Genomic DNA, 57,671 nt, shown 5'->3' on the forward strand with positions numbered 1-57,671 from the left:
GGGTTTCCCCATGTGAGAGTAGGTCATCGTCAAGATTAAATTCCGAAACCCCTATCTGCGTATGCAGGTAGGGGTTTTGTTTTGCCCGCAGGAAAGTGCGAGCGGACATATCACCCGACGATCTACATGGAAAGTCTGGCATTGCTGTGCCTTACTCCAGACATAACTCATGGGGCAACGTCGATGCGGCGAAGAGGCGCAAAATTCTGGTTATGGACCAACACGCAGTTACCCCTTCATACGCATGAGGAGGTACTCAGCAATGGGCTGCACATTGAGGTGCAGGCACGGGCCAGTCATGAGGGGGTTACCCAGGTATTTATAGGTGTCTACGGCACCGATGGCTGGGCGGTTTGCGAGGAGTCTCATGACCGGCACGCCGGTGAGCATTACTGCGCGGCGTTGAAGTGGGGCGCTCAGCGGGCGAGGGAGATTGTTGCGGATACCCAGGAGTTCGTCGCGCCGCATCGGGTGCAGGTGACCTTGAGTCCAGTGATTACCGATGAACCGGAACTGGCCCTGCGGCGGATGGAAATGACCGAGCGCCAGTCTTTGAAACTCAGGTCCGAAGATGCCTGGTTGGAGTACCTGGCTGCCAAGGCAGCCATGCTGGAGCTGATGCGCTCAACCAGAGTCGATCCCAGGGTCTGGGCTGATCACAAGGAGCGGCTCAGGCAGGCCATCGATCGACGAGCCTGCGTACAACGGGCCTATCTGCGCTGACCTGCCTCAGGTCTGGGAGCGTCGCAGATTCTCAATGGTTTCGATCAGATCATCGTAGGACACCGGCTTTCCAATGTGCTGGTCAAAGCCCGATTGCCGTGATTTTTGAATGTCGCTGTGGGCGCCGTAGCCCGTCAGTGCAATGGCCGGCACATCCTTGACCAGCGGCAACTGACGCAATGCGCTCATCAGCTCGTGGCCATTCATGACCGGCATGCCCAAGTCAGAAATGATCAAGTCGAAGCGCGTGCTTTTTGCGGCATCCAAAGCCGCCACCGGACGGTCGAACGCAATCACTTGCGCGTCTTCCATTTCCAGCAGCATTTTCAAGGTTTCCAGTACATCGGCGGAGTCATCGACCAGCAGGATCGTCAAACCGCTCAGCCTGCCAGAGGATTCTTCAACCTGAGTCGGGGTTTGCGGCTCATCTAGGGTGTGGGCCAAGGGCAGGTAAACCGTGAAGGTACAACCTGTTCCCACCCCGGCAGAGGTCACCTCAACCGTTCCCCGTTGGGCCTCGGTCAACTGGCGGACCAGTGACAAGCCGATTCCCAGTCCTTCACGGTTGTGGCTGACATGCTGCTTTTCAGCCTGGCCGAACAGGTCGAACACGTGATCGAGGTTCTCGGGTGCGATACCCGCACCGTTATCTTTGACGTCCAGCCGCGCCATGTTTCCAACCTGGCTGGCGATCAATTGCACGTGGCCGTTGGAGGGCGTGAATTTCAGCGCGTTATTCACCAGGTTCCAGATAATTTGCTCCAGGCGCGTCGGGTCGGCATGGACCATCAATGGGTCTGAAGGCACGTGCAACTCGACGGTGGCGTCGTGTCGGTCGCTGAGCACGACGGCGTGAATATCGCGCAACACACTGGCCAGATCCACGGCGATGGGTTTCAGTTTCAGTTTGCCGGTACGGACCCGGGCGACATCCAGCAGATCATCGATGATCCTTGCCTGGCTGTTAACGGCGTCGCAGATGGTATTGACGGCCTTGGCGGCCGGCTCCACCGACTTGGTCACCGGCAAGCGACGCAGCAGTTCTGCATTGAGCTGAATCAGGTTCAACGGATGCTTGAGTTCGTGGGACATGACCGCGAAGAATTCATCCTTGAGGTAATTGGTGTTGCGCGTTTCGGCCAGTTGTTGGCTCTGTTCTTCATGCTGGCGTTTATGGCCGGTCAGGTCGCGGGCGATTTTGACGTAGCCTTTGAGATTGTCGCCGCTGAGCAAGGTCACTTCGCCGCTGCAAAAGAAGCGGTTGCCGTCCTTGCGCACGTGCCAGCGCTCATCTTCGCTGCGGCCATGGGTGCGCACCGCCAGCAGTTCGTTTTCAGGCACGCCGGACGCGCGATCTTCAGGCGAGAAAATGAAGTCGTAATAGGCGCCCTCGGCCTCGGCCTTGCTATAGCCGAAGATCAACTCGGCGCCTTTGTTCCAGGTGGTGATCACGCCCTGCTCATCAAGGGTGATGATGGCGTAGTCGCGCGTGCTTTCGGCGACCAGGCGCATGCGTTCTTCGCCCAGTCGCAGCTCTTCTTCAGCCGCACGACGTTTGGTGATGTCGATGAACGTCAGCACGGTGCCGTCGATATGGTCTTCACTGGAGCGATAGGGCAGCAGGCGGGCAATGTACCAGCGGTTGTCGGTGCTCCTGACTTCGCGTTCGATCATGTTCAGCGATTCGAACACCTGGGCCGCGTCTGCGACGATGTCCTCGTAATACAGGCGATGGGTAATGTCGAGCAAGGAGCGCCCGGTATCCACCGGTAACATGCTGAAGATGTCAGTGGCACGCGGAGTGAACCACTTGATGCGCATGCTGCGATCGACAAACACCGTGGCGATGTCGGTGGAGGCAATCAGGTTGGTCAGGTAGTCGTTGATCTTGTCGGTTTCTTCGACTTTGGTTTTCAGCTCGTAGTTGACCGTCAACAGCTCTTCGTTGATCGACTGCAGCTCTTCCTTGCTGGTTTCCAGTTCTTCTGTGGCCGAACGCAGTTCTTCGTTGATGGCTTGCATTTCTTCGTTGGACGCCTTGAGCTCTTCGCTGGAGACTTCCGATTGTTCGATGGTGTCCTGCAGGTGCAATTTGGTGCGTTGCAGTTCGCGCTCAAGGTTGGACAGCACCTGGCTTTCGGTCTGTAGCACGGTGGTGGCCGCCCGTTCGGCAGGGTCGACCTCGACTTCCTCGAAAATCACCAGGACGTATTCGCCGTCCGAATCTTCATCCTTGTAGGGATGTGCGACCAGATCAATCAGGTAACTGCGCTTGTCACGCTTGATCGGCACTTCGCGGGACTTGACCGGCAGGCCACTTTGCTGGACCTGGAACAGCGTGGTGCGGATTTCCAGGCGCAGTTCCGGAAGAATCAGTGTCAGCAAGTTCCGCGACAATTCGCCGCCAACATGACGCAGGAAACGCCCGGCACTCTCGCTCATGTGCAGGATGTCGGCGTTGGCATCGACGATCACGCTCGGTGGTGCGGACTGTTCGAGGGCGCGTTGATGGATATCGGCAAATGACAATTTACGCGGCGCGCTGCTTTGCGGGACCTGTTGGGAAGTGTTGGTCCGCACATAGCCTCCACGCGGCATGGTCGGTGTGCGCCGACTGTTGGCCGTGCCGGTCTTGGCGCGGAAAATCCGGTTGCGTTTATCCACCGGCGCGAACAATTCGTGGCACGCGTCTGCGCTCTCGGAAGAACCGAGGAACAGGAAGCCGCCGGGACGCAGGGCAAAGTGGAACATCTGGAGGATTTCGCGTTGCACTTCGCGATCCAGATAGATCAGCAGGTTGCGGCAAACGATCAGGTCGATCTGCGAGAAGGGCGGGTCGGACAACAGGCTGTGCTTGGCGAACAAGACCTTTTCGCGGATTTCCTTGCGGATCCGATAATGATCGTCTTCCTTGATGAAGTAGTGACGCAGCCGCGAGGGTGGCACATCGGTGACGATCGCCTGTGGATACAGGCCGGCCCGACCGATGCTGATGGCGCGTTCGTCGATGTCGGTGGCGAACAGCTGCATCGACGCCGCGCTGGCATCCAGTTGCAATTGATCGTTGAGCAGCATGGCCAGGCTGTAGGCTTCTTCGCCCGTAGAGCAGCCCGCGGACCAGACCCGGATTTCTTCTTTCTCGGGGTGTGCGGACACGGCGGCGCTGACCAGTTGCGGCACGACATCCCGCTCCAGGGCTTCGAAAGCCTCTCTGTCACGGAAGAAGTTGGTCACCCCGATCAGCATGTCGCCCAGGAGTGCCTTGGTTTCTTCGGGATTGTTCTGCAGATACTGGTAATAGGCACTCAGGTCCGACTGGCCGGTGACCTGCATGCGGCGTTCGATCCGGCGCAACACGGTGGCGCGCTTGTAGTGTTTGAAGTCATGGCCGGTTCCAGTGCGCAACTGAATCAGGATGTCGCGCAGCACCTGTTCGGCAAGAGCCGCGTCACGCTCGGACACCGTAGCAACGTTTTGCAGTTCTGGATCATTAGCGATGGGTAAAGTGATTTCCCTGGAGTTGCGCCATAGTTCCAGCAGTTTTTGCGGCATTTCCACCACGGGTAGCACCAGGTCAACCATGCGGGTTTCGATGGCGGCGCAAGGCATGCCATCGAATTCGGCGTCTTCCGGTGCCTGGACCAGTGTGATGCCACCTTGTTCCTTGATCCGTGACAAACCTACCGCGCCGTCGGAGCCGGTGCCCGACAACACCAGACAGAAGGCGCGCTCGCGGTGTACATCGGCCAGGTCGCGGAAAAACAGATCAATGGATGCGTGGCGACCTTCGCGCGGATCTGTGGCGCTGACTTCCAGAAAGCCATCGTTCATTGCCAGCCGTTGCGCCGGTGAAATGACGTACACCCGGTTTTTCTCGATGGCCACCGTTTCGGTCACCTGCAGAACCGGCATCTTGGTCGATTCCTGGATGATCTTGTCAGCGATGCTCTGGTGATCGGGCGACAGATGGAGAATGATCACGAACGCCATGCCATTGTCTTGAGGCATGTTTTCAAAGAACAATTTGATCGCTTGCAGCCCGCCCGCTGACGCACCGATGCCCACCACCGGAAAGTCCAGGGTGCTGGGGATCAGGGCCTTTCGCTCGGTAGGGGTATCCGAGCGCTTGGGTTTGGTGGTCATGACTTTGGCCTTTAGCTGCGACGTAAAGCGTGTTGATTTCAAGCGACAGGAAGCGCAATTCAATAGGTCAGGATAATCCCGTTTTTCAATAACGCCTTCAAATATTTAGCTCGCCATGGGCGCCTCCATAGACTCTTTGACCACCAAATGAGCGATTGCACTCCCGTTGCTTCAAGTGAATGCCTGTTCTGGCCGATAACCCGAACAGTCATGGTCTTCTTCTTAAATTGCCTGGAAATCTTCGATGCTGTCGTATCACCAAAAGCGCTTTTTGATCGTCGATGATTTCTCGGATTTTCGCAGTTCCGTCAGGTCCATGCTGCGCGAACTGGGCGTCAAGGATGTCGACACCGCCGACACCGGTGAACAGGCGCTGCGTATGTGTTCGCAGAAGGCCTACGATTTCATCCTGCAGGACTTTCACCTGGGCGATGGCAAGAAGAACGGCCAGCAGGTGCTTGAGGACCTGATGATCGAGAAGCTGATCAGCCATGAGGCCGTGTTCGTCATGGTCACCGCCGAGACCAGTCAAGCGATGGTGCTCAGTGCGTTGGAACACGAACCCGATGCGTACCTGACCAAACCGTTCAACCGCTCCGGCCTGGCTCAACGCCTGGAGCGGCTGGAGCAACGCAAGACCTTGCTCAAGCCGATTCTGCAGGCCCTTGACCGGGGCAAACCGGTTGAAGTGCTCAATGCCTGCATCGCCCTGTGCAAGCAAGACATCCGCTACTCGCCGTTGTGCCTGCGCTACCGCGCCGATGCGTTGCGCGACCTTAATCAGAACGAGGCGCTAGAACGTCTCTACGACAGCATCATTGCCGATCGACCGTTGCCGTGGGCGTTTGCCGGGTTGGGTAAGCTGCTGTTCAAGCGTGGCCAGGTCGCTCAGGCCAAAGGCGTCTACGAAAAAGCCCTGAAAGTGTTCCCGATGATGCCGGCGCTCTACGACGGCATGGCCGATGTGTTGGTCGCCGAAGGCGACACCAAGGCGGCCCAGCGTGTGCTGGAAGAGGCGATCCGCTTGTCGCCGCTGGCGGTGCGCCGGCAAGCGCTGCTGGGTAAGTTGGCGATGACCAACGAAGATTTCGACACCGCCTCCAAAGCCTATCGTCAGGCCGTGGCGCAGGGCGCGCAGTCACGTTTCAAGGATGCGGAGAGCAACCTCGGCCTGGCCCATGCCTTGATCAGTAAAGGCAGCGAAAAAGGTCTGGATACCCGGACTCGACTGGAAATCAACACGACGCTGAGTGCGGTGGCCAAGGAAAACCCCTCCGACCCGGGTCTGCAGATTCGTGCGCGATTGATGAAAGCCACCAGTCTGCTGCTCAACGATGCCGAAACCGCCGAAAAGCTCACCGAGCAGGCAATGATGCGCCTCGATGGCATGGAACAGTTCATGAGCGCCGAAGCCGCGCTGCTGGTGGCCAAGCAACTGCAGATGCTCGGGCAGGCCAGCGCCGGTGCCTCGATGCTGAAAAACTGCGCGGAAATCTACGGCGACGACCCGACGGTGATGAAGGGCATCGCCAAGTTGACGGACGATCCGACCATCCTCAACTCCGGCAACGCCGCAGCCGACCTCAACCGTCAGGGTGTGCGGGTGTACAAGACCGGCAACCTGGTGGAGGCGCGGCAGGTGTTCCGCAAAGCCCTGGCGCTGCAACCGAAGAACATCAGTATCGCGCTGAACATGGCGCAGTCGCTGCTGCACGGCACCGACACCAGTGTCCCTTCGGCGGAGCTGGAGGAATGTCGGACGTGCCTGAAAATGGTCGGCCTGATGCCCGACACCGATGCGCGTTTTCCCCGTTATCAGAAGTTGCGAAGCAAGGCGTTTGGCGAATGAACAACAGCGAACAGGCACTCGATTTTTCCACGGTGATTGCCTCCACCGTGCACGACATGAAGAACTCCCTGGCGATGGTGATGCAGGCCCACAGCCAATGGTTGGCGCGCTTGCCGGATCCGCAACACCACACCCCGGAGCAGGGCGTGATCGAATTCGAGTTTGCACACCTCAATGGCATGCTCGTGCAGTTGCTGGGGCTGTACAAGCTCGGCGTCAACCAGATGCCGTTGCAACCGGCCTACCATGAACTGGATGACTTCATCGAAGCGCAATTGGCCTGCCACCAGGACGTGTTCGCCAGTCGCGGCATCATCGCGACCTATGAAGTGGACCCGCTGAGCCCTCTGGGTTTCTTCGACCGGGAGCTGATTGCTTCGGTGCTGAGCAACAGCATCAACAACGCGATTCGTTACGCCCGCCACGCGGTGTTGATCAGCGTCAGCGATGAAGCCGGGCAATTGGTACTGACCGTCAATGACGATGGCGAGGGTTATCCACCCGAGATGATCGAGCGTCAGGCCGATTACGTGCAGGGCATCAACCACAGCAGCGGAAGCACTGGCCTGGGCCTGTACTTTGCCGGGCGGATTGCCTCACTCCATCAACGCAACGGCGTGTGCGGACGCACCGAAATCAGCAATGGCGGCCCGCTGGGCGGCGGCGTGTTCAGCCTTTACCTCCCCTGACGGGTCTTTTTGTTGGCCGCTGCTTGATATTCCGAACAGGCGGAGCCTATTTTGTACGGGTCGCCGTTCGCGGCTCGCACAACAACAAAGGATTGCGTCATGACAACCGATGGCCATCGCTCACTCGCACAGCGATTGACGGGCATTGATGAGATTGAATGTGTCACCCCGGATTTGAATGGCGTACCCCGTGGCAAGGTCATGACCGCCGAAGGCTTTCTCGAGGGGCGGCGTTTGCAGATGGCGCGGGGTGTGCTGCTGCAATGCATCATGGGCGGATACCCGCCAGCGCGTTTTTACGGCAGCGATGATGGCGATCTGGCGCTGGTGCCCGACCCTGCACAGATCCATCGCTTGCCGTGGAGCCAGCAACCGCGAGCCTTGGCCATTTGCGATGCGGATGAGCTGACCGGCGAAAGCTCGTCTCTGTCGACCCGCGGCCAACTCAAAGCCGTGATCGCACGTTACGCGGCCCTCGGTCTGGCACCGGTGGTGGCGACCGAGCTGGAATTTTTTGTCTTCGCGCCCAATACCGACCCGACTCAACCGTTCCAGCCGCCGCTGGGCCTGGACGGTCGTCGCGAGGACGGTCATTCGGCGTTCAGTATCAGTTCCAATAATGGTTTGCGGCCGTTCTTTAGTGAAGTCTACGCCTGCATGGCGGCCCTGGGCCTGCCGCGCGATACCTTCATGCACGAGATGGGCATCAGCCAGTTCGAAATCAACCTGCTGCACGGCGACCCGCTGCTGCTGGCCGACCAGACACTCCTGTTCAAACATCTGCTTAAAGAAGTCGCGCTCAAGCATGGCCTGACCGTGGTTTGCATGGCCAAGCCGCTGGCGCACACGCCCGGCAGCTCGATGCATATTCACCAGAGCATCATCGAGATCGGCAGCGGGCGTAACGTGTTCAGCGACAAGGCTGGAGAGCCGACGGCGACCTTCCGTCATTTCATCGCGGGTCAGCAGGCTGGCATGGCGGATTTCACCGCGTTGTTCGCACCGAACGTGAACTCGTATCAGCGCTTGTGCCATCCATATGCGTCGCCGAATAATGCCTGCTGGTCCCACGACAACCGTGCGGCCGGATTGCGTATTCCGGCCAGTTCTCCCGCCGCTCGTCGGGTCGAGAACCGCTTGCCGGGGGCTGATGCAAATCCTTACCTGGCGATCGCCGCCAGCCTTGCCGCAGGGTTGTATGGCATTGAGCACAAACTGGAGCCGAGCGAGCCGATCCAGGGCGAATTTGAAGTACCGGACAATCTTTCGTTGCCGTGTACCTTGCATGCGGCTCTTGAGCGTCTGAAACGTAGTCAATTGGCGAAGGAACTGTTTGGCAAGGAGTTCATCGAAGGCTACATCGCCTCGAAGACCATGGAGTTGACCAGCTTCTTTGATGAAATTACTCCCTGGGAACGGCGTGTTTTAGCGGCCCAGGCCTGACGATCCGTCGACATCAGGCTATCGTTTGTCGGTAGCCTGAAACTCACTGCAAGGAGCCGCTCGGAACGCCGATGCGCCAAATCTGGAAACCCTTTCGAGCGCTTTATTTTGCCTCGCTGATGATGTTGATCGGCTCTGGCCTGTTGAGTACTTACCTGGCCTTGCGCCTGGCGGCCGACCACGTCGACAGCCTGTGGGTCGGTGCGTTGATGGCAGCCAACTATTGCGGCCTGGTGCTGGGTGGCAAGATCGGTCACCGGTTGATCGCCCGGGTCGGGCATATTCGCGCCTATTCGGCCTGCGCCGGGATTGTCGGTGCGGCGGTGCTGGGCCATGGCCTGGTGGACTGGTTGCCGGCCTGGATCTTCCTGCGGGTCATCGTCGGCCTCGGCATGATGTGCCAATACATGGTCATCGAAAGCTGGCTCAATGAGCAGGCTGAAGCCACGCAGCGCGGGACGGTCTTCAGCGGCTACATGATCGCCTCGTATCTGGGGCTGGTGCTGGGTCAGTTGATTCTGGTCATGCACCCGGGCCTGGGTCTTGAGCTGCTGATGCTGGTCGCCTTGTGCTTCGCGCTGTGCCTGGTGCCGGTGGCCCTGACCCGGCGGATTCACCCGGCGCCGTTGCACCCGGCACCGATGGAGCCGCGGTTCTTCATCAAGCGCGTGCCGCAGTCGTTGAGCACGGTGCTGGGGGCAGGGCTGATCATCGGTTCGTTCTACGGTCTGGCTCCGCTGTATGCCTCACAGCAGGGATTGTCCACGGAGCAGGTCGGTCTGTTCATGGGTAGCTGCATTTTTGCCGGGTTGCTGGTGCAATGGCCGTTGGGCTGGCTGTCCGACCGTTATGACCGGGCGTTGTTGATCCGCTGTTTTGCGCTGGTCCTGGCGCTTACCGCGTTGCCGCTGGCAATCATGCAACAGGTACCGCTGGAGATTTTGTTTATCACCGGGTTCTGCTGTTCGCTGGTGATGTTCTGCCTGTATCCGCTGGCGGTGGCATTCTCCAACGACCACGTCGAGGGCGATCGCCGGGTGTCCCTGACGGCGATGCTGTTGGTGACCTACGGTGTCGGCGCCAGTATCGGGCCGCTGGTGGCCGGGGTGCTGATGAAGCTGTTCGGCAGCCACATGCTCTATGCCTTCTTCAGTTTCTTCGCGTTGGTACTGGTGTGGCGGATTCGCCCGAAAGCGGTGACCAACCTGCATGTGGTGGACGATGCACCGCTGCATCACGTCGCCATGCCGGACAGTATGTCGAGTTCGCCACTGGTGGCTTGCCTTGACCCGCGGGTCGATGAGCAAGTTGTCCAGGAGCAGATGCAGAACCCGATCAACCCTGAGCCGGACCCGGAACCTGAACCTGAACCTGAACCTGAACCTGAACCTGAACCTGAATCAGGGCCCGAAACCGATCCGACACCCGAAGACCCTGATGCACCTCGCGAGCAAAGTTTTACCGAGGCCAGGCCATAACGCATAAAAACAACGCATAAAAAAAACGGGCAGTCACCGCAAGGGACTGCCCGTTTTCTATTGAAGCGTCTTATTACATGTCGTCTTTGTCGAAGCGCCGCGCTTCGCGTTGAAGCTGATAGACGAACCGCTCGACCTGCCGCTGCACCAGCCCGCTCATGTTGTGAAAGCGTACGCCGGCGAAGGTGGTGGAGATCCTTTCTTCGAAGTGCAGGTAACGCAGCTCGACCGGTGCCGTCATGTTGCCAAAGGGCAGGGCGGCGATGAAGCGGTCATACACCTGGCCCAGTTGCAGGCTGGCGGTGATGTCGCCTTCGAAGCGCAACTTGCAGCCGGTGGCGGAGATGTCCAAGAGCTTGCCGCTGATCGGCGACTTGAGCTTTTCGCCGCCCAGATCGACGTTGACCAGTTGTGCCAGCTTCAATGCTGCGCGGAATGCATTGCGACGCTGGTGGTAAACCACCTGGGCCGGCAGGGCGCCACGGTAGCAGCGACCGCCAGCGGATTCGTCGATGGTCAACAGGCCGTTGCTTTCCCAGGCAATACGCACGCCGTCGTGAAAGCCTTCGACCTTGAACGGTTCGCCGGCGAGCAGGAAGCGTTCACCATCGCGGGGAATCATTTCGTCCAGGGCCATCATGTTGCTGTCACGGTCAATGTCCACCAGATAACTCTGGAAGCGCTGGCTGCGCTCATGGAACGTGATGATCAGCGGATCATGGCTGTCTTGCAGCTGGCGCAGGGTGCCGGAGATCTCCAACGGCGTGGTGAGCACCTTGGGTGGCTGCGGAGCATCTTCCGCGCTTAAGGCATTGAACACGGTTCATCAATCTCCAGGCAAAATATGACTACGGCTAGCCAGCATATTGCCAGCATGTTACGCGTCTTGATAGTGCGCGCTTTTCAGCAGGCTCAAGCCTGACTGAGCGGGCGTGGCTTCGCAAGCATGGAGGTTGATCCGCGCGCATCGTAGAGCGCTGGCGGCTCGCCGCCGTTGAGGATTTTCAGCTGATTGGCCGTCGCGGCCTGTTGCACCAGAATCGACTGGCCATTCTTGACGTTGGTCGCCTGGCACTGAGCCAGAAGATCGGTCAATACGTCGCTCTGCTCCAATAGCTGATCACCAATGCTCGAATGGCTGGCAAGTTGCTCCAGGCCATTGCGATTGGTCGGCAGGTTGAGGCTGGCGAGGATTTCACTGCGCTTGCGGCCATGCTGATCGAGCAAAATGATCAATGCCTGTTTCTGCGCCAGAATCTCTTCGAGCAGTGGCATGTCGCGACCGTGCAAGGCGAGGGACTCGGTTTGCAGTAACTCCAGCAAGTGCTGTGCCGGAGCAAAATCGTCGGTGATCAGTTGCAGTAAATTAGTGTCGTGCATGGCTGGCCTTGGGTTTTAAGCGTCCAAAAGCCTGGCGCAGGCCTTGGCCTAGCGCTGGGCTTCGAAGTTGAGCAGTTTGCTGGCTACACGGTTGCTGTCGACTTTGTAGCTGCCATCGGCAATCGCTGCTTTCAACTCGGCCACGCGGGCGTTGTCGACGGCAGGCTGATCGCGCAGCTTGTCAGTGACCTTCTGCAACTGTTGAGCCTCATCGCTGAGATGTACCGATTCCCCGCTTTTGACGGTACTGGCCTGTTCGGCCGGGGTATTCAGCGGTGCGGGCTTGCCGGCTTCGGCGGTTTCCTTCGCGGTGCTGGTACGTGTACTGCCGGTAAGTGACGAGGAACTGTTTAAACGGCTGAAATCGATGACCATGACAAAAAACCTCTGGGTATTTGGACGCTTGCCATGTTTTCGGCCATACCCGGAAAAACTTTAGGCCCAATTATCAATGAGCTTGCGCGCGTCAACGCTTGCCCTGCATAGGGCACAGTCTAGGGAACAGTCGAGTGGCGCGCCACATCTTCACAAACAGAGAGTTCTCTACATCGCTACTTCCACTTGGCCGGGCGCGATGACTTGCGCCTTGATGACCCGCTGGGAGTTGAGGTTTTTCACCCGGATCTGTTCGCGCAAGCCGCCGTTGGACAGCGCTTCACCCGGCATGCGTACGCTCAGCGTTCCACTGCGGGCGGTAATCACCACCTGGTCGCCCTTGCTGATGACTTCTGCCTGTTCCATGTGCACCTGGGTCATGACCTGATCGGCGACCATTGGTCGGGTAAGTTTCTGCCCGATCGCCTGGTCGACGGAAGTCAGGTAACCCTGGCTGATCAGGCTGATGTCACGCTCGCGCAGGGTCACATCCTGGGGCTCGACGATACCGGCGCGTCGCAGCGGGCGGGTGGTGGTGACAATGTCGCGAAACAGGCGCACTTGAGCGGGTACGAAGACCGTCCAGGGCGAAGCCCCCTCGCAGCGAACCTTGACCGTAACCCGGCCCAGGGGCGTGGCGGGGCTCTCCAGGGACGCTGTCAATTCCTTGTCGCACATGGGCATGCGCAGCCGCGGATCGAGCTGCTTGACCTCGATTTCGTAGCGGCCTTCCGTTTGACTGGTGGCCAGATAGTCTTCTACGGTGAATTCAAGAAAGCCCTGGGTGACGCCGATAAGCATGTCAGGCAAGGTAACCGCGTCAGCAAGGGCAGGGCAGCCAGCGTTGAACAGGCAGACGGCCGACACCGCGCAAAGCAATTTGCGGGCGTTTGATGTCAGGCGTCGGAAAAATGTCGGTTCTGTGTTCATAAGAGTTAAAAAGCAAGCGCCGTGCCGTTTAGTGATGAATGCACGTCGCAACACACTTAAGCGTTGGTGTAGGAGTCTGTGCATGGCTGGTGTAATGGATGCGGTAAACCAGCGCACGCAACTGGTAGGGCAGAATCGCCTTGAGCTGTTGTTGTTCCGTCTCGACGGCCAGCAGCTGTATGGGATCAACGTGTTCAAGGTTCGGGAGGTGCTGCAATGCCCCAAACTGACGCTGATGCCAAAATCCAGTCCTGTCGTGTGCGGTGTGGCAAATATTCGGGGGGCGACCATTCCGATTCTTGATCTGGCGATGGCGACCGGCTCCGGTGCGCTGAAAGATCAAAGCAATCCCTTCGTGATCATCACGGAGTACAACACCAAGACCCAGGGTTTCCTGGTGCGGTCGGTGGAACGCATCGTCAACATGAACTGGGAGGAGATTCATCCGCCACCCAAGGGCACGGGACGCGATCATTACCTGACGGCTGTGACTCGGGTCGACAATCAGTTAGTCGAAATCATCGACGTCGAGAAAGTGCTGGCAGAAGTGGCGCCGACACCGGAAGCGATTTCCGTCGGCGTGGTGGATGTCGAAACCCAGCACAAGGCGCTCTCTTTGCGAGTACTGACGGTCGATGACTCGTCGGTGGCGCGCAAGCAGGTGACTCGTTGCCTGCAGACGGTCGGTGTCGAAGTGGTGGCGTTGAACGACGGTCGACAAGCGCTGGATTACCTGCGCAAGCTGGTCGACGAGGGCAAGAAGCCGGAAGAAGAGTTCCTGATGATGATTTCCGACATCGAGATGCCGGAGATGGACGGGTACACCCTCACGGCCGAGATCCGCAACGACCCGCGCATGCAAAAGCTTCACATCATCCTGCATACTTCGTTGTCGGGTGTATTCAATCAGGCGATGGTCAAGAAGGTCGGTGCCGATGACTTCCTTGCCAAATTCCGTCCTGATGACCTGGCATCCCGGGTAGTCAACCGGATCAAAGCAGCAGACATCAGCTAGGGGCCTTCTGCCCCTAACGGTTAATACGATTTAAGAGGCGGTATCTTTGTCTACGGGTAATTTGGATTTCGAACAGTTCCGGGTCTTCCTGGAAAAAGCCTGTGGCATTTTGCTCGGTGAAAACAAGCAATACCTGGTCTCGAGCCGTCTCAACAAACTGATGGAACAGCAAGGCATCAAGTCCCTGGGTGAGCTGGTCCAGCGCATCCAGACCCAGCCGCGCAGCGGTTTGCGCGAGATGGTGGTGGATGCCATGACCACTAACGAAACCCTGTGGTTTCGTGACACCTATCCGTTTGAAGTCTTGAAGAACAAGGTGCTGCCCGCAGCGATCAAGGCCGCCCCTGGCCAGCGTCTGCGGATCTGGTCGGCGGCCTGTTCGTCGGGTCAGGAACCGTATTCGCTGTCGATGTCGATCGATGAGTTCGAGCGCGTGAACATGGGCCAGTTGAAGATGGGCGTGCAGATCGTTGCCACCGATCTGTCCGGCACCATGCTGACCAACTGCAAGACCGGCGAATACGACAGCCTGGCCATCGGCCGTGGCCTGTCGCCCGAGCGCCTTCAACGTTACTTCGACCCGAAAGGGCCGGGACGCTGGGCCATCAAGGCACCGATCAAGAGCCGGGTGGAGTTTCGCTCGTTCAACCTGCTGGATAGCTACGCGGCGCTGGGCAAGTTTGACATCGTGTTCTGCCGCAACGTGCTGATCTACTTCTCCGCCGAGGTGAAGAAGGACATCCTGTTGCGCATTCACAGCACGTTGAAGCCGGGTGGTTATCTGTTCCTCGGTGCTTCCGAGGCGCTGAACGGTTTGCCGGATCATTACCAGATGGTCCAGTGCAGCCCGGGGATCATTTACCAGGCGAAGTGATTCGTTGGCGTCATCAAAAAACGGGAGTCCTCAGGGGCTCCCGTTTTTTTTGCCTGCAATATTTCCGGCATCACATCTATCCAATGTGGGAGCGGGCTTGCTCGCGAAGGCGGTGTGTCAGTAGACATTTGCTTTAACTGACACACCGCCTTCGCGAGCAAGCCCGCTCCCACAGGGGAAATGTGTTGCCCATGGGAAAGCGGCAGAAAAGCGGCAGGCGGCGGAAATCGGTTGCCGCTTTTCTGGCATTGCCACATTGCCACTGCCCGCAAAGCCCCGGTTTATGGGCTTTTTTGAATTGGCACGACGCTTGCTTTGTCCCTGTTACGAAAAATCAGGTCACCCGAAGGTTTCCGACATGAGCATCAGCTTCGATAAAGCGCTCGGTATCCACGAACAAGCCCTGGGCTTCCGCGCTCAGCGTGCCGAAGTCCTGGCCAACAACATCGCCAACGCCGACACCCCGAACTACAAGGCTCGGGATCTGGACTTTTCCAAAGTGCTCGCCGCACAGAACGAGAAGACCAAGAGCGGATCTTTCGCCTTGAACATGACCAACAGCCGTCATATCGAAGCCGAAGGTCTGGGCAATGGCGACGAGTCGCTGATGTATCGCACGCCGATGCAACCGTCGATCGACCAGAACACCGTGGACGCACAACTGGAACAGTCGAACTACGCGGAAAACGCGGTCAACTTCCAGGCCAGCTTCACCCTGCTCAACAGCAAATTCAAAGGGCTGGTATCAGCCCTTCGTGGAGAGTAAGTCATGTCTCTAGCCAGTGTTTTCAACATTGCCGGTAGCGGCATGAGTGCCCAGACCACTCGCTTGAACACCGTCGCCAGTAACATCGCCAACGCCGAGACCGTCTCGTCGAGCATCGACCAGACCTACCGTGCACGGCACCCGGTATTCGCCACCATGTTCCAGGGCGGGCAGAGCGGTGGCAGCGATTCGCTGTTCCAGAACCAGGACGCCGCCGGTCAAGGCGTGCAAGTGCTGGGTGTGGTCGAAGACCAGAGCAACCTTGAGGCGCGCTACGAGCCGAACCATCCGGCGGCCGACGCCAAGGGCTACGTCTACTACCCGAACGTCAATGTGGTGGAAGAAATGGCTGACATGATTTCCGCGAGCCGTTCGTTCCAGACCAACGCCGAAATGATGAATACCGCCAAAACCATGATGCAGAAGGTCCTGACCCTCGGTCAGTGATAAGGGGCGACTCAGATGAGTGTTACTGATACCACCAGTAGTTTGAGCCTCAAGGACATCCTGGCCAACTCCTCGATCAAGACCAGCACCAGTGCCGACGGCCTGGCGTCGGCGACGAACAGCGCCACCGGCAAAAAAGCCCTGGGCAAGGACGCGTTCCTGCAGTTGCTGGTAACGCAACTGAAAAACCAGAACCCGCTGGAGCCGCAAGACAACGGTGCGTTCGTCGCCCAGTTGGCGCAGTTCAGCAGCCTGGAAGGCATCACCACGCTCAACGACACCGTCAGCGGCCTGGCGAGCAATTACAACTCGTCCCAGGCATTGCAGGCGTCGTCGCTGGTCGGGCGTTCGGTCATTGCACCGGGCGGATCGGCGGTGGTCGATACCTCCAAGAGTTTCAACGGCACCATTGCCGTACCGGCGTCGGTGGATCCGGTCACGGTCAAGATCACCGATGCCGATGGCAAAGTTGTCCGCACCATCGGCCTGGGCAGCCAGAACGCCGGTACTTCCAGTTTCATCTGGGACGGCAAAAACGATGCAGGCGAAGTGGCCAAGGCGGGTACCTATACCTTCGGCGCTACGGCGACCTACGACGGCAAGGCGACCTCGCTGGTGACGTACCTGCCGGCAACGGTCAACAGCGTGACCATCAGCCAGACCGGCGGTGAGTTGATGCTCAACCTGGCCGGGCTCGGCAGCATCGCCCTGTCCAAAGTACAAACTATTGGTATGTAGAGCCGACTAACACGGCACAAAGGAGTGGATTATGTCTTTCAATATCGGCCTTAGCGGTCTCTATGCAGCCAACAAACAACTGGACGTGACCGGCAACAACATCGCCAACGTCGCGACCACCGGTTTCAAATCGTCCCGTGCGGAATTCGAAGACGTTTACTCGGCCACCAAGCTGGGTTCGGGCAGCAAAACCATCGGTAATGGCGTGCGCCTGGCCAACGTTTCCCAGCAGTTCACCCAGGGTGACGTCAACAACACCGGCAACGTACTGGACATGGGCATCAACGGTTCCGGCTTCTTCGTGCTGAGCGAGAACGGTTCGATGTCCTACACCCGTGCCGGTACGTTCAAGGTCGACAAGGACGGTTACGTCACCAATAGCGATGGCTCTGCGCGTCTGCAGGGTTATGGCGTGGATGCCAATGGCAAGATCCTCAATGGCGTTTTGACTGATCTGCGCATCGATACGTCGAACCTGGCGCCAAAAAACACCTCCACGGTTTCGTCGACGATCAACCTGAACTCCACAGCTCCCATCATCGACCAGACGATCAATCCGTTTGACCCGTCCAAGGAAGCGTCCTTCACCAAGCAGTTCAGTACCCCGATTTACGATACCCAGGGTAACAAGCACATCATGGATCAATACATGGTGAAGACTGCTGACAACACCTGGAAGACTTACACCCTGATCGAGGGTCGCAACCCGGATGGCAGTGACCCTACCAATCCTCTTACTCCTCCTGTCGCTTCGACCATGAACTTCGACAGCTCCGGCAACCTGACGTCGGTCACCACACCGGTTGTTCCTGCGACCGTTCCGCCATCTGTGACAACCAGCCCCGACCTGAAAGTCACTGGCTGGATTCCGGGTAACGTGACCAATGGCGTATGGACAGCCAACGGCGCGGCCTCTGGTGTCGTCACGGTCTCCATGGACAAAACCACGCAGTACAACGCTGACACCGCGCGTTCGATTCCTTCGCAGAACGGCTACGCCACCGGCCAGATCACCAACCTGACCATCGACGCCAGCGGTGTCATGCTGGCCAATTTCAGCAACAGCCAGACCAAGCCCATCGGCCAGATCTCGCTCGCCAGCTTCACCAACGAACAAGGTTTGCAACCGGTAGGCGGCACCAGTTGGAAAGAAACCTATACGTCGGGAATCCCGGGCTACGATGCGCCGAACACCGGTACCTTGGGCGAGATCCACTCCAACTCTCTGGAAGAGTCCAACGTCAACCTGACCAATGAACTGGTCGACCTGATCAAGGCGCAGAGCAACTACCAGGCGAACGCCAAGACCATCTCGACCCAAAGCACCATCATGCAGACCATCATTCAGATGACCTGATGCGGGTTGGCTGAAAGCGCTGCACCAAAAGCCCCTCGATCGAGGGGCTTTTTTTGTGACTGGGATTTGTCTCGGGTGCTGGATTTTGCGTTGTCAGTGACGGCCCCTTCGCGGGCAAGCCCGCTCCCACAGGGTTTTGTGTCGTTCGTAGGAGCTGTAAACAATACAAATCCTGGTGGGAGCGTGGCTTGCCCGCGATGGCGTCAGCACAGTCACCCCATTCCTCAAGGCAAAAGAAAACCCCCGACAATCCAGAGGACCGATCGGGGGTTGTCGAGGTCAGCGCCTTGCGGCGCCTACCGGCTCAGCTTATTGGCAAGCTTCGCAATCCGGCTCGTCGATGGCGCAAGCCTTCGGCACTGGAGCAGGGCCGGCAGGGGCTGCCAGGACCGAATCGTCACCGTGGTTGCCGCCGCTGGAAACAGCGTTCAGCTTGCCGGTGTTGATGGTCGACTTCTCGGTGCTGGTCGCGGCCAGGGCACGGAGGTAGTAAGTGGTTTTCAGACCACGGTACCAGGCCATGCGGTAGGTCACGTCCAGCTTCTTGCCCGATGCGCCAGCGATGTACAGGTTCAGCGATTGAGCCTGGTCGATCCACTTCTGACGACGGCTTGCCGCGTCAACGATCCACTTGGTGTCCACTTCGAACGCAGTCGCGTAGAGCTCTTTGAGTTCTTGCGGGATGCGCTCGATCTGTTGCACCGAACCGTCGTAGTACTTCAGGTCGTTGATCATGACCGAGTCCCACAGACCGCGAGCTTTCAGGTCGCGAACCAGGTACGGGTTGATCACGGTGAATTCGCCCGACAGGTTCGATTTCACGTAGAGGTTCTGGTAGGTCGGTTCGATCGACTGCGATACGCCAGTGATGTTGGCGATGGTCGCGGTCGGTGCGATGGCCATGATGTTGGAGTTACGAATGCCTTTCTGCACACGGGCACGAACCGGTGCCCAGTCCAGGGATTCGTTCAGGTCAACGTCGATGTACTTCTGGCCACGTTGCTCGATCAGGATCTGTTGCGAATCCAGCGGCAGAATGCCTTTGGACCACAGCGAACCCTGGAACGTCTCGTAGGCGCCGCGCTCGTCGGCCAGGTCGCAGGAAGCCTGGATCGCGTAGTAGCTGACCGCTTCCATCGACTTGTCGGCGAACTCGACGGCAGCGTCGGAACCGTAAGGAATGTGCTGCAGGTACAGCGCGTCCTGGAAGCCCATGATGCCCAGACCGACCGGACGGTGCTTGAAGTTGGAGTTCTTCGCTTGTGGCACCGAGTAGTAGTTGATGTCGATAACGTTATCGAGCATGCGAACGGCGGTGTTCACGGTGCGTTCCAGCTTGGCGGTGTCCAGCTTGCCGTTGGTGATGTGGTTCGGCAGGTTGATCGAGCCCAGGTTGCAAACGGCGATCTCGTCCTTGTTGGTGTTCAAGGTGATCTCGGTGCACAGGTTCGAGCTGTGAACCACGCCGACGTGCTGCTGCGGGCTGCGCAGGTTGCACGGGTCTTTGAATGTCAGCCATGGGTGGCCGGTTTCAAACAGCATGGACAGCATTTTGCGCCACAGGTCTTTGGCCTGGATGGTCTTGAACAGCTTGATCTTGCCCGGGTACTCGGACAGGGCTTCGTAGTACTCGTAACGCTCTTCGAAGGCCTTGCCGGTCAGGTCGTGCAGGTCCGGCACTTCGGACGGCGAGAACAGGGTCCACTTGCCGTCATCGAAGACGCGCTTCATGAACAGGTCAGGGATCCAGTTGGCGGTGTTCATGTCGTGGGTACGACGACGATCATCACCGGTGTTCTTACGCAGTTCGATGAACTCTTCGATGTCCATGTGCCAGGTTTCCAGGTAGGCACAGACAGCGCCTTTGCGCTTGCCACCCTGGTTAACGGCAACGGCGGTGTCGTTCACTACTTTCAGGAACGGAACAACGCCCTGGGATTTGCCGTTGGTGCCCTTGATGTACGAACCCAGTGCACGAACCGGGGTCCAGTCGTTGCCCAGGCCGCCCGCAAATTTCGACAACATGGCGTTGTCGTGGATCGCGTGGTAGATGCCCGACAGGTCATCCGGCACGGTGGTCAGGTAGCAGCTCGACAACTGTGGACGCAGAGTACCGGCGTTGAACAGGGTCGGAGTCGACGACATGTAGTCGAAAGACGACAACAGGTTGTAGAACTCGATCGCACGGTCTTCTTTGTTCTTCTCTTCGATCGCCAGGCCCATGGCCACGCGCATGAAGAAGATCTGCGGCAGTTCGAAGCGGATACCGTCCTTGTGGATGAAGTAACGGTCGTACAGGGTTTGCAGGCCCAGGTACGTGAACTGCTGATCGCGCTCGTGGTTGATTGCCTTGCCGAGTTTTTCCAGGTCGAAGGTAGCGAGGACCGGGTTCAGCAATTCGAATTCGATGCCCTTGGCGATGTAGGCAGGCAGGGCCTTGGCGTACAGGTCGACCATTTCGTGGTGGGTCGCGCTTTCGGCGACTTCCAGGAAGCTCAGGCCTTCGGCACGCAGGGTGTCCATCAGCAGGCGGGCGGTCACGAACGAGTAGTTCGGCTCACGCTCGACCAGCGTACGGGCTGTCATCACCAACGCGGTGTTGACGTCGGTCAGGGCCACGCCGTCGTACAGGTTTTTCAGGGTTTCGCGCTGGATCAGGTCGCCGTCGACTTCTTCCAGGCCTTCGCACGCTTCGGTGACGATGGTGTTCAGGCGGCCCATGTCCAGAGGAGCAAAGGTGCCATCGGCGCGGGTGATGCGGATCGACGGGTGAGCGTTGACTGCTTCTTCGGCCGGTGCGTGGGCGGCGCGTTCTTTCGAACGACCGTCACGGTAGATCACGTAGTCGCGGGCTACTTTCTGTTCGCCGGCACGCATCAGGGCCAGTTCGACCTGGTCCTGGATTTCTTCGATGTGGATCGTGCCGCCCGAGGGCATGCGACGCTTGAAGGTCGCGGTGACTTGTTCGGTCAGGCGGGCAACGGTGTCGTGGATTCGCGACGAAGCGGCAGCGGTGCCGCCCTCAACTGCGAGAAACGCTTTGGTGATGGCGACGGTGATCTTGTCATCGGTGTAAGGAACGACAGTGCCGTTACGCTTGATCACGCGCAGTTGACCAGGCGCGGTGGCGGACAGATCCGAAGTCGAATCTGCGGCCTGCGGCAAGGTGCCCTGCGGGTTCTCGCGAGTTGTGTCGGTTTGCATGGGGGGTTGTCTCCACATTCTCTATGTTTGTTTGGGCACCGTTTGGGTGCCCACCGTTCCGTCCTGAAGCACTACAACCGGCGAAGGGCCGGGCATACCAACTTCGGGACAGATCAGGAAGGGGCAATTGGGGCGCCGCTTCCATGCCGAAGTCTTTGGTCCCAGGCCTTGAACCTGAAACCGGGATCCTGTTGGGTGACAGTAATTGACTGCAACACCCGTACCGTAAACGCCGTTTTCGGCGCAAAAACAGTAGCCATCCGCACGCGCGGTTTGGTCTTTCGAAAATACGTTTGGTTCAACCGGACAGAGGCAATAAAAGCGCTTGAAATCGGTGTCTGATTTGTGTTTGGTTTTTTACGCAAAACCCTACATGTAGGGTTTTTTTGGCGCCGGGGTACAAGATAATGCGTTTTTGGGGGTGTTGCAACGTACTACCTGTGGATAAACCTGTGCGTAAATTGTGTGTGAAAGGTGGAACGGGCGTGTAGGCCGCGACCTAGCTGGAGCGGACCGTTTTTCACTGATTTTCACCGATTGAAAACAGTCGCTCGGCTTTTTAAGGGCGCGAACCCTATCACAAAAAACCGCGTTGTCCGAACGCATTTACCGGCTTGTGTTCTTGGTGAGCGGCGTTTATACAATCGGCCCATGCAGATGCATTCTTATCCTCCCCAATCATTACAAAAAGACGGGCGGATCCTTCCTTATTAAGTGTTGTTGGCAAGCAGAGGTCACCGTGGAGCAAGACAACTGGCAGGTATTGATTGTCGAGGACGACCAGCGTCTGGCCGAACTGACCCGCGACTACCTGGAAGCCAATGGTCTGCGCGTATCGATCGAGGGCAACGGCGCCTTGGCCGCGGCACGGATCATCAAGGAGAAACCGGACCTGGTGATCCTCGACCTCATGTTGCCGGGTGAAGACGGACTGAGCATTTGCCGCAAGGTCCGTGACAAGTATGACGGCCCGATCCTGATGCTCACCGCCCGCACCGACGACACCGATCAGATTCTTGGCCTGGACCTGGGTGCCGACGACTACGTGTGCAAACCGGTTCGCCCCCGTCTGTTGCTGGCGCGCATCCAGGCCTTGTTGCGACGCAGTGAAGCCCCGGAAGTGGCGCCGGAAAAACAACGGCGTCTGCAGTTCGGTCCCTTGGTGGTCGACAACGCATTGCGCGAAGCCTGGCTGAACGACAACGGCATCGAACTGACCAGCGCCGAGTTCGACCTGCTCTGGCTGCTGGTGGCCAACGCCGGGCGCATCCTGTCCCGGGAAGAGATTTTCACCGCGCTGCGCGGCATTGGCTATGACGGCCAGGACCGTTCCATCGACGTGCGCATCTCGCGCATTCGCCCCAAAATCGGCGATGACCCGGAGCATCCGCGGCTGATCAAGACCATCCGCAGCAAAGGTTATCTGTTCGTTCCAGAAGCCTGCACGCTGTGAACTCGATCTTCCTGCGTATCTATGGCGGCATGTGCGCGGCGCTGATTCTGGTGGCGGTACTCGGCGTGCTGGCCTTGCACCTGCTTAACCAGGTGCGCGGCGAGCAATACCGCGAACGCCTGGCCCACGGCACGTTCTCGCTGATGGCCGACAATCTGAACCCGATGAACGAAACCGAGCGCCACCGTGCCTTGCTGGTGTGGGAGCGGTTGTTGGGAATTCCTCTGGCGCTGAAGACCTTTGCCCAAACCGACCTCGACCTCACCCAGCGCACCCGCGTGCTGCACGGTCAGGCGCTGGTGGAACAAACCGGTCCGCACGCGGCGAAGGTCTATCGATTGGTCAGCGACAAGGAACAGCTGGTGCTGACCGGCGAAGTCCAGCAGATCAGCGAACAACTGGCCCGGGCGACTATTTACCTGCTGGCCGATGAACTGGTGCGCTACCCGGTGGCCGAGCAACCCGAGCGCCTGGCGCAGTTGAAGCGCGATAAAGGGTTTGGTTTCGACTTGCGCCTGGTGACGATCGAACAGGCGGACATGGACGAAGACCAGAGTCGCCGGGTGTCCGAGGGCGACACGGTGATGGCGCTGGGCAAGGGCGGCGATTCGATCCGGGTGTTTGCCGGCATGGTCGGTACGCCGTGGGTGCTGGAAATCGGCCCGTTGTATCAGATGAATCCTTATCCGCCGGAGTGGCTGGTGCTGATCGCCGCCCTGGGTTTGAGCCTGATCGGTTTGATCGTCTATCTGTTGGTACGGCAACTTGAGCGCCGTTTGCGTGGTCTGGAAGCGGCCGCCACGCGCATCGCCAAGGGCAGCCTGGAAACCCGCGTGCCGGCACGCGGCGCGGACTCGGTGGGACGGCTGGCTTCGGCGTTCAACGGTATGGCCGAGCACTTGCAGCAGTTGCTGGCGATTCAGCGTGAGCTGGTGCGCGCTGTGTCTCATGAGCTGCGCACACCCGTGGCGCGATTGCGTTTTGGTCTGGAAATGATCGGCTCGGCCACCACGCCGCAGGCGTTGGAAAAGTACTGTGAAGGCATGGACCACGACATCGAAGATCTCGATCGCCTGGTGGACGAGATGCTCACTTACGCACGACTGGAGCAGGGTTCACCGGCGCTGAATTTTCAGCGGATCGATCTGGATGCGTTGGTCAATCAGGTGATCGAAGAATTGGCTCCGTTACGCGCCGAGGTCACGGTGCAGCGCGGTTTGTGTTTGTCTGCCGCTGACAATGACGACGCTTGGGTCGAGGCCGAGCCGCGCTACCTGCACCGAGCGTTGCAGAACCTGGTGAGCAACGCCATGCGCCATGCTCAATCACGGGTGACCGTCAGCTATCAGGTCGGGCAGCAGCGCTGTCGGGTGGATGTCGAGGATGACGGACCGGGCGTGCCGGAAACGGCCTGGGAGAAGATCTTCACGCCATTCCTGCGCCTCGACGACAGCCGTACCCGCGCCTCCGGTGGGCATGGGTTGGGGTTGTCCATCGTGCGGCGAATCATCCATTGGCATGATGGCCGGGCGTTGATCAGCAAGAGCAAAAGCCTGGGCGGGGCGTGTTTCAGTTTGAGTTGGCCGAGGAATCAGGAGAAGCGGTGAGAGGTGCGGTGGATGAGCTACCGCTTTCGCGAGCAAGCCCGCTCCCACAGGGGATTTGCGTGAGACATAGATCCAATGTGGGAGCGGGCTTGCTCGCGAAGAGGCCGTCCCAGGCCCCACAAATGTCAGGCCTTGATACTGACCAGACTCAACAACTGCCCATCTATGACCCCGAACTGCGCATCCAGCTCAGTGCCATTGCACCATTCGCTGGACAGATCCGTCAGCAACCGCAGCCGCACTTCACCGCGCTCGGTCCACTCCAGCACTTCAGCGTGCTCGAAATAGAAGCGCTGCTGAACGATCGGATACAGCGCCTTGAACAGGCTTTCCTTCACCGAAAACGTCAGGGTTACCAGCATCGCCAACTGATCGCGACGGCCCGCGGTCATGCGTTGCAACTCGGGCGGCGTGAGGATTTCCCCGGCCAGTCGCTCGGCCCGTTCAGGGTTGAGCAGGTTCTCCAGGTCCATTCCCAGGCCGCGCCAGTGGGTTTTCTTCGCGACAATCGCCGAGGCCCGGCCGGTGCTGTGGGTGATCGAGCCGGTGATGTGCGTCGGCCATACCGGTGCCCGGTCTTCGCCGATAGCCGGGATAAAGCTCAGCCCCTCCAACTGTTGCAACGCCGCCCGAGCGCAAACCCGCCCGGCGAGGAACTCCGCCTGACGCTTGGCGACCGAACGCTGGATAGTGGGCGGCGGCTCGATGGCGCTGCGCTGGAAATCATCGCTGGCCAGTTGCGAGGTATCGAAGTGCGTGCTCAACAGCACCGTATCGGGCAGCGCAATCGGCAGCGGCCAATGGGCATCGAGTGGGGTACAACAGACGGGTAGGGCGGGGGCGCGATTCATGTGGGGCATTTTGCCGGGTTGCTCTCAGGCTGGGTAGCCCCACACTGATCGTTCCCACGCTCTGCGTGGGAATGCCTCAAGGGACGCTCCGCGTTCCAATGGGACGCAGAGCGTCCCGGGCTGCATTCCCACGCAGAGCGTGGGAACGATCATCGTGTCAGCCAAAGATTTTTTTGAAGAACGCCTGCATATCCGCCCAGGATTTTTCATCCGCCGCTTTGTTATAGCCAATATCCGGCCCGGCATGATCGCCATGGCTCAGACGATCCGCATCAGGATTACTGAACCCATGCTTGGCACCTTCAAGACTGACAAATTTATAGTCAGCCCCGGCCTTGTCCATTTCGGCCTTGAACGCCGCAACGTTATCCGCCGTTACCATGCTGTCCAGAGCGCCATGTTCGACCAGGATCTTGGCTTTCACGCTACCCGGTGTGGCAGGCGTCTTGGTCGCCAGCGCGCCGTGAAAACTCACCACGCCCGCCAGCGGCAAACCCTGACGTGCCGCATTCAGTACCACTGCACCGCCGAAGCAATAACCGATAGCGGCGATTTTGTCCGGATCGGTTTGCGGCTGTTTCTTCAGCAGATCGAGCCCGGCCTGAAAGCGCGCGCTCGCCGCACCACTGTCTTTCAACGCGGCCTGCATGAAGGCCATGGCGTCCTTGGGATGCTCAGTGTTTTTGCCATCGCCATACATGTCGATGGCCAGTGCGCTGTAGCCCAGACCGGCGAGATCACGGGCGCGGCGCTTGGTGTACTCGTTGAGCCCCCACCATTCGTGCACCACCACAACGCCAGGGCGTGCGCCTTTGATGGCGTCGTCATAGGCGAAATAGCCGATCATTTTGGTGCCGTCAGTACTTTGATAGGGGATTTCCTGAGTCTTGATGGCGGCTTGAGTCAGCCCGCTCAAGGCCAGCAAGACGAAAGCGAGAAACATGCGCATGGTCGGATCTCCTGACAGAAAAGTCGTCAAAAACAGCTGGGTCGATCTGGTTCAGCTTAGGTTCAGAGAGCGTTCAGGGGGAGTTCAGGGCCAGGTGAGTAACCTTGCCCCGTACCCAAATAGCACATAGCGCATAAGGAACTCTCCTATGACTGGCTTCAAAAAACTGCTCCTGGCTTTCACTGTCTTGACCGCGAGTACCGCGGCTTTCGCTTCCGACGACAATTTCGCCAGCCTTACTTTTGGACAGACCAGCGACAAGGTCAAAAAGTCCCACGCCCTGAACGACAACCTCAACAGCCCGAACGCCGACGGCGTGATCGGCAAGGACAACACCTGGGGTGCGCGTCTGGGCCGGCAAAACAGCGAGGGCCGCTACTACGCCACTTACGACAATGTGTCGGGCTCTCACAATGGCATTAAACTGCGTCAGGAAAACCTCCTGGGCAGCTACGATCTGTTCTACCCGGTGGGCGGCAGCACCAAGCTGTTCGGTGGTGCCACAGCCGGTTTGACCAAAATGACTCAGGATTCGCCAGGCTTCAGCCGCGATAGCGACATCGGTTACGCCATCGGCGGCCAGTTGGGTGTCCTGCAACAGGTTTCGCAAAACACCTCGGTGGAACTGGGTTACCGTTACCTGCGCAGCAACGCCAGCACCGAGATGAGCGAGCGCGGTGGCAGCAAACAAGGTTCGCTGGACCTGACCAGCAGCGCCCAGACCTACCTGTCGGCGAACTACGCTTTCTGATAAGTAATGCCAGTCGGTTAAGCGCAGAACCTGTGGGAGCGGGCTTGCTCGCGAAGACGGCAGCACAGTCGACATTGATGTCGCCTGACACACCGCTTTCGCGAGCAAGCCCGCTCCCACAGGTTCTGCGCTTGACTGACTGGCGTCGCACTGTCAGGCATAGAGATGGAAAACGTGCTGCTGGAGATAACGATTTGCGTAGGAGAGCGTTATGAAACTGCTGGTCGTCGAAGATGAAGCGCTGTTGCGCCATCACCTGCAAACCCGCCTGACGGACAGCGGCCATGTGGTCGAGTCTGTGGCCAACGCCGAAGAGGCGCTGTACCAGACCGAGCAGTTCAACCATGACCTGGCGGTGATCGACCTCGGCCTGCCGGGCATGGGCGGGCTCGACCTGATTCGTCAGCTGCGTTCGCGCGGCAAGACCTTCCCGATCCTGATCCTCACCGCCCGCGGCAACTGGCAGGACAAGGTCGAAGGCCTCGCCGCCGGCGCCGACGATTACGTGGTCAAGCCGTTCCAGTTCGAAGAACTCGATGCCCGGCTGAACGCGTTACTGCGCCGTTCCAGCGGTTTCACCCAGTCGACCATCGTCGCCGGGCCGTTGCTGCTGGACCTCAATCGCAAACAGGCGTCCCTCGATGATCAACCGCTGGCGCTGACCGCTTACGAGTATCGGATCCTCGAGTACCTGATGCGGCATCACCAGCAAGTGGTGGCCAAGGATCGCTTGATGGAGCAGCTCTACCCGGACGACGACGAACGCGATCCGAACGTGATCGAAGTGTTGGTCGGCCGTCTGCGCCGCAAACTTGAAGGCCCGGCCGGCTTCAAACCGATCGATACCGTGCGTGGCCTCGGCTACCTGTTCAATGAGCGCTGCACTTGATTCGTTCCCTACGTGTCCGTTTGATGCTCGCCGCCACGATCCTGGCGGTGTTGTTCATGCTGGCGTTGCTGCCGGCGATGCAGGGCGCGTTCAGCCTGGCGTTGCAGGATTCCATTGAGCAGCGCCTGGCGTCGGACGTCACCACGCTGATCTCCGCCGCGCGTGTGGAAAACAACAGCCTGCAAATGCCAGCGCAGTTGCCCGATGAGCGCTTCAACCTGACCGACAGCCGTTTGCTCGGCTACATCTACGACCGCGAAGCTCACCTGGTGTGGCGCTCGAAAGCCACCCGCGAAGAGAAGATCAACTACAAACCGCGTTACGACGGACGTGGCAACGAGTTCGCCCGAATTCGTGAGGCCGATGGCCAGGAATTCTTCGTCTATGACGTCGAGGTCAAACTGCTCGGCGGCAAGAGCGCGGCGTTCAGCATCGTCGCGCTGCAACCGGTGCGTGAGTACGAAGCCACGCTCGAAGGCCTGCGGGAAAATCTCTACCTCGGATTCGGTGCCGCCTTGCTGGTGTTGCTCGCGCTGCTGTGGATCGGCCTGACCTGGGGCTTGCAGGCGTTGCGCCGGCTCAGTCAGGAACTGGACGAGATCGAAAGCGGCACCCGCGAAAGCCTCAGCGAACAACACCCGCGCGAACTGCTGCGCTTGACCGGTTCCCTCAACCGCTTGCTGCACAGCGAGCGCGAACAACGCAGCCGCTATCGTGATTCCCTCGACGACCTGGCCCATAGCCTGAAAACCCCGCTGGCCGTGCTGCAAGGCGTCAGCGAAGACATGGCCCGGCGTCCGGCCGATCGTGATCAGGCCTGGGTGCTGCAAACCCAGATCGAACGCATGAGCCAGCAGATCAGCTATCAACTGCAACGCGCCAGCCTGCGCAAAAGCGGTCTGGTGCGCCACCAAGTGCGCCTGCAACCCGTGCTGCAAAGCCTGTGCGACACCCTGGACAAGGTCTACCGCGACAAACGCGTGCGGGTCGCCTTCGATCTGCCGGCGCAGTGTTACGTGCCGATCGAGCAGGGTGCGTTGCTGGAAATGATGGGCAACCTGCTGGAAAACGCCTATCGCCTGTGCCTCGGCGAAGTACGCATCAGCGTGCGCGAAAGCCTTGGCGGGATTGAGTTGTGCGTTGAGGATGATGGTCCGGGAGTGCCGCCGGATCAGCGAGCGCGGATTCTGCAGCGGGGCGAGCGGCTTGATCGTCAGCATCCGGGGCAGGGGATTGGTCTCGCGGTGGTCAAGGACATTATCGAGAGCTACAGCGCCAAGTTGACGCTGGGAGATTCACCGATGGGCGGAGCGGCGTTCCGGATTCATTTTCCGGTGGTTTGACCGCGCGTAACCGATCGTTCCCACGCTCCGCGTGGGAATGCCTCAAGAGACGCCCCGCGTTCCAGCTCTGGAAAGGGACGCAGAGCGTCCCGGGCTGCATTCCCACGCAGAGCGTGGGAACGATCAGTGCACCTTCAGTTCTCTTGCGCGCGGTAGGCCCCCGGCGTCAACCCGGTCCATTTCTTGAACGCCCGGTGAAACGCTGAAGGCTCTGAAAATCCCAACTGCTCGGCAATCTGCTGCAACGACAAATCCGCCCGCCCCAGGTGATAGATCGCAATGTCCCGGCGCAGTTGATCCTTCAATTCCTGAAAACTCGACCCTTCCTCCCGCAAATGCCGACGCAACGTCTGCGGGCTGATGTGCAAGTGCGCGGCCACCGCTTCCAGGTCCGGCCAGTGTGAACTGTCGCGGCTGAGCAACCTTCGCAACTGGCTGCTCAAACTGTCGCCGTCATCCGGGCGCGACAACAGGTCGGCGGGGGAGTGTTCGAGGAAATGCTTGAGTGTCCGCTCGTCCTGCAACAGCGGCATGTCCAAGTAACGACTGTGAAACAGCAGGCTGCTTTGCGCCGTGGAAAACGCCAGAGGGCAGGGGAACAGCAAGTCGTATTCGGCGCCGTGCTCGGGTTTCGGGTAGCTGAATGTCGCCTGTTCCAGGCGAATGCGCTGGCCGATCAGCCAACTGGCGAGGCGATGCCACACCATCAGTTGGCTCTCGGTGAGGAAGTGATCCGGGTCCCGGAACTGCGAATCGTCGAGGCTCAGGCGGATCATGTCGTCTTCGCGGGTCAGGGTCAGACGCGGACCGTCGGGGAATAAGCTATAAAACAATAAGCCGCGATGAAGTGCTTTCTCCAGATTGCGGCAGTGGATCACCGCATGGCACATCATCGCGAAACTCCCGGTTTTGCTCGGGACCGGCCCGAAGCCCAGGTATTCGTCGTCCAGTGCCAGCCACAGTCCCTGGATCAATCGGGTGAACTGTTCAGGCGCGATTCTCGCTCGTGGTTCTTCAAGCAACTCGGCGCTGATGCCCAGTTGTTGCAGCAGGTTTGAAGAGTCATAACCCAGCCGGCGTGCGCCACCGAGGGCGGCACGGGCGAAATGACTGGCGATGGTGCGTTCGCGCATAGAAGGCAAGTCCGTCCATTGAACGGCGGATGGTAGCCGTGGTGCCTGATGATGGACAAGGCGGATATCCGCCAATTTGTAGGACGAGGTCTGGTCGATGGGCGGAAATCCGCCACTTTACCGTAACCGCTTGGTGACAAAGAAAAACCTGCAACCCTTGATGTCAAAAGACTTGCTGGCGATTTGACGAAGGTGGCACGGGCCTTGCGATACAACCTGTAGATGCCTGCCGTTGCGCAGCTCGACAAAACAAATCCCTCCAGTGCAGGAGGGTTCGCAATTGAAGTGCCTTTGGCAACAGATGGATGTTGTCACCGGGCACTCTTGAGGAACTTTGCAATGACGACTCGTCAGCCACTGTACAAATCCCTGTATTTCCAGGTGATCGTTGCTATTGCCATCGGCATCCTGCTCGGTCACTTCTACCCGCAGACCGGTGTCGCCCTCAAGCCGCTGGGTGACGGGTTCATCAAACTGATCAAAATGATCATCGCCCCAATCATCTTCTGCACCGTCGTCAGCGGTATCGCGGGCATGCAGGACATGAAGTCGGTCGGCAAGACCGGCGGTTACGCGCTGCTCTACTTCGAAATCGTTTCGACCATCGCATTGCTGGTGGGTCTGGTGGTGGTCAACATCGTGCAGCCGGGTGCCGGCATGCACATCGACGTCGCTACGCTGGATGCCTCCAAAGTCGCTGCTTATGTGGCAGCCGGTGCTGATCAAAGCGTTGTTGGCTTCCTGTTGAACGTGATCCCGTCCACCATCGTCGGCGCGTTCGCCACAGGCGACATCCTGCAAGTGCTGATGTTCTCGGTGATCTTCGGTTTCGCCCTGCATCGCCTGGGTGCCTACGGCAAGCCGATCCTGGACTTCATCGATCGCTTCGCCCACGTGATGTTCAACATCATCAACATGATCATGAAGCTCGCGCCACTGGGTGCTTTGGGCGCCATGGCCTTTACCATCGGTGCCTACGGTGTTGGTTCGCTGGTGCAACTGGGTCAATTGATGGCGTGCTTCTACATCACCTGCCTGGTGTTCGTGCTGGTCGTGTTGGGTGGTATCGCTCGCGCTCACGGCTTCAGCGTGTTGAAAGTGATCCGCTACATCCGTGAAGAACTGCTGATCGTGCTGGGTACTTCTTCTTCGGAATCGGTACTGCCACGCATGCTGATCAAGATGGAACGCCTGGGCGCGCAGAAATCCGTTGTGGGTCTGGTGATCCCGACCGGTTACTCGTTCAACCTCGACGGTACGGCGATCTACCTGACCATGGCGGCGGTGTTCATTGCTCAGGCAACCGACACCCACATGGACATCACTCACCAGATCACCCTGCTGGTGGTGTTGCTGCTGTCCTCCAAAGGCGCTGCGGGCGTGACCGGTAGTGGCTTCATCGTGTTGGCGGCCACCTTGTCCGCCGTTGGCCACTTGCCGGTGGCCGGCCTGGCGCTGATCCTCGGTATCGACCGCTTCATGTCCGAAGCCCGTGCCCTGACCAACCTGGTCGGTAACGCTGTTGCCACCCTGGTTGTGGCCAAGTGGGTCAAGGAACTGGACGTCGACGTGATGCACGCCGAACTGGCTTCTGGCGGTCGCGGTATCTCCGACGAGCCTAAAGACGATGTTCTGGGCCACGTCGAAGAGGCAACCCCAAGCAACGTCAAATAAGACGGCTGCACTGAAAAAACCCGCTTCGGCGGGTTTTTTCATGCCTGGGATTTGAGCGCAACGGTCAGCGCATCTGACGCATAAGGTGATTGCTGCAATGCCATTGGCTGCCTAGTCTGGAGGCATCGTTTACGGAGAACGCCCATGCTCGGTCCACTGGCATCACTCAAGGTTCTGGATTTCTCGACACTGCTGCCGGGGCCGTTCGCCTCGTTGTTGCTGGCTGACATGGGCGCCGAGGTGCTGCGCATCGAATCGCCAACGCGCATGGACCTGCTGCGGGTTTTGCCGCCTCACGATCAGGGCGTTTCCGCCAGCCACGCCTACCTCAATCGCAACAAACGCAGCCTGGCGCTGGACCTCAAGCAGCCTGAGGCGCTGGAGGTGATCAAGCAGTTGCTGCAGGACTACGACATCGTGCTGGAGCAGTTCCGCCCCGGCGTGATGGAGCGATTGGGCCTGGGTTATGAAGCCTTGAAGGCGATTAATCCGAAACTGATTTACGTGTCGATCACCGGTTACGGCCAGACCGGCCCCTACAAGGACCGCGCCGGCCACGACATCAACTACCTGGCGCTGGCGGGGCTGGCGAGCTACACCGGCCACGCCGACAGCGGGCCGTTGCCGTTGGGCATGCAAGTGGCGGACATCGCCGGTGGCTCGTTGCACGGAGTGATCGGGCTGCTGGCGGCGGTCATCGCCCGGCAGCAAACCGGGCAGGGGCAGCATCTGGATGTGAGCATGACCGACTGCGTGTTCAGCCTGAACGCCATGGCCGGTGCCGGGTATCTGGCCTGTGGCGTGGAGCCGGGAAGGGAGGAGCAGATGCTCAACGGTGGCAGTTTCTATGACTATTACCGTTCTCGCGATGGGCGCTGGTTCTCGGTGGGCAGTCTAGAGCCTGCGTTCATGAAGCAACTGTGCGCAGCGCTGGGGCTGGAGGAACTGGAAACCTTGGGCTTATCGCCGGAACCGGCCTTGCAACAGGCGCTGAAGAACGCGCTGAGGATTGAGTTCGAGACCCACGATTTCGCCGAGTTGTGCGCGTTGTTTGCCACGTTGGATGCGTGTGTCGAGCCGGTGTTGAGTTTGAGCGAAGCGGTGCGGCATCCGCAGTTGAAGGCCCGGGCGCTGGTGACCGAAGTGCCGCGTGGTGACGGGACGACTCAGGCGCAGATGGCGTGTCCGTTGAAGTTTTCGCAAGGGTTGCCCGAGCCGCGGCATATCGGCGCGGCCATAGGGCAGCATACGGATCAGGTGTTGGAGGAGTTGGGGTATAGCGCTGAGCGGATTGCGCAATTGCGGCGTGCCAGGGTGGTTGTTTAGCGCCTGTCAGGACGCCTTCGCGAGCAAGCCCGCTCCCACAAGGGATCTTCGGCGTGACATAAATCCAATGTGGGAGCGGGCTTGCTCGCGAAGAGGCCAGCACAAGCACAGAAAATCTAACTACTCGACCCGCATTTCCCCACTGAACACCAACGTACTCCGGCACCGCCGACACAGATACCGCCGCCCCTGTCTCACCAAACCATGGCGCTGGGCCGAAAACGGGAAGTCGCTGTCGGGGCACGGGCATTTGTAAATGTAGCGGGTCATGCTGCGGCGTTTGACGTCATAGGTGTGGCAGCGGTTGGGCGGCAGCTCGTACACACCGCGCATGATCAATTGCCACTCTTCGCCATGGGGCTGGATGCGGTCGCCGAACAGTTGATGGGCGATCAGGTGCGCCACCTCGTGGGCCACGGTTTGTTTGAGGAAGTCTTCGGTATTTTCCCGGTACAGCTGTGGATTGAAGCGCAGCAGGTTCTCGTGCAAATGCGCGATACCGGCTTTTTGCCCGCGCAGCTTGAGGCTCACCACGGGGCGTTTGAAAGGTCGTTTGAAAAAGGATTCGGCTAGTTGGTAACAGTCTTCGACGCGGGTATTGAGTTGCTCGGGCATGCTTGATGGATCTCCAGAGACGTCGAGTATGCCGCAACCCTCGGGACTTGCGAATCGCTCAGGCGCCGAATGGTCGTCACCGTTTTCTATCCTTGAACATTAGAAGGCCGCCTTGCGGCGGCCTGTGTTGGCAGATCTTGTTTTTGGGTGAAGTGTTGCTAATTCGTATAGACCGGCCCCACGCCGAGTCCCCAGACAATGACCGTGAACGCCATGATGGCCACCAGCACCACCAGGCCTACCGCAAGCACCGAACTCGAAAACAGAAATCCCTCGTCTGATGGAATGCTCATGAAAGTGGGTAGCCCCACATACAGCAGGTACACCGTGTAGCAGATGGCCGCGGTGCCGACGATCATCCCAAGCCACATGTGTGGGTACAGCGCCGCCAGACCGCCGATAAACAGCGGTGTCGCGGTGTAGGTCGCAAATGCAACGCAGCGTGCCAGGCTCGGGTTGGCGTCATAGGTGCGAGCCATCCAGTGGATGAACGCGCCCATGACCGCCACACCGCCGAGCATCGCCAGGTACGACATGACCGTCATCCATATCGCGCTTTCCACCGTCAGCATCACCGGTGCGCGACTGCCAATGACCCAGCCGACCTGAGTGGTGCCAATAAACGCCGACACCGCAGGGATCGCCGCCAGAATCAGGGTATGAGTGAGATACATGTGGCTGATGCTTTCCTCCTGGTCGCCACGAATCTCTTTCCATTCTTGGTCAGGGTGGGTGAAGAGCCCCACTACGTGATGGATCATGCCAGTCACTCCTCTTGTTTTTACCGTCGCCCCCCAGCGGAGCGCCTACGGGCCAAAGTGGCCGGGTAAGGAAAGGTCTGGATTAGTGTGCGACCTTATGTCGCAGTATAGAAAGGTCTTAACGACGCAGGTTGCAGGGCTTTAGAGCAAATTGCGCTGTAAACCCCGCTGCTAATCGCCGCAGGATCTGTCACCGACCCCCTGTGGGAGCGGGCTTGCTCGCGAAAGCGGTGTGTCAGTCGAAACAATATTGCTTGACACACCGCTTTCGCGAGCAAGCCCGCTCCCACAGGGGATAGGGGGCTCTTCGCCCGTGACCGGTTTTTGCGTAAAATGCCGGCCTTTCGTCACACCTCACGGATTTCGCGTCATGGGCACTCTTACGGTCAACCAGAACAAACTGCAAAAGCGCCTTCGCCGCCAGGCCGGTGAGGCTGTTGCCGATTTCAACATGATTGAAGACGGCGACAAGGTCATGGTCTGCCTGTCCGGTGGCAAGGACAGCTACACCATGCTCGACGTGCTGTTGCACTTGCAGAAGGTCGCCCCGATCAAGTTCGAGATCGTGGCCGTGAACATGGACCAGAAACAGCCGGGCTTCCCTGAGCATGTGCTGCCGGCCTACCTCAAAGAGCTGGGCATCGAGTACCACATCGTCGAGAAAGACACCTATTCGGTGGTCAAGGAGCTGATCCCGGAAGGCAAGACCACCTGTTCGCTGTGCTCGCGCCTGCGTCGCGGCACGCTCTACACCTTTGCCGACCAAATCGGTGCGACCAAGATGGCCCTCGGTCATCACCGCGACGATATCGTCGAAACCTTTTTCCTGAACATGTTCTTCAACGGTTCGCTCAAAGCCATGCCGCCGAAGCTGCGCGCCGACGATGGCCGCAACGTGGTGATCCGTCCGCTGGCCTACTGCAACGAAAAAGACATCCAGGCCTACTCGGACTTCAAGCAATTCCCGATCATCCCGTGCAACCTCTGCGGCTCCCAGGAAAACCTGCAACGCCAGGTGGTCAAGGACATGCTGCAGGAATGGGAACGCAAGACGCCAGGCCGGACCGAAAGTATTTTCCGCAGCTTGCAGAACGTGATCCCGTCGCAGCTGGCGGACCGTAATCTGTTCGATTTCACCAACCTGCGTATCGACGAAACCGCCGCTTCACGGTTCGTCAACGTAGTCAACCTCTGACACAAATTGTGTGGGAGCGGGCTTGCTCGCGAATGCGGTGTGTCAGTCGACATCAATGTTGAATGACACACCGCATTCGCGAGCAAGCCCGCTCCCACAGGTTTTTCGTTAACCTCAGGAGAGGGCATGCGCGATTACAAGTGGCTGCACGAATACTGTCTGAACCGCTTCGGTTCGGCAGCTGAACTGGAAGCCCATCTGCCCGTTCCGAAAACCCCGGCGCAATTGCGCAACATCAGCGACGACCGCTACCTCTCGACCATGGCGCTGCGCGTCTTCCGTGCCGGGCTCAAGCACAGCCTGGTGGACGCCAAATGGCCGGCGTTCGAAGAAGTGTTCTTCAAGTTCGACCCTGAGAAAGTCGTGCTGATGAGTGCCGAACACCTTGAGCGTTTGATGCAGGACGCGCGGATCATTCGTCACCTGGGCAAACTCAAGAGCGTGCCGCGCAACGCGCAGTTCATTCTGGATGTGGCGCACGAGAAGGGCAGCTTCGGCGCGTTGATCGCCGATTGGCCGGTCACGGATATCGTTGGGTTGTGGACCTGCCTGAAAAAGCGCGGTCATCAATTGGGCGGCTTGTCGGCTCCGCGGTTCTTGCGGATGGTGGGCAAGGATACGTTTGTGCCGAGCTACGACGTGGTCGCGGCGTTGAATGCACAGAAAATCGTCGACAAGGTGCCGACCAGCCTGCGGGATCTGGCGTTGGTACAGGATGTGTTTAACCAGTGGCATGAACAGAGTGGTGGGCGGGCGATGAGCCAGATATCGATGATGCTGGCGTACACAGTGAATCATTGAGACCGAGTCGCGCCCTTCGCGAGCAAGCCCGCTCCCACAGGGGATTTGTGGACGACGCAGATCCAATGTGGGAGCGGGCTTGCTCGCGAAGGCGTCAGATCATGCGACGGAGATTTCGCCTTCACCCGCCAACTTGCGGTTCAACTGAAACCGCCACCGCACATACAGCAGCGCCGAGCAGAACACCGCCAGGCTCGCGCCCATCTCCAGCAAACCAAACAACTGTCGGTTCGGGTCATACGCCGCCAATGCGCCCTTGATGAAATACAGGTTCACCACAAAACACATCCATGAATGCCCGCGCGCACTGCCGATAATCATCCCCGGCGCCAGTAACAGCAGCGGCACCAGTTCGATTAGCAGAATCACCCACGGCCGGGCGCCGTGCAGGTCGGCGACCACCAGGTAGTAGGCGCACAGCAAACCCACCAAACCGAAGTAGCACAGCAGGCTGATGACGCGCATCGCTCGGACCCGCGGTTCGAGCCATTCGATGGAGGGCAAAATCTTCGGCTTTTTGGCCACGTCAGTTCCCCAGTTTCTGTGCAGTCTTCGCCAGGCGCAGGCCCAAGGCCCGACACAGCGCGACTTCATGTTCATTCAAACCACTTTTGCCGTCCGCCCCGGCGTGATGGCTGGCGCCGTAAGGCGTGCCGCCGCCACGGGTTTCCAGCAGGGCCGATTCGCTGTAAGGCAGGCCGGTGATCAGCATGCCGTGGTGCAGCAACGGCAACATCATCGACAGCAGCGTGGTTTCCTGACCACCGTGCAGGCTCGCGGTGGAGGTGAAAACCCCGGCTGGCTTGCCCACCAGAGCGCCGGTCAGCCACAGGTTGCTGGTGCCGTCGAGGAAGTACTTGAGCGGCGCCGCCATGTTTCCGAACCGGGTTGGGCTGCCCATGGCCAGGCCCGCGCAGTTCTTCAAGTCGTCGAGGCTGGCGTACAGCGCGCCTTCGTCGGGGATGTCCGGCGACACGGCTTCGCATTCGGTCGAGATCGGCGGGACCGTGCGCAACCGGGCTTCAAGGCCCGCCTGCTCGACGCCCCGGGCAATCTGCCGGGCCATTTCATTGGTCGAGCCGCTGCGGCTGTAATACAGAACCAGAATGTACGGCGCACTCACGGCAGCAGCTCCAGCACATTTTCCGGCGGCCGGCCGATGACGGCTTTGTCGCCGACTTCCAGAATCGGTCGCTCCATCAGTTTCGGGTTGGCGGCAATGGCGGCGATCAATTGCGCCTCGCTGAGGCTGCTGTCGGCCAGGTTGAGGGTTTTGTACTCGTCCTCACCGGTGCGCAGCAGTTGCCGGGCGCTGATGCCGAGCTTGGTCAGCAGGCTCTGGATTTGCGCCGCGTCCAGCGGGGTATCCAGGTAGCGGACCACCGTCGGGGTCAGGCCACGGGCTTCGAGCAGTTCGAGCGCACCGCGGGATTTCGAGCAGCGCGGGTTGTGATAAAGCGTCAGATCGGTCATGTGCGGTTCGCATCTTGCGTAAGGTGACGGCTATTCTAACTGTGCTGCGCGTAATCCAGAACCTTGGGAGGCGATGGGTCGCAGGCGCATTCAATTTTGAACAAGGAATACGACATGACTAGGCGACTGGCAGCGGCATTGGCGATCATCGGTGCGTTATTGCTGGGGGGCTGTGGTAACGACTATGGCATCGACCAGAGCGGCCAGAAAGTCGCCGCCGAACGTCTGGACAAACAATGGCTGGTGCTCAATTACTGGGCTGAATGGTGCGGGCCGTGCCGGACCGAGATCCCGGAATTGAACGCCTTGGCCGATCAACTCAAGGCCAGGAAGATTGGTGTGTTCGGGGTCAACTTCGACAATGTGCAGGGTGAAGAGCTGAAAAGCGCCAGTGAAAAACTGGGTATCAAGTTCACCGTGCTGGCTTCTGATCCGGCCGATCTTTTCGAGTTACCGCGCAGTGAGGCGTTGCCGGTGACTTACATCATCGATAACAAGGGCAAGGTACGGGAACAGTTGATGGGTGAGCAGACGGCGGCGGGGGTGATGGCGAAGCTTGAGGCGTTGCAGGCGAAGAATTGAAAGTCGCGGTGGGGATCTGAATGTTGTGTTGGTTTTTAGATCCAGCCCCTCACCCCAGCCCTCTCCCCACGGGGGAGAGGGGAAAGGGAGCAGATTGGGGGCTTTTCAACGCCGGAGTTCGACTCGGACTTTCAGGTCGATGTAACTGGAAAGAACAACTCGGTTAGTCCCCTCTACCCCCTGGGGAGAGGGTTAGGGTGAGGGGTGGATCGAACTGACGAAACACATTTGAACAGCCAATCAACCCTCTTCAAGCCACCAGCGCAACGGCTTGCCTTCTGCCGGCCAGAAGCGCATCTGGTCGATCGGCGAGACGTCCCAGCGCTGAACGTTTTCCAACGCCTGGAGGAAACGCTTTTCCTGCTCCATCAGCGCTGGCGCACACAGTTTGCGGGTGCTGCCAACCTTGCCGAAGCTCAGCTTGTCGCCTTCCAGGGTGTACGGCGCGAACCAGTGGTTACAGCCGCCATTGCCGTAGGCCCGACCGTCTTCACCGAGGGTGACGGTCAGGTGGCTGTAATCCATCAACGGACGTTCGCCAATCCACTCCAGAATGTAGCTGCGGTTTTGTTGCAATTGCACCGGCTCGGCGGCGCAGCCCAGCAGGCTGGCGCCAACCATAGTGGTCAGAGCGAGGCGTTTCATCACGCGGGCTCCTGGCATTTCGGGCACAGGTGCTTCTCGCCAACCGTGGTCCAGCCCAGGTCGGCGATCCGTGCGGTGGCAGCAGGCTTTTCAGCCTTGTTGCCCAGCTTGGCATCGACCGCGAACTCGAAGCTCAGCTCTTTGGCGCAGCTGTCGCAGTTGACTTTCCAGGTGTGGATCGCCAGTTCGCCGAACACCGGACCACTGGCCACCGCGACCCATTGGCCGGGCGGGTTGATCAAGTGGCGGACCGTTTCGACGGTCAGGCGCATGGACAAGTCCTTGGCGCCTTTAAGGGTCACTACCAGCACGTCGTTGTTACGAATCGAGCCGCCGTTGCCGGTGACTTGATAACGCCCCGGCACAAGGGCGCGGCATTCGGTGAGGGTGTGTTGCGGGTTCATCAGGCTATAGCGGAAATCGTGTTCGACCATGGGTCCTCCAAATATGCGCGGCATGCTAGCACGGACATCAGCGCAGCATGGCGCGGGCGTATGACCTTCGATCTGGTTCAGTCACCCTTTACCAGATTCGCAGGCGCGCCGGCCGCCCAAGCGGCGATGTTCTGCAGGGTGGTCGCGGCAATCGCACCCAGGGCTTCGCGGGTCAGGAAGGCCTGGTGAGCGGTGATGATCACGTTCGGAAAGGTCAGCAGCCGTGCCAGCACATCGTCCTGCAGCGGCAGGTCGGAACGGTCCTCGAAGAACAGCTGTGCTTCCTCTTCATACACATCCAGCCCCAGGTAACCCAACTGACCGTCCTTCAACGCATCGATCAGCGCCGGCGTGTCCACCAGACCACCGCGGCCGGTGTTGATCAGCATCGCACCGGCTTGCATGTGCGCCAATGACTCGCGATTGATCAAGTGTTTGCTTTGTTCGTTGAGCGGGCAGTGCAGGCTGATGATCTGCGACTCGGCCAGCAGTTCCGGCAGGCTCAGGTAACGGGCGCCGAGGGCTTCGACTTGCGGGTTGGGGAAGGGGTCGTACGCCAGCAATTGGCAGCCAAAGCCGTTCATGATTTTCGCGAAGGTCGCGCCGATCTGCCCGGTGCCGACCACGCCGACGGTCTTGCCCACGAGGTCGAAGCCGGTCAGCCCGTGCAGGCTGAAATCCCCTTCGCGCGTGCGGTTGTAGGCGCGGTGCAGGCGCCGGTTGAGCGCCAGGATCAGTGCCACCGCATGTTCCGCCACCGCGTGGGGCGAGTAGGCCGGGACGCGCACAATCGCCAGCCCCAAACGCTTTGCCGCTATTAGGTCGACATGGTTGTAACCGGCCGAGCGCAGGGCGATCAGGCGTGTACCGCCCGCAGCCAGGCGTTCGAGCACCGGCGCGCTGAGGTCATCATTAATGAAGGCACAGACCACTTCGTGATGCTCTGCCAGCGCCACCGTATCAAGGCTCAGTCGCGCCGATTGAAAGTGCAGTTCGATGCCGGCCGGTAGCTCGGCACAGAGAAAACTGTCGCGATCGTAGGTCTGGCTGCTGAAAAGAATCGTACGCATGCGGTCCTCCTGGAATGTACATCAAGCATTTATACGGGCATGAGCGGCCAGGCGATTGATGGCCCGGTCGAGGTCTTCCAGCGCGCTGGGGGCTTTGGGGTCTTGTTGCTTGAGCAGGGTTTCGCTGCGCTGGCAGGCGGCGCGCAGTTGCGGGACGCCGCAATAACGGGTCGCGCCGTGCAGGCGATGGACACGCTCGATCAGGGCGTTGTGGTCGTTGGTTTCCCGGGCGAAACGAATCGCCTCGCGGTCGGCTTCCAGCGACGCCAGCAGCATTGCCAGCATGTCCGCCGCCAGATCAGCCTTGCCGGCAGCCAGGCGCAAACCTTCTTCGTGATCGAGTACCTGCAACTCATGACCGCCACCGTGGCTGTCGCTGGAGCGCTCCGGCCCATGATTGCGCAGCGCCAGGCCGGTCCACTTCAGCACCACCTGGGCCAGTTGCCGTTCGCTGATCGGTTTGGTCAGGTAATCGTCCATGCCGCTTTGCAGCAGCGCGCGTTTTTCGTTGGCCATGGCGTGAGCGGTGAGGGCAACGATCGGCAGCGGCGTGCAATGCCGTTCACTTTCCCACTGGCGAATCGCTTCAGTGCTTTGCCGCCCGTCCATGCCGGGCATCTGAACGTCCATCAGCACCAGGTCGAAGGTTTCGGTCTGCACCGCCTTGACCGCTGCGTAGCCGCTTTCCACCGCGAGGACTTTGGCGCCCATGTCCTCGAGCAGGGTTTGCACCAGCAGCAAGTTGGCCGGGTTGTCGTCGACACACAGCACCTTTGGCGCGCGGCTGGACACCGGTTCGCCGGGTTCGCTGCGGTGCTGGCGCGGGTTGACCAGGTCGGACAAGGCCCGCCGCAGCTTGCGGGTGCAGGCCGGTTTGGCCTGGAGCTGGCTGTGCGGGTTGGGCACCGAGAGGTGGAACAGTGTCTGTTCGGTGGTCGGGCACAACACCAGCACCTTGCAGCCCAGGTGTTCGAGGTCCCAGATGTGCTGGTTGAGGCGCTCTGGCGGCATGTCGTTGCTGGTGATGCCGAGCACTGCCAGGTCGATCGCCTGATCGGTCTGATGCGCGCCGGTCACGCCATTGGTCAGGCTTTCCAGCGTATTGAACGGAGTGACTTCGAGGCCACAGTCTTCCAGTTGATGCTGCAACGCCTGACGGGCCAGTTCGTGATTTTCCAGCACCGCCACCCGACGCCCGAGCAACGGCGGACCGGGCAGGTCTTCGGCGTCGTCGCGGGTTTTGGGCAGGCTCAGGCTGATCCAGAATTCCGAGCCTTCGCCGGGGGTACTGTCGACACCAATCTCGCCACCCATCTGTTCGATCAGACGTTTGGAAATCACCAGCCCCAAGCCAGTGCCGCCCGGTTGCCGGGACAGCGAGTTGTCGGCCTGGCTGAAGGCCTGGAACAAGGCACGCACGTCCTGGTTCGACAGCCCGATGCCGGTGTCTTGAATGCTGATGCGCAGTTGCACGCTGTCTTCGTGCTCTTCTTCAAGCATGGCGCGGGCGACGATGGTGCCTTCGCGGGTGAATTTGATCGCGTTGCTGACCAGGTTGGTGAGGATCTGCTTGAGCCGCAGCGGGTCACCCACCAGCGACAGCGGCGTATCGCGATAAACCAGGCTCACCAGCTCCAGTTGCTTGGCATGGGCGGCCGGGGCGAGGATGGTCAGCGTGTCCTGGAGCAGGTCGCGCAAGTTGAACGGAATATGGTCGAGCACCAGTTTGCCAGCCTCGATTTTCGAGAAGTCGAGAATCTCGTTGATGATCCCCAACAGGCTGTCGGCGGACTTTTCGATGGTGCCCAGATAGTCGAGCTGGCGCGGGGTCAGCTCGCTTTTTTGCAGCAAATGCGTGAAGCCGAGTATGCCGTTGAGCGGCGTGCGGATTTCATGGCTCATGTTGGCCAGGAACTCGGATTTGATCCGGCTGGCTTCAAGGGCTTCCTTGCGCGCCAGGTCCAGTTCGATGTTCTGGATCTCGATGGTTTCCAGGTTCTGGCGCACGTCTTCGGTGGCCTGGTCGATGCTGTGCTGCAATTCTTCCTGCGCGTTTTGCAGGGTGCCGGCCATACGGTTGATGCCGGACGCCAGTGTGTCCAGCTCCTGGCTGCCGAGGGGCGGCAGACGGGTTTCCAGATGACCGTCCTTGAGTTGCGCCACCGCTTGCTTGATCTGGCTCAGCGGCCGATTGATGCTGCGGCCCATGCGTAACGCCAGCAGCGCCGCACCGGCCAGCCCTGCGCCGATCAGCAACAGGCTGGCGAACAGGCTGCGGTAACCGCGCAGCAGCATGCCGTTGTGGGACAGTTCAAGTTCGACCCAGCCCAACAGGCGATCGGCTTCGTCGGGAATCAAATCACCGGCCAGATTGCGGTGCTTGCCGAACACCGGCAGCAAGTAACGCGTCGCGTCATTGCCGCTGCGGCGCAGCATCTGCGAACTGTTGCCGATCGGCGCCTGATTGAGCATGGTCGGGCCGGCATGGGCCAACAGGGAACGGTCGGGGGCGAGGAACGAAACGGCGCGCACGTCCGGTTGTTCCAGCGATTGGGTGGCAATGCGTTCCAACAGCTCGGTGTTCTTGTGGCCCATGGCCGGGGCCACCAGGGGCGCCAGTTGTTCGGCGATCATCTCGCCACGCTGCATGAGCTGGGTTTGCAGGTCGGATTGCTGCATCCAGGTGAAATAGCCACCCAGAACCAAGGCCATCAGGCTGGTCGGCAACAGGGTCAGCAATAGCACGCGGCCTTTAATTCCCAGTTTCTTGAGCACGCATCTCTCCTGCATCCAGCGATTTAATGACCTGCACGTACGTCCAGCACGCGCCACCTGCGCAGTGTAGCGATTTGCAGGCGGGCAATCTTCGTAAAATTGATGTCGGCATTCGTCGGCAGGATCGCCACTTTTACCTCACGGGCAAACCTTGTGTTGCCCGCAGCAAGGCAATCTTGAATAATCCACAACTGAGAATTATTTGCAGATAGTCATGACTCCCATCGCTGCTGGACACCCTCGTATCCTGTCTATAGAAGACGACCTCGTACTCGGTGCTTATGTTCATGAACACCTGGGACGTTGCGGCTTTCAGGTGACGTGGTGCCAGAACGGTCTGGAAGGCTTGACCATCGCCCGCCAGCAAGCCTTCGATGTGGTGCTGATGGATATTCTGCTGCCGGGCCTGGACGGGCTGAATGTACTGACGCAATTGCGCCAGAGCCATTCCACCCCGGTGGTGCTGATGTCGGCGCTCGGTGCCGAGGCGGATCGCGTCAGTGGTTTTCGCCTGGGCGCCGATGACTACCTGCCCAAACCCTTCAGCATGGTCGAGTTGCGGGTGCGCATCGAAGCGATCCTGCGACGGGTCGCGCTCGACCGCCGGCCAGCGCCGGCACCGATTGCGCCTTCGGCGGACAGCCTGCGTTTCGACGATGAAGGCTGTGATGTCTTTTATGGCGAACACGCTGCCGGCCTGACCCGCAGCGAATATCGGTTGCTGGAAACGCTGAACCGCAATGGCGATGAAGTCCTGAGCAAAGCCTTCCTTTACCAGCATGTGCTGCAGCGCGGTTACGCGCCCCATGACCGCAGCCTCGACATGCATATCAGCCAGATCCGCCGCAAGCTCAAGGCCGTCGGTTACCTCGAGCGCGAAGTGCGCACGGTGTGGGGCAAGGGTTACGTATTGAGTGCGGTCGATGAAGTGGACTGACCTGCCGGGCAGGCATTCGCTGTTCTGGAAACTGGCGTGTTTGTTGGTGGCGTTCTGTCTGCTGATGATCTGGCTCAGTTGGTCCTGGGGGCGCTATATGGAACAGAAAAACCTGTTCCTGTCCGACGAGGCACGGGGCACGCTGATGCGCTACGCCGCCGAGGCCGAGCAGGTGTGGAATGAACGCCAGAGTGCGGGTATCGATGCCTGGTTGCACAGCGTCGGCCGTCGCGAGTCGACATGGGTCGGTGTGATTGGCGGCGATTTGCAGTCATTGAGCAGTTACCCGCTGACGGAAAAAGAAACCCGGCGCCTGACCTTTTTACGCGGTCTGGATTGGCCGACGAGTCGCCATACCAAAGGTTTGCCGTGGTTGAGAGTGCCTTTTCCCAAGGATCCGTCCGCTGGCAGCCTGGTGATCGAACTGCCCCAGCGTTTCGTGCCTGGCCGTTACCGGATGTTCTGGCGGGTGATCACCAACGCGGTGATTCCCGGGTTGTTCACCTTACTGCTGTGCGTCGGTCTGTATCGGTTGCTGGTCGTGCCTTTGAACAGTCTGCGCGAACAGGCCAATGCCTGGCGTGCCGACCCGTTGAACGTGCGGTTGTCGAGCCGCATCACCCATCGCCCGGATGAGCTGGGTGAACTGGGCCGGGCCTTCGATCACATGTCCGAGCGCCTGCAAAGCACGGTGGCCCTGCAACAACAACTGCTGCGCGACCTGTCCCACGAATTGCGCACGCCACTGAGTCGCCTGCGGGTGGCCAGCGAAAGCGAGCAGGGGTTGACCCAATTGCGCGAGCGCATTGGCCGAGAGGTCGATGGCATGCAGCGTCTGGTCGAAGACACTCTGCAACTGGCCTGGCTCGACACCGAGCGCACTCGGTTGCCCGACGAATCGATCCAGGTTCAGGCGTTGTGGGAAATGCTCACGGAAAATGCCTGCTATGAAAGTGGCTGGCCGGCGAGCCAGTTGCAGTGTGCGGTGGATTCGTCCTGCTGGGTGCGCGGCCATCTCAATACGTTGGCTCAAGCGCTGGAAAACATCCTGCGCAATGCCATTCGTCATTCACCGCAGGGCGGCGTTGTGCGTCTGGGTGGGCAGCGCGATGGTGACTTCTGGCAGGTGTGGCTGGAGGATGAGGGCGGCGGGGTGGCTGATGAAGATCTGGAACGGATCTTCTCGCCGTTCATCCGACTCGACGGATCGCGGCCGGGGGATGGTGGATTTGGCTTGGGGTTGAGCATTGCGAGGAATGCGGTGCAGCGTCAGGGCGGACGGCTTTGGGCTGAGAATACCGGGGCGGGGTTGCGGCTGAATATGCGGTTATTGGCTGATGGAAGTGTTGACTGTCAGACTGCTTTCGCGAGCAAGCCCGCTCCCACATTAGAGGTGTGTCGAACACAAAGTGTGTGATCAACCTCGGACAAATGTGGGAGCGGGCTTGCTCTGGGCGGCGTTCCGACGAAGAGGCCCTCCCATCCACCATTGATCTGATTTTGCCGGAGCGTTCCCGTTATTTTGTACGACCTTTCCTAAAGGTCATTGCCGACACCTTGTGCCTGATTCGACGGAATAGACTCGCGTTTTCCCTCGTCCTTCAGGAGTTCGGCATGACTGCACCCAGCGTCCCCGGCAGCACAACCGACGACCGTTTCAATGAAGTGCTGGTGCTGATTCAAAGTGCCAAGCAGCAAGCCATACAGGCGGTGAATACCCAGTTGATCGAGCTGTATTGGCAGGTGGGTGCTTACATCAGTCGCAAGCTGGAAAAAGCCGAATGGGGCGATTCTGTGGTCAGTCAACTGGCCGAGCATCTGGCTCAGACTCAACCGGGGTTGCGTGGGTTTACCCGGTCGAACTTGTTCCGCATGCGCCAGTTCTATGAGGCTTATCACGCTGAAGAGAAAGTCGCACCACTGGTGCGACAATTGTCCTGGTCGCACAACCTGATCATTTTCAGCCAGAGTAAACGGCCGGAGAGCGGGAGTTCTATGTCCGTTTGGCTGTTCAGGAAAAATGGTCGAAGCGTGAACTGGAGCGTCAGTTCAAAGCTGCACTGTTCGAGCGAAGCGTGACCCAACCGGCCAAAGCCTCTGCAGTGCTGAGACAAACTCACCCTGAGGCACTGAACGTGTTCCGCGACGCCTACATGCTTGAGTTTCTCGACTTGCCCTCTGACCATGGCGAAACCGATCTGCATAAAGGGTTGCTGGCGCGCCTCAAAGATTTTCTGATCGAACTGGGTCGCGACTTTTGTTTTGTCGGCTCTGAACGCCCGCTGCAAGTCGGCGGGCGTGATTTCGCCCTGGATCTGCTGTTCTTCCATCGCGGCCTTAATTGTCTTGTAGCCATTGAGCTTAAGGTCGGTCGTTTTGAACCGGAGTATTTGGGCAAGCTGAACTTCTATCTGGAAGCGCTGGATCGCAATGAACGCAAACCCCACGAAAACCCGGCCATTGGTGTGTTGCTGTGTGCCAGCAAGGATGACGAGGTGGTCGAGTACGCCCTTAACCGCAGCTTATCGCCAGCGCTGATCGCTGAATACCAGGTGCAGCTACCGGACAAACAGTTGTTGCAGGCCAAGTTGCATGAGTTCTATGCATTGAATCTCGCGTAAGGCGAAGAGTACTGATCCAGCCCCTTATTCCCATAAACCATAAGCACCATACTTTGCGTGATATGGCCTGCCGACGTTTGCCGGTATGATAGGCGCCCCCGCAGTCTGGATTGCGAATACGCCATGACCTTGCAGTACCCAACCATCGCCGATTGCGTCGGCAACACTCCGCTGGTCCGTTTGCAGCGCCTGCCTGGCGCCACCAGCAATACCCTTTTGCTCAAGCTCGAAGGGAATAATCCGGCGGGTTCGGTCAAGGACCGTCCGGCGCTGTCGATGATCACCCGCGCCGAACTGCGCGGGCAGATCCACGTCGGCGATACGCTGATCGAAGCGACCTCGGGCAACACCGGGATCGCCCTGGCGATGGCCGCCGCGATCAAGGGTTACAAGATGATCCTGATCATGCCGGACAACTCCAGCGCCGAGCGTAAAGCCGCCATGACGGCGTATGGCGCCGAGCTGATTCTGGTCACTCAGGAAGAGGGCATGGAAGGCGCCCGCGACCTCGCCCAGCGAATGGAAGCCGAAGGCCGCGGCAAGGTGCTGGATCAGTTCGCCAATGGGGACAACCCCGAAGCGCACTACACCACCACCGGCCCGGAAATCTGGCGTCAGACCGAAGGCACCATCACCCATTTCGTCAGCTCCATGGGCACCACCGGTACCATCATGGGCGTCTCGCGCTACTTGAAAGAGCAGAACGAGAGCGTGCAGATCATCGGTCTGCAACCGATGGAAGGCTCGGCGATTCCGGGCATCCGTCGCTGGCCGCAGCAATACCTGCCGAAGATCTACCAGGCCGAGCGCGTGGACCGGATCGTCGACATGGCGCAAAGCGAAGCGGAAGACGTGACCCGTCGTCTGGCCCGCGAAGAAGGCATCTTCTGCGGCGTGTCCTCGGGCGGTGCGGTAGCAGCGATGCTGCGTCTGTCCAAAGAAGTTGAAAACGCGGTGATCGTCGCGATCATCTGCGACCGTGGCGACCGTTACTTGTCGACCGGCATTTTCGACGCGCCCAACTGATGGCCAAGCAAGAGAGAGGCCTGCGCTTCCAGCCCACCGGCGGCAGCAAGGCCCCGCAAATTCCGACTGGCAAAAAGCAGCGCTTGAGTATCGAGCGCCTGGCTAATGACGGTCGCGGTATCGCGTTTTTTGAAGGTCGCACCTGGTTCGTCATCGGCGCATTGGCCGGTGAAGAAGTCGAAGCACGCGTGTTGGGTGCCCACGGCAAAGTGGTCGAGGCGCGCACCGAACGGGTGTTCCAGGCCAGCGAACTGCGCCGCCCGGCACCGTGCCCGCATGCCGGTCGCTGTGGCGGTTGCAGCGTGCAACATTTGCCGCACAACGAACAACTCGCCCTGAAACAGCGCATGCTCGCCGAGCAATTGTCGAAGGTCGCCGGTGTCGAACCCGAAGAATGGGCCGCGCCTTTGAGCGGTCCGGAATTCGGTTACCGGCGTCGCGCCCGAGTGGCGGTGCGCTGGGACATGAAGGCGAAAAAACTCGAAGTCGGTTTCCGCGCCGCTGGCAGTCAGGACATCGTTGCGATCAACGAATGCACGGTGCTGGTACAGCCTTTGCAACCGATCATGACCCGCTTGCCGGAAATGCTCCGGCGCTTGAGCAAACCTCAGGCGCTGGGGCATGTGGAATTGTTCAGCGGTTCGTCGTTGGCGGTTTTGTTGCGGCACATGGCGCCGCTGTCCGACGCCGACATGACGATCCTCAAGGATTTCTGCGCCTTCCATGAGGCCCAACTGTGGCTGCACGGTGACGGTGAACCGCAACCGGTCGAGGCTGACCGGTCGTTGGGTTATCGACTTGAACAGTGGGATTTGAACCTGGCGTACCGACCGGGAGATTTCATCCAGGTCAACGCCGGGGTCAACGAAGCGATGATCGCCCAGGCGTTGGAGTGGCTGAAGCCGACGGCGGATGAACGGGTTCTCGATCTATTCTGTGGTTTGGGTAACTTCGCATTGCCGCTGGCCAAGGTCGTTCGCGAAGTGGTGGCGGTGGAAGGTGTGCAGGCGATGGTCGAGCGGGCAGCCGCGAACGCTGCTAGCAACAATCTTCATAATGCGAAGTTTTTTCAGGCCGATTTATCCCAGCCTTTGACCGATGCCGAATGGGCGCGGGAAGGCTTTTGTGCGGTACTCTTGGACCCACCGCGTGACGGTGCTTTCGAGGCAGTGCGCAAGCTTGCGTCCCTGGGCGCCAAACGGTTGGTGTATGTGTCGTGCAATCCGGCAACGCTGGCGCGCGACACGGTCGAATTGATCAAGCAGGGCTACCGGTTAAAACGTGCCGGGATTCTCGATATGTTTCCTCAGACGGCACATGTCGAGGCCATGGCGTTATTTGAAGCGAGCTAGGACGGCTCGTCTGGTCCGACTGGCCTGCCCACGCCACTCTCGCATTAGCCCCGCGAGCGTCCAAGGGTAACGAAAGGTCAGCGATTTGACGCATTGAATCTGCGTCGTAGGGAAGGTAAGCAAGATGGTACAGGTGAGAGCACACCAGCCGATCAACACCGACGGCAGTATCAATCTCGAGGCTTGGCTCGATCACGCGGTCAGTGTCGATCCGGCACTGGATCGCGAAGCCTTGAAGGAAGCGTGCGAGTTTGCTCGTACGTCTGAACAACAAGCCAATGCGGCGAAAAACCTGTGGTCCGAAGGGACCTCGAGTTTCCGCACCGGCCTTGAGATCGCCGAGATTCTCGCCGACCTCAAACTCGATCAGGATTCGTTGGTTGCCGCGATCCTGTATCGCGGCGTGCGCGAAGGCCAGATCGAGTTGCCGGCGATCAGCCAGCGCTTCGGTCCGGTGGTCGCCAAGCTCATCGACGGCGTGCTGCGCATGGCGGCGATCAGCGCCAGCCTCAGCCCCCGCCAATCCCTGGTGCTGGGCACGCAGGGCCAGGTCGAAAACCTGCGCAAGATGCTGGTCGCCATGGTCGACGACGTTCGCGTTGCGCTGATCAAACTGGCCGAACGTACCTGCGCCATCCGTGCGGTGAAAACCGCCGATGACGAAAAACGCAACCGCGTCGCCCGTGAAGTCTTCGACATCTACGCGCCTTTGGCTCACCGACTCGGTATCGGTCACATCAAGTGGGAACTGGAGGACTTGTCCTTCCGTTACCTTGAGCCCGATCAGTACAAACAGATCGCCAAGTTGCTCCACGAGCGACGTCTGGATCGCGAGCGCTTCATCAGCGACGTGATGAGCCAGTTGAAGAACGAGCTGACCGCCACCGGCGTCGATGCCGACATCAGCGGTCGGGCCAAACACATCTATTCGATCTGGCGCAAAATGCAGCGCAAGGGTCTGGAATTCAGCCAGATCTACGACGTGCGCGCCGTTCGCGTGCTGGTGCCGGAAATGCGCGACTGCTATACCGCGCTCGGTATCGTCCACACCCTGTGGCGGCACATCCCGAAAGAATTCGACGACTACATCGCCAACCCGAAAGAGAACGGCTACCGCTCGCTGCACACCGCGGTGATCGGCCCCGAGGGCAAGGTGCTGGAAGTGCAGATCCGCACCCACGCCATGCACGAAGAAGCTGAGCTGGGCGTTTGCGCGCACTGGCGCTACAAGGGCACCGACGTCAAATCCGGCTCCAACCACTACGAAGAGAAAATCTCCTGGCTGCGTCAGGTCCTCGAGTGGCATGAAGAATTGGGCGACATCGGCGGCCTGGCTGAACAACTGCGAGTCGATATCGAGCCGGACCGGGTCTACATCTTCACCCCGGACGGTCACGCCATCGACTTGCCGAAGGGCGCGACGCCGCTGGACTTCGCCTACCGCGTGCATACCGAAATCGGTCATAACTGCCGTGGCGCGAAGATCAACGGGCGCATCGTGCCGCTCAATTACAGCCTGCAAACCGGTGAACAGGTCGAGATTATCACCAGCAAGCACGGCACCCCGAGCCGCGACTGGCTGAACCCGAACCTGGGTTACATCACCACCTCGCGGGCGCGGGCGAAGATTGTTCACTGGTTCAAGTTGCAGGCGCGCGACCAGAACGTCGCCGCCGGTAAAACCTTGCTGGAGCGTGAACTCAGTCGCCTCGGTCTGCCAGCGGTGGATTTCGACAAGCTGGCCGAAAAGGCCAACATGAAGGTGGCCGAAGACATGTTCGCCGCGTTGGGCGCAGGCGATTTACGTCTGGCGCAACTGGTGAACCTGGCGCAGCAACTGGTCGAGCCGGAGCGCGGCAACGAACAGCTGGAACTGATTCCGCGCAAGGCCACCGGCTACAAACCGGGCAAGCGCGGCGACATCCAGATTCAGGGCGTCGGCAACCTCATGACCCAGATGGCCGGTTGCTGCCAGCCGCTGCCGGGGGATGCGATCGTCGGTTACATCACCGTGGGCCGCGGCGTGAGCATCCACCGTCAGGACTGCGCCTCGGTGCTGCAACTGGGCAGCCGCGAACCCGAGCGGATCATCCAGGTCAGCTGGGGGCCGGTGCCGGTGCTCACCTATCCGGTGGACATCATCATCCGCGCCTACGACCGGTCCGGCCTGCTGCGTGACGTTTCGCAAGTGCTGCTCAACGAGCGGATCAACGTGCTGGCGGTCAACACCCGCTCGAACAAAGAGGACAACACCGCGTTGATGTCCCTGACCATCGAGATTCCGGGGCTGGATGCGCTGGGGCGGTTGCTGGGGCGGATTTCCCAGTTGCCGAACATCATCGAAACCCGTCGTAACCGGACGCCTTGAAGATGACCAATGTGGGAGCGAGCCTGCTCGCGATGGCGGTATTTCAGTCAACATCTGTGTTGTCTGCGAGTCCGCTATCGCGAGCAGGCTCGCTCCCACAGGTTTTTGTGATGAGACATGATTGATGTACAGCCTTGAAGACTTGCTGCACTTGATGAGCCGTCTGCGCGACCCGCAGTACGGCTGCCCGTGGGACATCAGGCAAACCTACGAAACTATCGTCCCGCACACCCTTGAGGAAGCCTACGAAGTCGCCGACGCCATCGAGCGCGGAGACTTCGATCACTTGCAGGGTGAGTTGGGGGATTTGCTGTTCCAGGTGGTTTATTACAGCCAGCTGGCGCGGGAAGAAGGGCGCTTCGAATTCGCCGGTGTCATCGACAGCATCACCCGCAAATTGATTCGCCGTCATCCTCACGTATTTCCCACGGGTGATTTGTACGCACCGCTGGATGTTCCGCGTCTGAATGAAGATCAGGTCAAGCAGCGCTGGGAAGAGATCAAGGCGGAGGAACGCGCCGAGAAATCATCCACGCCAACGCAGCTGTCCTTGCTCGACGACGTACCCGCAGCACTGCCGGCATTGTCCCGTTCGGCGAAGTTGCAGAAGCGCGCAGGGCAGGTCGGGTTCGACTGGCCTGACGCCTTGCCGGTGCTCGACAAAGTGCGCGAAGAGCTCGATGAAGTGCTCGAAGCCATGGCCGACAATGACTCGGTAGCGATTGCCGATGAAGTCGGTGATCTGTTGTTTTCCGTGGTCAATCTGGCGCGTCATCTCAAGGTCGATCCCGAAACTGCACTGCGTGGCGCCAACAGCAAGTTCGAAAGACGCTTCCGTTTTATCGAACAGGCATTGCGCGACACCCACCGTCCCATAGAAGATTGCACCCTCGAAGAGTTGGACGCCTTGTGGGGCGAAGCCAAACGTCAGGAAAAGAATTTGCCCAGCTGCGGTTGAGCAGTTGCCTAAGTGAGTAATAAGCACCATGAGCATTTCCCTTCGCGACCAGTTGCTCAAAGCAGGGCTGGTCAACCAGAAGCAGGCCAAACAGGTCGGCAAAGAGAAGCAGAAACAGCAGCGTCTGGCCCACAAAGGCCAGATCGAACTCGATGACTCGCAGCAGCGGGCGGCTCAGGAAGCCATGGCCGAGAAGGTCAAGCGCGATCAGGAGCTGAACCGTCAGCAACAGGAGAAGGCCGAGGCCAAGGCTCGCGCTGCTCAGGTCAAACAGTTGATCGAAGTCTCGCGTCTGCCGAAGCTGACGACCGAGGACTACTACAACTTCGTCGACGACAAGAAGGTCAAGCGCATCTGCGTCAACACGCTGATGCGCAACAAGCTCAGCAGCGGTTCGCTGGCCATCGTCCACCACGCAGGCGGTTATGAAGTGATCCCGCGTGAGGCAGCCCTGAAGATCCAGGAGCGCGACCCACAGCGTATCGTGCAGATGAACGTGAAGACCGAAGAAGTCGCTGTCGAGGACGATCCGTACGCGGCCTATCAGATCCCGGACGATCTGATGTGGTAAGCCGTTAAAGGCTGCAACAACGACAAACCCCGCTCATGGCGGGGTTTGTCGTTTTCAATGCTGTCATTGCTTATGCGGATTGGAGCGCTCGTTGCTGCTCCAGTTTTTCCAGTTCGGCCTTGTAGCTGTGGGCATCGGTTTCGGAGTGGAACATCCCCACCAGCATGTCTTGTTGGTGCACGTCCCAGATCCGGATACCGGCGGCTACGCCTTCGTGGGACTTATGTGAATCGTCGCGTTCAGTTACTTTTACAGTCATCTGCTAGCTCCAATCTCTGTTATCTGCAGCAAGGCGTGTGCAGGACTCCGTTATATGTTTGGTTAGCCTGCTAAGTAAACGACTGAGTTTGGTAACGGACTTTTGCAAAATCAGAGAAAATCCTGCAGCCCTTGAAGCGCGTGGCATTTGGTCGCAGGGTGTTGAGTTTCATGACAAAAGCTTCATGTTCGCATTGAAGAAAATGTCTGGCTTCACACAAAACCTGTGGGAGTGAGCCTGCTCGCGATAGCGGTCTTATTCATACAGAAATGTTGAATGTGGTGCCGTCATCGCGAGCAGGCTCGCTCCCACAGGGATTGCGGTGTTCAATCTTTCAGGCACAAAAAAAACGCCCCGAACCAGTCGGGGCGTTTTTGTGTGCAGCGTAGCGGGGGAGGTATTACTTACCGGCCCAGCGCTTCAGTACCAGCGTGGCATTGGTGCCGCCGAAGCCAAAGCTGTTGCTCATCACGGTGTTGATGGTGGCGTCTTCACGAGTCTTGGTCAGGATCGGCATGTCAGCCACTTCCGGGTCCAGTTCGTCGATGTTGGCGGAACCCGCCATGAAGTTGCCTTCCATCATCAGCAGGCAGTAGATCGCTTCGTGAACGCCGGCGGCGCCCAGGGAGTGACCCGACAGGCTCTTGGTGGAGCTGATGGCCGGAGCCTTGTCGCCGAACACTTCACGCACACCTTTCATTTCCATGGCGTCGCCGACCGGAGTCGAGGTGCCGTGGGTGTTCAGGTAGTCGATCGGAGTGTCAACGGTGGCCATGGCCATCTGCATGCAGCGGATGGCGCCTTCGCCGCTTGGGGCGACCATGTCGTAGCCGTCGGAGGTCGCGCCGTAGCCAACGATTTCCGCGTAGATCTTCGCGCCGCGGGCCAGAGCGTGTTCCAGCTCTTCGACCACGACCATGCCGCCACCGCCGGCGATGACGAAACCGTCACGCTTGGCGTCGTAGGCACGGGAAGCTTTTTCCGGGGTTTCGTTGTACTGGCTGGACAGTGCGCCCATGGCGTCGAACAGGAACGATTGGCTCCAATGTTCTTCTTCACCGCCACCGGCGAACACGATGTCCTGCTTGCCCAACTGGATCTGCTCCACAGCGTTACCGATGCAGTGAGCACTGGTGGCGCACGCGGAGGAGATCGAGTAATTCACACCCTTGATCTTGAACGGCGTCGCCAGGCAAGCCGAAACGGTGCTGCCCATGGTCCGCGTGACGCGGTACGGGCCTACACGTTTGACGCCTTTTTCGCGCAGGATGTCCAGCGCTTCCATCTGGTTCAAGGTCGACGCGCCACCGGAACCGGCGATCAGGCCGGTACGCACGTTGGAAACCTGCTCATCGGTCAGACCGGAGTCGGCGATGGCGTCTTTCATGGCCAGGTAGGCGTAAGCCGCCGCGTGGCCGACGAAGCGATAGATCTTGCGATCGATCAGCTCTTCGAGGGGAAGGTCAATGGAGCCGGAAACCTGGCTACGCAGACCCATTTCAGCATATTCCGGGTTGAACCGGATGCCAGGGCGGCTTGCACGCAGGTTAGCGGAGACGGTCTCTTTGTCATTGCCCAGGCACGAAACGATGCCCAGACCAGTGATAACGACGCGGCGCATGCGGATAACCCTTAGAAGTTGTCAGTGGAGGTGAAAACGCCGACCCGAAGGGCTTCGGCGGTGTAGATCTCGCGGCCGTCGACGCTGACCGAACCATCGGCGATGGCCAGGTTCAGCTTGCCCTTCAGTACACGCTTGATCTGAATGTTATAGGTTACTTTCTTGGCGGTCGGCAGAACCTGACCAAAGAATTTCACTTCGCCCGAACCCAGGGCGCGACCGCGGCCCGGCAGACCTTGCCAGCCGAGGAAGAAACCGACCAGTTGCCACATGGCGTCGAGGCCCAGGCAGCCTGGCATCACCGGATCGCCTTCGAAGTGGCAGGCGAAGAACCACAGGTCCGGAGTGATATCCAGCTCGGCGACCAATTCACCCTTGCCGTACTTGCCACCCTCGGCGCTGATATGGGTGATGCGATCCACCATCAACATGTTCGGGGCGGGCAGTTGTGCGTTACCTGGGCCGAACAGCTCACCGCGACTGCAGCGCAGCAGGTCTTCCCGAGTAAAGGCGTTTTGTTGGGTCATGCGAGCTCCTCAATAGTCCCATGCGGCAGGTGGGGCAAATCTTCCCGGCCGATCGAAGCGTTCATGCCTCGAGTCAGCAGCCTACTCATAGACTATTGCGTTGTGGTGAAAGTCACAGCACCAAGGACATGAATGTACACTTGTGCACTGAAATTATTATTCAAGCCCCTTTTCGGGCCTGTTCGGGTGCCTAAGACTGCCGCACTTTCGCCTTTCACGCCAGTCGCAGATAGCCGAAAGGCCTGCACTACTGCACCCAGCGCTGCAGAATTTGCTGCAAATCTGTGCGTTTGAAGGGCTTGGCCAGGTAATCGTTCATTCCCGCCGATAAACAGGCTTCGCGGTCACCCTGCAAGGCGTTGGCGGTCAGCGCGATGATCGGCAAGTCTGTGCAGCCGGGTAATTGGCGAATCTGTCGGGTGGCCTCGTAGCCGTCGATGATCGGTAGCCGGCAGTCCATCAGAATCGCTTCGAAAATCAGACTCTCCGCACTGCGCACAGCCTGGGCGCCATCGGTGACGACGCTGACAGTAAAGCCCAGACTGCGCAACATTGCTTCGATGACCGTCTGATTGACCGGGTTGTCTTCCACCAGCAACACGTTGCGCCCTTCGCCATCACCGCTGCCGGTCGGTATGCGTGGCACCAGCACGGGCAGCGTCTGTTTATAGAGCGCCAGCGGGATTTCCAGGGTGAACACCGAGCCGCGACCTTCCTCGCTCTGGGCGCGCAACGTGCCGCCCATGCGTTCAGCCAGCGTGCGAGCAATCGGCAGACCCAGCCCGGTGCCCCCGTAACGCCTCGAAATAGAACTGTCGGCCTGCTGGAAGGCGTTGAACATCAATTCCAGGCTTTCAGCCGAGATACCAATCCCGCTGTCGCGCACCGTGCAGGTGAACCACAGCAATTCATGATCCAGCGACTGCCATTGCGGTTCGATGCTGACGCAGCCCTGTTCGGTGAATTTCAGCGCATTGCCGATCAGGTTGACCAGGATCTGCCGGATCCGCGTCGGGTCGCCCTGTACCTGCAACGCGCGCATGTCGTCCGGAATCGACAGCGCCAGGTCGAGCCCGCGTTGCATGGCGCCGTGCGAGAACGACTGGGCGCAACTGCCGATCAGGTCTGCGAGGTTGAACGGAATGTGCTCCAGTTCCAGTTCCGAACGCTCAATGCGCGAGAAATCCAGAATGTCGTTGATGACTTTGAGCAGGTGTTCGGTGGACTCCGAGGCAAGCGCCGCGTATTCGACCTGCTCCTCGGTCATCTCGGTGGTTTCCAGCAGTTGCAGCATGCCCAATACGCCATTCATCGGCGTGCGCAGTTCATGGCTCATCATCGCAAGGAAATCGGATTTGGCGTTGTTGGCCTTTTCCGCTTCCTCGCGAGTCTGAATCAACTGCGCCATCGCTTGATGCTGTTCGCGACTGGCTTGTTCGAGTCCGTTGGCGAGGTTGTTGATGTGTTGCGACAGCGCGCCCAGTTCAGTGTCGTCGACGATCGGCAGCGGCGTTTTGTAGTCGCCGTCCTGAATCGCCTTGACCGCGTTGCCGATGTCGCGGATCGGTTGCGACAGACTGCCGGCCAGTCGCCGGGCGAGCAGAAAAGTAAACAGCAGGGCGAACAGCGCCAGGATCCCGGCCTTGAGCAGGATTTCCTGCTGACGCTGGCTGAAGGCGTCATTGGACAGGCC

General features: G+C 59.4%; 50 protein-coding genes and 1 pseudogene (1 of these 51 running past the window's edge). 29 read left to right on the top strand and 22 right to left on the bottom strand.

The genetic code is table 11. The features are described from left to right. The first annotated feature begins 183 nt into the window (after positions 1-183). Positions 184-723, top strand: a complete 540-nt coding sequence (locus tag DFS28_RS23625; protein WP_111451812.1) for a hypothetical protein — start codon at positions 184-186, stop codon at positions 721-723. A gap of 6 nt (positions 724-729) precedes the next feature. Here DFS28_RS23625 and DFS28_RS23630 read toward each other — a convergent pair whose 3' ends face one another. Then, positions 730-4,866, bottom strand: coding sequence for a CheR family methyltransferase (locus DFS28_RS23630; RefSeq protein ID WP_111451677.1), 4,137 nt, complete (start codon positions 4,864-4,866; stop codon positions 730-732). 244 nt (positions 4,867-5,110) lie between these two features. Here DFS28_RS23630 and DFS28_RS23635 point away from each other — a divergent pair, with 244 nt between their 5' ends. The 4 genes from DFS28_RS23635 (at position 5,111) to DFS28_RS23650 (ending at position 10,325) form a co-directional block, all read left to right on the top strand. After that, positions 5,111-6,715: a tetratricopeptide repeat-containing response regulator gene (locus DFS28_RS23635; protein WP_111451678.1), complete on the top strand. Its 1,605-nt coding sequence runs from the start codon at positions 5,111-5,113 to the stop codon at positions 6,713-6,715. Next, the gene (locus DFS28_RS23640; RefSeq protein WP_111451679.1) at positions 6,712-7,404 is read left to right on the top strand and encodes a sensor histidine kinase KdpD; all 693 of its coding nucleotides are present in this window, start codon (positions 6,712-6,714) and stop codon (positions 7,402-7,404) included. The genes DFS28_RS23635 and DFS28_RS23640 overlap by 4 nt, the downstream gene beginning before the upstream one ends. Positions 7,405-7,605: 201 nt before the next feature. Next, complete coding sequence (locus DFS28_RS23645) at positions 7,606-8,847, top strand: glutamine synthetase family protein (protein ID WP_178082230.1); 1,242 nt, start codon at positions 7,606-7,608, stop codon at positions 8,845-8,847. Positions 8,848-8,918: 71 nt separating this feature from the next. Continuing rightward, the gene (locus DFS28_RS23650) at positions 8,919-10,325 is read left to right on the top strand and encodes an MFS transporter (protein WP_111451681.1); all 1,407 of its coding nucleotides are present in this window, start codon (positions 8,919-8,921) and stop codon (positions 10,323-10,325) included. Positions 10,326-10,398: 73 nt separating this feature from the next. Here DFS28_RS23650 and DFS28_RS23655 read toward each other — a convergent pair whose 3' ends face one another. The 4 genes from DFS28_RS23655 to flgA form a co-directional block, all read right to left on the bottom strand. After that, entirely contained in the window at positions 10,399-11,145 is a 747-nt protein-coding gene (locus tag DFS28_RS23655; protein WP_111451682.1) for a flagellar brake protein, read from the bottom strand. 92 nt (positions 11,146-11,237) lie between these two features. Beyond that, positions 11,238-11,705: a flagella synthesis protein FlgN gene (locus DFS28_RS23660; protein WP_111451683.1), complete on the bottom strand. Its 468-nt coding sequence runs from the start codon at positions 11,703-11,705 to the stop codon at positions 11,238-11,240. 48 nt (positions 11,706-11,753) lie between these two features. After that, a complete protein-coding gene (flgM, locus tag DFS28_RS23665; RefSeq protein WP_111451684.1) occupies positions 11,754-12,080 on the bottom strand; it encodes a flagellar biosynthesis anti-sigma factor FlgM in 327 nt (108 codons plus the stop codon). Positions 12,081-12,248: 168 nt separating this feature from the next. Continuing rightward, positions 12,249-13,010 (bottom strand): flagellar basal body P-ring formation chaperone FlgA, encoded by a 762-nt coding sequence (gene flgA / locus DFS28_RS23670; RefSeq protein ID WP_111451685.1) that lies wholly within the window; start codon positions 13,008-13,010, stop codon positions 12,249-12,251. Between the two features lie 82 nt (positions 13,011-13,092). Between flgA and DFS28_RS23675 the strand changes: the two genes are divergently transcribed. The 6 genes from DFS28_RS23675 (at position 13,093) to flgE (ending at position 18,207) form a co-directional block, all read left to right on the top strand. Next, on the top strand, positions 13,093-14,025 hold the full coding sequence (locus DFS28_RS23675) for a chemotaxis protein CheV (protein WP_008147956.1): 933 nt from the start codon (positions 13,093-13,095) through the stop codon (positions 14,023-14,025). Between the two features lie 46 nt (positions 14,026-14,071). Further along, positions 14,072-14,899: a protein-glutamate O-methyltransferase CheR gene (cheR, locus tag DFS28_RS23680; protein WP_074879171.1), complete on the top strand. Its 828-nt coding sequence runs from the start codon at positions 14,072-14,074 to the stop codon at positions 14,897-14,899. Positions 14,900-15,257: 358 nt separating this feature from the next. Next, positions 15,258-15,665 carry a flagellar basal body rod protein FlgB gene (flgB, locus tag DFS28_RS23690; protein ID WP_008147960.1) on the top strand — a complete coding sequence of 136 codons (408 nt, stop codon included), beginning with the start codon at positions 15,258-15,260 and terminating at the stop codon, positions 15,663-15,665. Between the two features lie 3 nt (positions 15,666-15,668). Then, entirely contained in the window at positions 15,669-16,112 is a 444-nt protein-coding gene (gene flgC / locus DFS28_RS23695; RefSeq protein ID WP_046046514.1) for a flagellar basal body rod protein FlgC, read from the top strand. 15 nt (positions 16,113-16,127) lie between these two features. Next, positions 16,128-16,850, top strand: coding sequence for a flagellar hook assembly protein FlgD (flgD, locus tag DFS28_RS23700; protein WP_111451687.1), 723 nt, complete (start codon positions 16,128-16,130; stop codon positions 16,848-16,850). 31 nt (positions 16,851-16,881) lie between these two features. After that, on the top strand, positions 16,882-18,207 hold the full coding sequence (gene flgE / locus DFS28_RS23705) for a flagellar hook protein FlgE (RefSeq protein WP_111451688.1): 1,326 nt from the start codon (positions 16,882-16,884) through the stop codon (positions 18,205-18,207). Between the two features lie 309 nt (positions 18,208-18,516). Here the strand turns inward: flgE and DFS28_RS23710 are convergent, their stop codons facing one another. Beyond that, the gene (locus tag DFS28_RS23710; RefSeq protein ID WP_111451689.1) at positions 18,517-21,411 is read right to left on the bottom strand and encodes a ribonucleoside-diphosphate reductase subunit alpha; all 2,895 of its coding nucleotides are present in this window, start codon (positions 21,409-21,411) and stop codon (positions 18,517-18,519) included. A gap of 739 nt (positions 21,412-22,150) precedes the next feature. Here DFS28_RS23710 and DFS28_RS23715 point away from each other — a divergent pair. Further along, a complete protein-coding gene (locus tag DFS28_RS23715; RefSeq protein WP_111451690.1) occupies positions 22,151-22,864 on the top strand; it encodes a response regulator in 714 nt (237 codons plus the stop codon). Further along, positions 22,861-24,471 (top strand): ATP-binding protein, encoded by a 1,611-nt coding sequence (locus DFS28_RS23720; RefSeq protein WP_033055243.1) that lies wholly within the window; start codon positions 22,861-22,863, stop codon positions 24,469-24,471. The genes DFS28_RS23715 and DFS28_RS23720 overlap by 4 nt, the downstream gene beginning before the upstream one ends. 125 nt (positions 24,472-24,596) lie before the next feature. Here the strand turns inward: DFS28_RS23720 and DFS28_RS23725 are convergent, their stop codons facing one another. Then, positions 24,597-25,322 (bottom strand): 4'-phosphopantetheinyl transferase, encoded by a 726-nt coding sequence (locus tag DFS28_RS23725; RefSeq protein WP_218281371.1) that lies wholly within the window; start codon positions 25,320-25,322, stop codon positions 24,597-24,599. 157 nt (positions 25,323-25,479) lie between these two features. Then, positions 25,480-26,271 (bottom strand): dienelactone hydrolase family protein, encoded by a 792-nt coding sequence (locus DFS28_RS23730; protein WP_111451692.1) that lies wholly within the window; start codon positions 26,269-26,271, stop codon positions 25,480-25,482. A gap of 148 nt (positions 26,272-26,419) precedes the next feature. Here DFS28_RS23730 and DFS28_RS23735 point away from each other — a divergent pair, with 148 nt between their 5' ends. The 3 genes from DFS28_RS23735 (at position 26,420) to DFS28_RS23750 (ending at position 29,254) form a co-directional block, all read left to right on the top strand. Continuing rightward, positions 26,420-27,022 (top strand): hypothetical protein, encoded by a 603-nt coding sequence (locus DFS28_RS23735; protein ID WP_111451693.1) that lies wholly within the window; start codon positions 26,420-26,422, stop codon positions 27,020-27,022. A gap of 211 nt (positions 27,023-27,233) precedes the next feature. Continuing rightward, positions 27,234-27,911 (top strand): response regulator, encoded by a 678-nt coding sequence (locus DFS28_RS23745; RefSeq protein WP_054054836.1) that lies wholly within the window; start codon positions 27,234-27,236, stop codon positions 27,909-27,911. Then, entirely contained in the window at positions 27,908-29,254 is a 1,347-nt protein-coding gene (locus tag DFS28_RS23750; RefSeq protein ID WP_111451695.1) for an ATP-binding protein, read from the top strand. Before DFS28_RS23745 ends, DFS28_RS23750 begins: the two co-directional genes overlap by 4 nt. Before the next feature lie 134 nt (positions 29,255-29,388). Here DFS28_RS23750 and DFS28_RS23755 read toward each other — a convergent pair whose 3' ends face one another. After that, positions 29,389-30,387 (bottom strand): AraC family transcriptional regulator, encoded by a 999-nt coding sequence (locus DFS28_RS23755; protein ID WP_111451696.1) that lies wholly within the window; start codon positions 30,385-30,387, stop codon positions 29,389-29,391. A 339-nt stretch (positions 30,388-30,726) separates the two neighbouring features. Between DFS28_RS23755 and DFS28_RS23760 the strand changes: the two genes are divergently transcribed. Together DFS28_RS23760 and DFS28_RS23765 are read left to right on the top strand one after the other, a co-directional pair. After that, entirely contained in the window at positions 30,727-32,061 is a 1,335-nt protein-coding gene (locus tag DFS28_RS23760; RefSeq protein ID WP_111451697.1) for a dicarboxylate/amino acid:cation symporter, read from the top strand. A 144-nt stretch (positions 32,062-32,205) separates the two neighbouring features. Further along, entirely contained in the window at positions 32,206-33,387 is a 1,182-nt protein-coding gene (locus DFS28_RS23765) for a CaiB/BaiF CoA-transferase family protein (RefSeq protein WP_111451698.1), read from the top strand. A 120-nt stretch (positions 33,388-33,507) separates the two neighbouring features. Here DFS28_RS23765 and DFS28_RS23770 read toward each other — a convergent pair whose 3' ends face one another. After that, positions 33,508-34,002: a SprT family zinc-dependent metalloprotease gene (locus DFS28_RS23770; RefSeq protein ID WP_111451699.1), complete on the bottom strand. Its 495-nt coding sequence runs from the start codon at positions 34,000-34,002 to the stop codon at positions 33,508-33,510. Positions 34,003-34,160: 158 nt separating this feature from the next. Beyond that, positions 34,161-34,763: a Yip1 family protein gene (locus DFS28_RS23775; protein ID WP_033055256.1), complete on the bottom strand. Its 603-nt coding sequence runs from the start codon at positions 34,761-34,763 to the stop codon at positions 34,161-34,163. A gap of 370 nt (positions 34,764-35,133) precedes the next feature. Between DFS28_RS23775 and ttcA the strand changes: the two genes are divergently transcribed. Both ttcA and DFS28_RS23790 read left to right on the top strand, forming a co-directional pair. Then, positions 35,134-35,958, top strand: a complete 825-nt coding sequence (ttcA, locus tag DFS28_RS23780; RefSeq protein WP_008147982.1) for a tRNA 2-thiocytidine(32) synthetase TtcA — start codon at positions 35,134-35,136, stop codon at positions 35,956-35,958. Between the two features lie 126 nt (positions 35,959-36,084). Further along, positions 36,085-36,759: a DNA-3-methyladenine glycosylase I gene (locus DFS28_RS23790; protein ID WP_111451700.1), complete on the top strand. Its 675-nt coding sequence runs from the start codon at positions 36,085-36,087 to the stop codon at positions 36,757-36,759. 99 nt (positions 36,760-36,858) lie between these two features. Here DFS28_RS23790 and DFS28_RS23795 read toward each other — a convergent pair whose 3' ends face one another. From DFS28_RS23795 to arsC, 3 genes are read right to left on the bottom strand one after another with little or no spacing between them, the layout of a single operon-like run. Then, positions 36,859-37,284, bottom strand: coding sequence for a DUF2069 domain-containing protein (locus DFS28_RS23795; protein ID WP_111451701.1), 426 nt, complete (start codon positions 37,282-37,284; stop codon positions 36,859-36,861). Position 37,285: 1 nt separating this feature from the next. Beyond that, the gene (gene wrbA / locus DFS28_RS23800) at positions 37,286-37,882 is read right to left on the bottom strand and encodes an NAD(P)H:quinone oxidoreductase (RefSeq protein ID WP_111451702.1); all 597 of its coding nucleotides are present in this window, start codon (positions 37,880-37,882) and stop codon (positions 37,286-37,288) included. After that, complete coding sequence (arsC, locus tag DFS28_RS23805) at positions 37,879-38,232, bottom strand: arsenate reductase (glutaredoxin) (RefSeq protein ID WP_111451703.1); 354 nt, start codon at positions 38,230-38,232, stop codon at positions 37,879-37,881. Before arsC ends, wrbA begins: the two co-directional genes overlap by 4 nt. A gap of 114 nt (positions 38,233-38,346) precedes the next feature. Here arsC and DFS28_RS23810 point away from each other — a divergent pair, with 114 nt between their 5' ends. Further along, the gene (locus DFS28_RS23810; RefSeq protein ID WP_111451704.1) at positions 38,347-38,814 is read left to right on the top strand and encodes a TlpA disulfide reductase family protein; all 468 of its coding nucleotides are present in this window, start codon (positions 38,347-38,349) and stop codon (positions 38,812-38,814) included. A 240-nt stretch (positions 38,815-39,054) separates the two neighbouring features. Here DFS28_RS23810 and DFS28_RS23815 read toward each other — a convergent pair whose 3' ends face one another. From DFS28_RS23815 to DFS28_RS23830, 4 genes are all read right to left on the bottom strand, one after another. Continuing rightward, positions 39,055-39,459: an META domain-containing protein gene (locus DFS28_RS23815; protein ID WP_111451705.1), complete on the bottom strand. Its 405-nt coding sequence runs from the start codon at positions 39,457-39,459 to the stop codon at positions 39,055-39,057. Beyond that, positions 39,459-39,893 (bottom strand): hypothetical protein, encoded by a 435-nt coding sequence (locus DFS28_RS23820; protein ID WP_111451706.1) that lies wholly within the window; start codon positions 39,891-39,893, stop codon positions 39,459-39,461. The genes DFS28_RS23815 and DFS28_RS23820 overlap by 1 nt, the downstream gene beginning before the upstream one ends. A 77-nt stretch (positions 39,894-39,970) precedes the next feature. Beyond that, positions 39,971-40,963 (bottom strand): 2-hydroxyacid dehydrogenase, encoded by a 993-nt coding sequence (locus tag DFS28_RS23825; RefSeq protein WP_111451707.1) that lies wholly within the window; start codon positions 40,961-40,963, stop codon positions 39,971-39,973. Between the two features lie 21 nt (positions 40,964-40,984). Then, positions 40,985-43,738, bottom strand: coding sequence for a response regulator (locus tag DFS28_RS23830; protein ID WP_111451708.1), 2,754 nt, complete (start codon positions 43,736-43,738; stop codon positions 40,985-40,987). 214 nt (positions 43,739-43,952) lie between these two features. Here DFS28_RS23830 and DFS28_RS23835 point away from each other — a divergent pair, with 214 nt between their 5' ends. The 8 genes and pseudogenes from DFS28_RS23835 (at position 43,953) to DFS28_RS23870 (ending at position 53,571) form a co-directional block, all read left to right on the top strand. Beyond that, positions 43,953-44,675 carry a response regulator transcription factor gene (locus tag DFS28_RS23835; protein ID WP_111451709.1) on the top strand — a complete coding sequence of 241 codons (723 nt, stop codon included), beginning with the start codon at positions 43,953-43,955 and terminating at the stop codon, positions 44,673-44,675. Then, a complete protein-coding gene (locus DFS28_RS23840; RefSeq protein ID WP_111451710.1) occupies positions 44,662-46,092 on the top strand; it encodes a sensor histidine kinase in 1,431 nt (476 codons plus the stop codon). Before DFS28_RS23835 ends, DFS28_RS23840 begins: the two co-directional genes overlap by 14 nt. Before the next feature lie 197 nt (positions 46,093-46,289). Continuing rightward, a pseudogene (locus tag DFS28_RS23845) lies at positions 46,290-47,296 on the top strand (YhcG family protein). A 123-nt stretch (positions 47,297-47,419) separates the two neighbouring features. Further along, positions 47,420-48,322, top strand: a complete 903-nt coding sequence (cysM, locus tag DFS28_RS23850; protein ID WP_111451711.1) for a cysteine synthase CysM — start codon at positions 47,420-47,422, stop codon at positions 48,320-48,322. Then, positions 48,322-49,674 carry a 23S rRNA (uracil(1939)-C(5))-methyltransferase RlmD gene (gene rlmD / locus DFS28_RS23855; protein WP_111451712.1) on the top strand — a complete coding sequence of 451 codons (1,353 nt, stop codon included), beginning with the start codon at positions 48,322-48,324 and terminating at the stop codon, positions 49,672-49,674. Before cysM ends, rlmD begins: the two co-directional genes overlap by 1 nt. 124 nt (positions 49,675-49,798) lie before the next feature. Then, on the top strand, positions 49,799-52,042 hold the full coding sequence (gene relA / locus DFS28_RS23860; protein WP_111451713.1) for a GTP diphosphokinase: 2,244 nt from the start codon (positions 49,799-49,801) through the stop codon (positions 52,040-52,042). A gap of 124 nt (positions 52,043-52,166) precedes the next feature. Continuing rightward, positions 52,167-53,000 carry a nucleoside triphosphate pyrophosphohydrolase gene (gene mazG / locus DFS28_RS23865; RefSeq protein ID WP_111451714.1) on the top strand — a complete coding sequence of 278 codons (834 nt, stop codon included), beginning with the start codon at positions 52,167-52,169 and terminating at the stop codon, positions 52,998-53,000. A gap of 28 nt (positions 53,001-53,028) precedes the next feature. Beyond that, positions 53,029-53,571 (top strand): DUF2058 domain-containing protein, encoded by a 543-nt coding sequence (locus DFS28_RS23870; protein ID WP_111451715.1) that lies wholly within the window; start codon positions 53,029-53,031, stop codon positions 53,569-53,571. A 70-nt stretch (positions 53,572-53,641) separates the two neighbouring features. On the opposite strand, the gene DFS28_RS23875 is transcribed toward DFS28_RS23870, so the two are convergent. The 4 genes from DFS28_RS23875 to DFS28_RS23890 form a co-directional block, all read right to left on the bottom strand. Continuing rightward, complete coding sequence (locus tag DFS28_RS23875) at positions 53,642-53,830, bottom strand: hypothetical protein (protein WP_008148017.1); 189 nt, start codon at positions 53,828-53,830, stop codon at positions 53,642-53,644. Between the two features lie 400 nt (positions 53,831-54,230). Further along, on the bottom strand, positions 54,231-55,451 hold the full coding sequence (fabB, locus tag DFS28_RS23880) for a beta-ketoacyl-ACP synthase I (RefSeq protein ID WP_111451716.1): 1,221 nt from the start codon (positions 55,449-55,451) through the stop codon (positions 54,231-54,233). 11 nt (positions 55,452-55,462) lie between these two features. Continuing rightward, positions 55,463-55,978, bottom strand: a complete 516-nt coding sequence (gene fabA / locus DFS28_RS23885) for a 3-hydroxyacyl-[acyl-carrier-protein] dehydratase FabA (RefSeq protein WP_111451717.1) — start codon at positions 55,976-55,978, stop codon at positions 55,463-55,465. 247 nt (positions 55,979-56,225) lie between these two features. After that, positions 56,226-57,671, bottom strand: partial view of an ATP-binding protein gene (locus tag DFS28_RS23890; protein ID WP_111451718.1) — the 3' portion only. 456 nt of this gene lie beyond the right edge of the window; the window shows 1,446 of its 1,902 coding nt (coding positions 457-1,902); the start codon falls outside the window, past its right edge; it ends in the stop codon at positions 56,226-56,228.

It is taken from the genome of Pseudomonas sp. 478, assembly GCF_003254125.1.
Taxonomy (GTDB): domain Bacteria; phylum Pseudomonadota; class Gammaproteobacteria; order Pseudomonadales; family Pseudomonadaceae; genus Aquipseudomonas.

Coding starts and splice junctions, on each gene's coding strand:
- flgA (WP_111451685.1), bottom strand. CDS start 13,010: ATGAACACAGAACCGACATTTTTCCGACGCCTGACATCAAACGCCCGC.
- DFS28_RS23825 (WP_111451707.1), bottom strand. CDS start 40,963: ATGCGTACGATTCTTTTCAGCAGCCAGACCTACGATCGCGACAGTTTT.
- DFS28_RS23745 (WP_054054836.1), top strand. CDS start 27,234: ATGAAACTGCTGGTCGTCGAAGATGAAGCGCTGTTGCGCCATCACCTG.
- DFS28_RS23755 (WP_111451696.1), bottom strand. CDS start 30,387: ATGCGCGAACGCACCATCGCCAGTCATTTCGCCCGTGCCGCCCTCGGT.
- DFS28_RS23635 (WP_111451678.1), top strand. CDS start 5,111: ATGCTGTCGTATCACCAAAAGCGCTTTTTGATCGTCGATGATTTCTCG.
- DFS28_RS23870 (WP_111451715.1), top strand. CDS start 53,029: ATGAGCATTTCCCTTCGCGACCAGTTGCTCAAAGCAGGGCTGGTCAAC.
- DFS28_RS23660 (WP_111451683.1), bottom strand. CDS start 11,705: ATGCACGACACTAATTTACTGCAACTGATCACCGACGATTTTGCTCCG.
- flgD (WP_111451687.1), top strand. CDS start 16,128: ATGAGTGTTACTGATACCACCAGTAGTTTGAGCCTCAAGGACATCCTG.
- DFS28_RS23775 (WP_033055256.1), bottom strand. CDS start 34,763: ATGATCCATCACGTAGTGGGGCTCTTCACCCACCCTGACCAAGAATGG.
- DFS28_RS23645 (WP_178082230.1), top strand. CDS start 7,606: ATGACCGCCGAAGGCTTTCTCGAGGGGCGGCGTTTGCAGATGGCGCGG.
- DFS28_RS23640 (WP_111451679.1), top strand. CDS start 6,712: ATGAACAACAGCGAACAGGCACTCGATTTTTCCACGGTGATTGCCTCC.
- DFS28_RS23835 (WP_111451709.1), top strand. CDS start 43,953: ATGACTCCCATCGCTGCTGGACACCCTCGTATCCTGTCTATAGAAGAC.
- mazG (WP_111451714.1), top strand. CDS start 52,167: ATGTACAGCCTTGAAGACTTGCTGCACTTGATGAGCCGTCTGCGCGAC.
- relA (WP_111451713.1), top strand. CDS start 49,799: ATGGTACAGGTGAGAGCACACCAGCCGATCAACACCGACGGCAGTATC.
- flgE (WP_111451688.1), top strand. CDS start 16,882: ATGTCTTTCAATATCGGCCTTAGCGGTCTCTATGCAGCCAACAAACAA.
- DFS28_RS23790 (WP_111451700.1), top strand. CDS start 36,085: ATGCGCGATTACAAGTGGCTGCACGAATACTGTCTGAACCGCTTCGGT.
- rlmD (WP_111451712.1), top strand. CDS start 48,322: ATGGCCAAGCAAGAGAGAGGCCTGCGCTTCCAGCCCACCGGCGGCAGC.
- DFS28_RS23810 (WP_111451704.1), top strand. CDS start 38,347: ATGACTAGGCGACTGGCAGCGGCATTGGCGATCATCGGTGCGTTATTG.
- DFS28_RS23760 (WP_111451697.1), top strand. CDS start 30,727: ATGACGACTCGTCAGCCACTGTACAAATCCCTGTATTTCCAGGTGATC.
- flgB (WP_008147960.1), top strand. CDS start 15,258: ATGAGCATCAGCTTCGATAAAGCGCTCGGTATCCACGAACAAGCCCTG.
- DFS28_RS23770 (WP_111451699.1), bottom strand. CDS start 34,002: ATGCCCGAGCAACTCAATACCCGCGTCGAAGACTGTTACCAACTAGCC.
- cysM (WP_111451711.1), top strand. CDS start 47,420: ATGACCTTGCAGTACCCAACCATCGCCGATTGCGTCGGCAACACTCCG.
- DFS28_RS23765 (WP_111451698.1), top strand. CDS start 32,206: ATGCTCGGTCCACTGGCATCACTCAAGGTTCTGGATTTCTCGACACTG.
- flgC (WP_046046514.1), top strand. CDS start 15,669: ATGTCTCTAGCCAGTGTTTTCAACATTGCCGGTAGCGGCATGAGTGCC.
- DFS28_RS23875 (WP_008148017.1), bottom strand. CDS start 53,830: ATGACTGTAAAAGTAACTGAACGCGACGATTCACATAAGTCCCACGAA.
- fabA (WP_111451717.1), bottom strand. CDS start 55,978: ATGACCCAACAAAACGCCTTTACTCGGGAAGACCTGCTGCGCTGCAGT.
- DFS28_RS23725 (WP_218281371.1), bottom strand. CDS start 25,322: ATGAATCGCGCCCCCGCCCTACCCGTCTGTTGTACCCCACTCGATGCC.
- DFS28_RS23630 (WP_111451677.1), bottom strand. CDS start 4,866: ATGACCACCAAACCCAAGCGCTCGGATACCCCTACCGAGCGAAAGGCC.
- ttcA (WP_008147982.1), top strand. CDS start 35,134: ATGGGCACTCTTACGGTCAACCAGAACAAACTGCAAAAGCGCCTTCGC.
- DFS28_RS23710 (WP_111451689.1), bottom strand. CDS start 21,411: ATGCAAACCGACACAACTCGCGAGAACCCGCAGGGCACCTTGCCGCAG.
- flgM (WP_111451684.1), bottom strand. CDS start 12,080: ATGGTCATCGATTTCAGCCGTTTAAACAGTTCCTCGTCACTTACCGGC.
- DFS28_RS23820 (WP_111451706.1), bottom strand. CDS start 39,893: ATGGTCGAACACGATTTCCGCTATAGCCTGATGAACCCGCAACACACC.
- DFS28_RS23730 (WP_111451692.1), bottom strand. CDS start 26,271: ATGCGCATGTTTCTCGCTTTCGTCTTGCTGGCCTTGAGCGGGCTGACT.
- DFS28_RS23650 (WP_111451681.1), top strand. CDS start 8,919: ATGCGCCAAATCTGGAAACCCTTTCGAGCGCTTTATTTTGCCTCGCTG.
- fabB (WP_111451716.1), bottom strand. CDS start 55,451: ATGCGCCGCGTCGTTATCACTGGTCTGGGCATCGTTTCGTGCCTGGGC.
- DFS28_RS23735 (WP_111451693.1), top strand. CDS start 26,420: ATGACTGGCTTCAAAAAACTGCTCCTGGCTTTCACTGTCTTGACCGCG.
- DFS28_RS23840 (WP_111451710.1), top strand. CDS start 44,662: ATGAAGTGGACTGACCTGCCGGGCAGGCATTCGCTGTTCTGGAAACTG.
- DFS28_RS23815 (WP_111451705.1), bottom strand. CDS start 39,459: ATGAAACGCCTCGCTCTGACCACTATGGTTGGCGCCAGCCTGCTGGGC.
- DFS28_RS23675 (WP_008147956.1), top strand. CDS start 13,093: ATGGCTGGTGTAATGGATGCGGTAAACCAGCGCACGCAACTGGTAGGG.
- arsC (WP_111451703.1), bottom strand. CDS start 38,232: ATGACCGATCTGACGCTTTATCACAACCCGCGCTGCTCGAAATCCCGC.
- DFS28_RS23625 (WP_111451812.1), top strand. CDS start 184: ATGCGGCGAAGAGGCGCAAAATTCTGGTTATGGACCAACACGCAGTTA.